Annotated in this window: 45 protein-coding genes and 1 pseudogene (1 of these 46 cut by a window edge); 17 read left to right on the forward strand and 29 right to left on the reverse strand. The window is 64.7% G+C overall.

What is annotated here, in order from left to right; genetic code table 11:
- Together shc and AC0L3C_RS27550 are read left to right on the forward strand one after the other, a co-directional pair.
- A protein-coding gene (shc, locus tag AC0L3C_RS27545) for a squalene--hopene cyclase (RefSeq protein WP_473409499.1) crosses the window boundary here: on the forward strand, positions 1-548 show its 3' portion. 1420 nt of this gene lie to the left of the window's left edge; 548 of the gene's 1968 nt are visible here — the last part of the coding sequence; the start codon falls outside the window, past its left edge; it ends in the stop codon at positions 546-548.
- Positions 545-1294 (forward strand): phosphorylase, encoded by a 750-nt coding sequence (locus AC0L3C_RS27550; protein ID WP_473264023.1) that lies wholly within the window; start codon positions 545-547, stop codon positions 1292-1294. The genes shc and AC0L3C_RS27550 overlap by 4 nt, the downstream gene beginning before the upstream one ends.
- A 169-nt stretch (positions 1295-1463) precedes the next feature.
- On the opposite strand, the gene hpnH is transcribed toward AC0L3C_RS27550, so the two are convergent.
- On the reverse strand, positions 1464-2624 hold the full coding sequence (hpnH, locus tag AC0L3C_RS27555) for an adenosyl-hopene transferase HpnH (RefSeq protein WP_007593619.1): 1161 nt from the start codon (positions 2622-2624) through the stop codon (positions 1464-1466).
- 36 nt (positions 2625-2660) lie between these two features.
- A complete protein-coding gene (gene ispH, locus AC0L3C_RS27560) occupies positions 2661-3587 on the reverse strand; it encodes a 4-hydroxy-3-methylbut-2-enyl diphosphate reductase (protein WP_473409500.1) in 927 nt (308 codons plus the stop codon).
- Between the two features lie 461 nt (positions 3588-4048).
- Here ispH and hpnN point away from each other — a divergent pair, with 461 nt between their 5' ends.
- Entirely contained in the window at positions 4049-6637 is a 2589-nt protein-coding gene (gene hpnN, locus AC0L3C_RS27565; protein WP_473409501.1) for a hopanoid transporter HpnN, read from the forward strand.
- On the opposite strand, the gene AC0L3C_RS27570 is transcribed toward hpnN, so the two are convergent.
- Complete coding sequence (locus tag AC0L3C_RS27570) at positions 6605-7237, reverse strand: DUF2147 domain-containing protein (protein ID WP_473277690.1); 633 nt, start codon at positions 7235-7237, stop codon at positions 6605-6607. The two genes, hpnN and AC0L3C_RS27570, sit on opposite strands and share 33 nt — an antisense overlap.
- A 141-nt stretch (positions 7238-7378) precedes the next feature.
- On the opposite strand from AC0L3C_RS27570, the gene hpnO reads away from it, so the two are divergent.
- Positions 7379-8770 carry an aminobacteriohopanetriol synthase HpnO gene (gene hpnO / locus AC0L3C_RS27575; RefSeq protein ID WP_473409502.1) on the forward strand — a complete coding sequence of 464 codons (1392 nt, stop codon included), beginning with the start codon at positions 7379-7381 and terminating at the stop codon, positions 8768-8770.
- Positions 8771-8779: 9 nt separating this feature from the next.
- Here the strand turns inward: hpnO and AC0L3C_RS27580 are convergent, their stop codons facing one another.
- The 7 genes from AC0L3C_RS27580 to AC0L3C_RS27610 all read right to left on the reverse strand — a co-directional run bounded on the left by AC0L3C_RS27580 (position 8780) and on the right by AC0L3C_RS27610 (position 14022).
- Positions 8780-9085, reverse strand: a complete 306-nt coding sequence (locus AC0L3C_RS27580) for a HigA family addiction module antitoxin (RefSeq protein WP_473263065.1) — start codon at positions 9083-9085, stop codon at positions 8780-8782.
- 11 nt (positions 9086-9096) lie between these two features.
- Positions 9097-9378: a type II toxin-antitoxin system RelE/ParE family toxin gene (locus AC0L3C_RS27585; RefSeq protein ID WP_473277691.1), complete on the reverse strand. Its 282-nt coding sequence runs from the start codon at positions 9376-9378 to the stop codon at positions 9097-9099.
- 58 nt (positions 9379-9436) lie between these two features.
- A complete protein-coding gene (locus tag AC0L3C_RS27590; protein WP_473277692.1) occupies positions 9437-10210 on the reverse strand; it encodes an anti-sigma factor family protein in 774 nt (257 codons plus the stop codon).
- A complete protein-coding gene (locus AC0L3C_RS27595) occupies positions 10207-10755 on the reverse strand; it encodes a sigma-70 family RNA polymerase sigma factor (RefSeq protein ID WP_473277693.1) in 549 nt (182 codons plus the stop codon). Before AC0L3C_RS27595 ends, AC0L3C_RS27590 begins: the two co-directional genes overlap by 4 nt.
- Positions 10756-10912: 157 nt before the next feature.
- Positions 10913-11248 carry a cupredoxin domain-containing protein gene (locus AC0L3C_RS27600; RefSeq protein ID WP_473263070.1) on the reverse strand — a complete coding sequence of 112 codons (336 nt, stop codon included), beginning with the start codon at positions 11246-11248 and terminating at the stop codon, positions 10913-10915.
- A 23-nt stretch (positions 11249-11271) separates the two neighbouring features.
- Entirely contained in the window at positions 11272-12216 is a 945-nt protein-coding gene (locus AC0L3C_RS27605; protein ID WP_473263071.1) for a metallophosphoesterase family protein, read from the reverse strand.
- A 186-nt stretch (positions 12217-12402) separates the two neighbouring features.
- Positions 12403-14022 carry a GMC family oxidoreductase gene (locus tag AC0L3C_RS27610; RefSeq protein ID WP_473263072.1) on the reverse strand — a complete coding sequence of 540 codons (1620 nt, stop codon included), beginning with the start codon at positions 14020-14022 and terminating at the stop codon, positions 12403-12405.
- A 200-nt stretch (positions 14023-14222) separates the two neighbouring features.
- Here AC0L3C_RS27610 and AC0L3C_RS27615 point away from each other — a divergent pair, with 200 nt between their 5' ends.
- Positions 14223-15395, forward strand: a complete 1173-nt coding sequence (locus tag AC0L3C_RS27615) for a M20 aminoacylase family protein (RefSeq protein ID WP_473263073.1) — start codon at positions 14223-14225, stop codon at positions 15393-15395.
- 12 nt (positions 15396-15407) lie between these two features.
- Here the strand turns inward: AC0L3C_RS27615 and AC0L3C_RS27620 are convergent, their stop codons facing one another.
- The 4 genes from AC0L3C_RS27620 to AC0L3C_RS27635 form a co-directional block, all read right to left on the reverse strand.
- Positions 15408-17921 carry a hypothetical protein gene (locus AC0L3C_RS27620; RefSeq protein WP_473409503.1) on the reverse strand — a complete coding sequence of 838 codons (2514 nt, stop codon included), beginning with the start codon at positions 17919-17921 and terminating at the stop codon, positions 15408-15410.
- A 238-nt stretch (positions 17922-18159) separates the two neighbouring features.
- Positions 18160-19788 (reverse strand): inorganic phosphate transporter, encoded by a 1629-nt coding sequence (locus AC0L3C_RS27625; protein ID WP_473277698.1) that lies wholly within the window; start codon positions 19786-19788, stop codon positions 18160-18162.
- 98 nt (positions 19789-19886) lie between these two features.
- A complete protein-coding gene (locus tag AC0L3C_RS27630) occupies positions 19887-21332 on the reverse strand; it encodes a UdgX family uracil-DNA binding protein (protein WP_473263076.1) in 1446 nt (481 codons plus the stop codon).
- Positions 21332-22567: a putative DNA modification/repair radical SAM protein gene (locus tag AC0L3C_RS27635; protein ID WP_473277699.1), complete on the reverse strand. Its 1236-nt coding sequence runs from the start codon at positions 22565-22567 to the stop codon at positions 21332-21334. Before AC0L3C_RS27635 ends, AC0L3C_RS27630 begins: the two co-directional genes overlap by 1 nt.
- Positions 22568-22729: 162 nt before the next feature.
- On the opposite strand from AC0L3C_RS27635, the gene AC0L3C_RS27640 reads away from it, so the two are divergent.
- The 3 genes from AC0L3C_RS27640 to AC0L3C_RS27650 are packed head-to-tail and all read left to right on the forward strand — an operon-like array spanning position 22730 to position 28372.
- Positions 22730-23518 (forward strand): ImuA family protein, encoded by a 789-nt coding sequence (locus AC0L3C_RS27640; protein WP_473409504.1) that lies wholly within the window; start codon positions 22730-22732, stop codon positions 23516-23518.
- A complete protein-coding gene (locus AC0L3C_RS27645) occupies positions 23415-25007 on the forward strand; it encodes a Y-family DNA polymerase (protein ID WP_473277701.1) in 1593 nt (530 codons plus the stop codon). The genes AC0L3C_RS27640 and AC0L3C_RS27645 overlap by 104 nt, the downstream gene beginning before the upstream one ends.
- Complete coding sequence (locus AC0L3C_RS27650) at positions 25004-28372, forward strand: error-prone DNA polymerase (RefSeq protein ID WP_473409505.1); 3369 nt, start codon at positions 25004-25006, stop codon at positions 28370-28372. The genes AC0L3C_RS27645 and AC0L3C_RS27650 overlap by 4 nt, the downstream gene beginning before the upstream one ends.
- Before the next feature lie 181 nt (positions 28373-28553).
- On the opposite strand, the gene AC0L3C_RS27655 is transcribed toward AC0L3C_RS27650, so the two are convergent.
- Entirely contained in the window at positions 28554-29324 is a 771-nt protein-coding gene (locus AC0L3C_RS27655) for an SDR family NAD(P)-dependent oxidoreductase (protein WP_007593601.1), read from the reverse strand.
- Between the two features lie 228 nt (positions 29325-29552).
- Positions 29553-29840 carry a hypothetical protein gene (locus AC0L3C_RS27660; RefSeq protein ID WP_247349873.1) on the reverse strand — a complete coding sequence of 96 codons (288 nt, stop codon included), beginning with the start codon at positions 29838-29840 and terminating at the stop codon, positions 29553-29555.
- A 54-nt stretch (positions 29841-29894) separates the two neighbouring features.
- On the opposite strand from AC0L3C_RS27660, the gene AC0L3C_RS27665 reads away from it, so the two are divergent.
- The 3 genes from AC0L3C_RS27665 (at position 29895) to AC0L3C_RS27675 (ending at position 35850) form a co-directional block, all read left to right on the forward strand.
- Positions 29895-31307 carry a CoA transferase gene (locus AC0L3C_RS27665; RefSeq protein ID WP_473263082.1) on the forward strand — a complete coding sequence of 471 codons (1413 nt, stop codon included), beginning with the start codon at positions 29895-29897 and terminating at the stop codon, positions 31305-31307.
- Positions 31308-31452: 145 nt separating this feature from the next.
- Positions 31453-32697: an efflux RND transporter periplasmic adaptor subunit gene (locus AC0L3C_RS27670; RefSeq protein ID WP_473263083.1), complete on the forward strand. Its 1245-nt coding sequence runs from the start codon at positions 31453-31455 to the stop codon at positions 32695-32697.
- 36 nt (positions 32698-32733) lie between these two features.
- Entirely contained in the window at positions 32734-35850 is a 3117-nt protein-coding gene (locus AC0L3C_RS27675) for an efflux RND transporter permease subunit (RefSeq protein WP_473263084.1), read from the forward strand.
- Positions 35851-35852: 2 nt separating this feature from the next.
- Here AC0L3C_RS27675 and AC0L3C_RS27680 read toward each other — a convergent pair whose 3' ends face one another.
- The 5 genes from AC0L3C_RS27680 to AC0L3C_RS27700 all read right to left on the reverse strand — a co-directional run bounded on the left by AC0L3C_RS27680 (position 35853) and on the right by AC0L3C_RS27700 (position 40674).
- Entirely contained in the window at positions 35853-36815 is a 963-nt protein-coding gene (locus AC0L3C_RS27680; RefSeq protein WP_473409506.1) for an amidohydrolase family protein, read from the reverse strand.
- Between the two features lie 51 nt (positions 36816-36866).
- Positions 36867-37424 (reverse strand): P-loop NTPase family protein, encoded by a 558-nt coding sequence (locus AC0L3C_RS27685; protein ID WP_473263086.1) that lies wholly within the window; start codon positions 37422-37424, stop codon positions 36867-36869.
- A 24-nt stretch (positions 37425-37448) separates the two neighbouring features.
- Complete coding sequence (locus AC0L3C_RS27690; protein ID WP_473409507.1) at positions 37449-38879, reverse strand: TolC family outer membrane protein; 1431 nt, start codon at positions 38877-38879, stop codon at positions 37449-37451.
- A 187-nt stretch (positions 38880-39066) separates the two neighbouring features.
- Positions 39067-39846 (reverse strand): enoyl-CoA hydratase, encoded by a 780-nt coding sequence (locus AC0L3C_RS27695; RefSeq protein ID WP_027516881.1) that lies wholly within the window; start codon positions 39844-39846, stop codon positions 39067-39069.
- A gap of 162 nt (positions 39847-40008) precedes the next feature.
- Positions 40009-40674, reverse strand: a complete 666-nt coding sequence (locus AC0L3C_RS27700; protein WP_473263090.1) for a hypothetical protein — start codon at positions 40672-40674, stop codon at positions 40009-40011.
- 288 nt (positions 40675-40962) lie between these two features.
- Between AC0L3C_RS27700 and AC0L3C_RS27705 the strand changes: the two genes are divergently transcribed.
- Positions 40963-41508 (forward strand): sigma-70 family RNA polymerase sigma factor, encoded by a 546-nt coding sequence (locus AC0L3C_RS27705; RefSeq protein WP_473263092.1) that lies wholly within the window; start codon positions 40963-40965, stop codon positions 41506-41508.
- A gap of 2 nt (positions 41509-41510) precedes the next feature.
- Positions 41511-42149: an NrsF family protein gene (locus AC0L3C_RS27710; RefSeq protein WP_473409508.1), complete on the forward strand. Its 639-nt coding sequence runs from the start codon at positions 41511-41513 to the stop codon at positions 42147-42149.
- A gap of 10 nt (positions 42150-42159) precedes the next feature.
- On the opposite strand, the gene AC0L3C_RS27715 is transcribed toward AC0L3C_RS27710, so the two are convergent.
- Together AC0L3C_RS27715 and AC0L3C_RS27720 are read right to left on the reverse strand one after the other, a co-directional pair.
- Positions 42160-43263, reverse strand: a complete 1104-nt coding sequence (locus tag AC0L3C_RS27715; RefSeq protein ID WP_473409509.1) for a DUF2336 domain-containing protein — start codon at positions 43261-43263, stop codon at positions 42160-42162.
- 63 nt (positions 43264-43326) lie between these two features.
- Positions 43327-44484: a GGDEF domain-containing protein gene (locus AC0L3C_RS27720; protein WP_473409510.1), complete on the reverse strand. Its 1158-nt coding sequence runs from the start codon at positions 44482-44484 to the stop codon at positions 43327-43329.
- A 434-nt stretch (positions 44485-44918) separates the two neighbouring features.
- Here AC0L3C_RS27720 and AC0L3C_RS27725 point away from each other — a divergent pair, with 434 nt between their 5' ends.
- The 4 genes from AC0L3C_RS27725 to AC0L3C_RS27740 all read left to right on the forward strand — a co-directional run bounded on the left by AC0L3C_RS27725 (position 44919) and on the right by AC0L3C_RS27740 (position 49040).
- Positions 44919-45488, forward strand: a complete 570-nt coding sequence (locus tag AC0L3C_RS27725; RefSeq protein ID WP_007593582.1) for a sigma-70 family RNA polymerase sigma factor — start codon at positions 44919-44921, stop codon at positions 45486-45488.
- Positions 45485-46180: a hypothetical protein gene (locus AC0L3C_RS27730; protein WP_007593580.1), complete on the forward strand. Its 696-nt coding sequence runs from the start codon at positions 45485-45487 to the stop codon at positions 46178-46180. Before AC0L3C_RS27725 ends, AC0L3C_RS27730 begins: the two co-directional genes overlap by 4 nt.
- Positions 46181-46195: 15 nt before the next feature.
- On the forward strand, positions 46196-47902 hold the full coding sequence (locus tag AC0L3C_RS27735; protein WP_473409511.1) for a S8 family serine peptidase: 1707 nt from the start codon (positions 46196-46198) through the stop codon (positions 47900-47902).
- Between the two features lie 505 nt (positions 47903-48407).
- Complete coding sequence (locus tag AC0L3C_RS27740; protein ID WP_473263231.1) at positions 48408-49040, forward strand: TIGR03809 family protein; 633 nt, start codon at positions 48408-48410, stop codon at positions 49038-49040.
- A gap of 124 nt (positions 49041-49164) precedes the next feature.
- Here the strand turns inward: AC0L3C_RS27740 and AC0L3C_RS27745 are convergent.
- The 6 genes and pseudogenes from AC0L3C_RS27745 to AC0L3C_RS27770 all read right to left on the reverse strand — a co-directional run bounded on the left by AC0L3C_RS27745 (position 49165) and on the right by AC0L3C_RS27770 (position 54869).
- Positions 49165-49472 (reverse strand): annotated as a pseudogene (locus tag AC0L3C_RS27745) (GIY-YIG nuclease family protein).
- A gap of 217 nt (positions 49473-49689) precedes the next feature.
- Positions 49690-51060: a TIGR03808 family TAT-translocated repetitive protein gene (locus AC0L3C_RS27750; protein ID WP_473409513.1), complete on the reverse strand. Its 1371-nt coding sequence runs from the start codon at positions 51058-51060 to the stop codon at positions 49690-49692.
- A 104-nt stretch (positions 51061-51164) separates the two neighbouring features.
- Positions 51165-51818 (reverse strand): pyroglutamyl-peptidase I, encoded by a 654-nt coding sequence (locus tag AC0L3C_RS27755; RefSeq protein ID WP_473277716.1) that lies wholly within the window; start codon positions 51816-51818, stop codon positions 51165-51167.
- The gene (gene meaB, locus AC0L3C_RS27760; RefSeq protein WP_473409514.1) at positions 51815-52804 is read right to left on the reverse strand and encodes a methylmalonyl Co-A mutase-associated GTPase MeaB; all 990 of its coding nucleotides are present in this window, start codon (positions 52802-52804) and stop codon (positions 51815-51817) included. The genes AC0L3C_RS27755 and meaB overlap by 4 nt, the downstream gene beginning before the upstream one ends.
- Positions 52805-52855: 51 nt before the next feature.
- Positions 52856-54370, reverse strand: coding sequence for a tripartite tricarboxylate transporter permease (locus tag AC0L3C_RS27765; protein WP_027569048.1), 1515 nt, complete (start codon positions 54368-54370; stop codon positions 52856-52858).
- 4 nt (positions 54371-54374) lie between these two features.
- On the reverse strand, positions 54375-54869 hold the full coding sequence (locus AC0L3C_RS27770) for a tripartite tricarboxylate transporter TctB family protein (RefSeq protein WP_473263102.1): 495 nt from the start codon (positions 54867-54869) through the stop codon (positions 54375-54377).
- Positions 54870-55038 lie beyond the last annotated feature (169 nt).

Genomic DNA, 55038 nt, shown 5'->3' on the forward strand with positions numbered 1-55038 from the left:
GCGAGACCGCGACGACCAGCAAGCATGTCGCCGATGGCGTCGCCTACCTGCGGAAGAGCCAGCACCCGGAAGGGTCCTGGTATGGCCGCTGGGGCATGAACTTCATCTATGGAACCTGGTCGGTGCTGTGCGCCCTCAACATGGCCGGCATCCGCCATGACGACCCCATGATCCGGAAAGCCGCCGGCTGGCTGGCCTCGATCCAGAACAAGGACGGCGGCTGGGGCGAGGATGCCGTCAGCTACCGGCTGGACTATCGGGGCTGGGAGGCTGCTCCCTCGACCGCCTCGCAAACGGCATGGGCCTTGCTTGCCCTGATGGCGGCAGGCGAGGTTGATCACCCGGCCGTCGCCCGCGGGGTGGAGTACCTGATTGCAACACAGAACGAAAAAGGACTGTGGGACGAACAGCGGTACACCGCCACAGGCTTTCCCCGTGTATTCTATCTACGGTACCATGGTTACCCGAAGTTCTTCCCGCTGTGGGCGTTGGCGCGGTATCGGAACTTGCGGAACACCAACAGCAGGGTGGTAGGGGTCGGAATGTGACTTTGGGGACGGGGGACTATCTTACCGCGGGTCAAACCGTTGATCCGAGGCCGATATTGATCGTGACTGGACTGGTTCAGGAGGCCCGCATCGCGGCGGGGCCGGGCATGGCGGTCATTTGCTCGTCGAGCAGCCCGACCCAGTTGCGGGCGCTGCTGACTGTGCTGGATCCCGAGACGATTCGCGGTGTGATCTCGTTCGGCGTGGCCGGCGGGCTGGACCCGACGCTGCGCTCCGGTGACGTCGTGCTCGCGACCGAGGTGCTCGCGGGCGATACCCGCTGGGCCGCTGGCCTCTCGCTCGGAGATGATCTCATCGACCGCCTGACGTCGGGGCGCCGCCGCGTGGTGCGCGGCAGCCTCGCCGGTGCCGAGGAAGTGGTCACCGGGCGCTCCTGCAAGGCGGCGCTGCATTCGGAGACCGGAGCTGCCGCCGTCGACATGGAAAGCCACATCGCGGCCGCCTATGCCGCCGAGGCCGGCTTGCCGTTCGCCGCGGTCCGCGTCATCAGCGATCCCGCCCATCGCGCGCTGCCGGCACTCGCCCGCGCCGCCATCAAGCCGAACGGCCAGATCGACGTGCTGGCCGTGCTGCGCGGCATCGCGCGCAATCCGACCGCGCTGCATGGACTGGTCTCGACCGGCCTCGACTTCAACCGCGCGCTACGCAGCCTGCGCGGCTGCCGGGATTATTTGATTGGCACCGAGCTCGTGGAGAGCGAAGCGCTGGTCTCCGAGGCGGCCTGAGCGGTTTCTGCGATCACTGATAACAAAAGGCCCGGTCGCGATTGGCGATCGGGCCTTTTCTATTTCGGGGTGCGTAGCTCGGATGGAGCGGAGCGCATCTGGGGGCTTGCAACGGGAGGAACCGTCCCGGATTTCGCTTGCGCTCCATCCGGGCTACAGGGCATCGCGATTAGGCGGCGGTCGAAGCCTTCCGTGCGGCCTTCTCCTGCGCGGCGGCGGCCTCGTCCTTGCGGATCTCCGACAGGCGCTTCTGCACTTCCGCCGAGAAGATGTACTGCGCCGGACGCTGCTTGCTCATGTCGATCTCCGGCGCCATCGGACCCGTGGTCCTGATGCCGCGCAGCGACACCCACATCGCCTTCAGCGGGTTGTTGATGGCTGCGGTCGCCGCCGTCGGCTCGTAGCCGCAATGGGCCATGCAGTCGGCGCACTTCTCGTACTTGCCGGTGCCGTAGGTCTCCCAGTCGGTGGTGTCCATCAGCTCCTTGAAGGTCTTGGCGTAGCCTTCACCGAGCAGATAGCAGGGCTTCTGCCAGCCGAAGATGTTGCGCGCGGGCATGCCCCAGGGCGTGCATTCGTATTCCTGGTTGCCGGCGAGGAAGTCGAGGAACAGGCCGGAATGCATGAAATTCCACTTCTTGCCCTTGCCCATCGCAAAGACGTCGCGGAACAGCTTCTTGGTCTTGGTGCGGTTGAGGAAGTGCTCCTGGTCGGGCGCGCGCTCATAGGCGTAGCCCGGCGACATCGAGACGCCGACGCCGAGCTCGACGGTAAGGTCCAAGAACTTCGCGATCTCCTCGGCCGGATGGCCGTCGAAGATGGTGGCGTTGACGTTGACGGTGAAGCCGCGGGCCTTGGCCGCCTTGATCGCGGAGACGGCGCGGTCGAACACGCCCTTCTGCGACACTGCCTTGTCGTGATGCTCCTTCAGGCCATCGAGATGCACGGAGAAGAACAGATAGGGCGAGGGCTCGAACAGATCGAGCTTCTTCTCGAGCAACAACGCGTTGGTGCAGAGCGAGACGAACTTCTTGCGCGCCACGAGGCCGCGCACGATCTCGCCGATCTCCTTGTGGATCAGCGGCTCGCCGCCGGGAATGGCGACCATCGGCGCGCCGCACTCGTCGGCCGCGTCCCAGCACTCCTGTGCGGTCATGCGGCGGTTGAGGATCGCATCCGGATAATCGATCTTGCCGCAGCCGACGCAGGCGAGGTTGCAGCGGAACAGCGGCTCCAGCATCAGCACGAGCGGATAGCGCTTGCGGCCAAGCAGCTTCTGCTTGATCAAATAGCCGCCGATACGCATTTCCTTGAAGAAGGGGATAGCCATTACAAGTTTCTTTCTGGGCTTGAAATTCGGGTGGGGTCAGCTCGCAGCCAGTTGGGCCGGAAGCCGGAATTCGATGTTTTCCTCGCGGCCGGGGAGCACCGAGACCTTGACCGGTCCGATCCGCCGCATTGCTTCGATCACGTCATCCACGAGTACCTCGGGCGCCGAAGCGCCAGCCGTCACACCGACGGTTCTGGCATCTTTCAACCACTGGGGATTGAGCGCTCTGCCGTCGGCGATCAGATAACTCGCGACACCGGCCTCAGTGCCGATTTCGCGGAGCCGGTTCGAATTCGAGCTATTGGCAGCGCCCACCACCAAGATCACGTCGACCAGCTTGCTCAAGTCCCTTACCGCAGATTGGCGGTTCTGTGTCGCATAGCAGATATCCCGGATATCCGGGCCTTGAATATCTGTAAAGCGGGCCTGCAGGGCCGAAATGATGTCCTTGGTGTCATCCACCGACAGGGTGGTCTGGGTGATATAGGCCACTGGCGTATCCGCCGGCAGCTCAAGGACCTTAACTTCTTCAACGCTTTGGACCAGCAATACGGGGGCGGGAACCTGGCCCATGGTACCCTCGACCTCGGGGTGGCCGGCATGGCCGATCAGGATCAGGGTGCGGCCTCTGGCGATGTAGCGCTTCCCCTGATTGTGAACTTTCGTGACCAGGGGGCAGGTGGCATTGAGCACCGGAAGGTCGCGCGCGGCCGCTTCCTCCTCGACGCTGCGGGCGACGCCATGAGCGCTAAAGACCGTCACAGCCTTCGGCGGCACCTCCGACAGTTCCTCGACGAAGATCGCGCCCTTGTTTTTCAGGCTCTCGACGACGTACTTGTTGTGCACGATCTCATGGCGCACGTAGACGGGCGGGCCGTACTTCTCCAGCGCCCGTTCCACGATCTCGATCGCACGCACCACCCCCGCGCAAAAGCCGCGCGGTTGCGCCAGATAAACTTCCATTGGACGTCCATCACGCAAGTTGCACCAATCCGCTCTCAAGTTCAGGGGACACCCCGATACGAACCAATGAGTTGCAATATCCGCACCACGGCTTCGCGCACGCGGTAGCTGCCCACCGCTGTCGGGGCCCCGGTGCATGGAGGCGCAGTACTTTGTGTCAAAAAATCGGCAGCAAGGAAAGGTAGAATGAACTTTGGTTCCCCACTGGATCACTTTTGCGGTATTATAGTAGAGGGTGATTGGTCAGGAAAACGGTGGCATCGATGTTTGCCCCTTCGTCACTTTCCCGCCTCAACTCCCCGGCTATACCGACCGTCCCGCATGATTTTGCCATGGTCTTCCGCCGTTTACCTCGAACCTTCTGACGGCGATAACCACTCAAAACAGCAATAGGTTTCGGCTGGGAACTCCGTTACATAGCGGGCGTTTCCGGCAAGCTGTTAACCGCAGAAAGAAAAGTAGTGCTGCAAAGCGTCGTCGTTGCCATCGTCAGGGCCTGCACCCGGTTTGCCTCCCTCGTCGTCGTTCTCGGGCTCCTGCTGGCGGTGGGGGCGGGCTATTACACGTCCCAGCATTTCGCCATCAACACCGATATCAATTCGCTGATTGCCCAAAATCTGGACTGGCGCCAACGCGACCAGCAGTTCGATCGCGCCTTCGACCGCGATGCGACGATTACGGCGGTGGTCGAAGCCAAGACGCCGGAGATGGCGACCGCGGCGTCGGACGCACTCTATGCCAAGCTGAAGGACAACAAGACCGAGTTCCAGTCGATGCAGCAGCTCGGCACCGGCGAGTTCTTCGAGAAGAATGGCCTGTTGTTCCTGCCGACCGAGGAAGTCGCCAAGGTCACCAGCCAGTTCGAATCCGCCGCGCCCCTCATCGAGATCATGGCAGGCGATCCCTCGATCCGAGGCCTCACCGGCGCGCTCGAGACCGGACTTGCCGGCGTCAAGCGCGGGCAGGTCAAGCTCGACAACACCGAGCGGCCCTTCAACCAGATCGCGCAAACGGTCGAGACCGTGCTCAACAAGGGCAACGCGACCTTCTCCTGGCGCGAGCTCGTCAGTGACGAGCCGCTGACGGATTCGGACAAGCGCGCCTTCATCGAATTCAAGCCGATCCTCGACTACAACGCGCTCGAGCCCGGCAAGGGGGCAACCGACGCGATCCGCAAGGCCGCAGCCGATCTGGATTTTGCCACCAAATATCAGGCGCGGGTCCGGCTGACCGGACCGGTCCCGATCGCCAATGAGGAATATGCAACCGTCCAGGAAGGCGCTGTCGTCAACGGCATCGGGACGGTGCTCGTCGTGCTGCTCATCCTGTGGCTGGCGCTGCATTCGGCGAAGATCATCTTCGCGGTGTTCGTCAATCTCTTCGTGGGTCTTGCGCTGACAACCGCCGCCGGCCTGATGATGGTGGGCTCGCTCAATTTGTTGTCGATCGCGTTCGCCGTGCTGTTCGTCGGCCTCGGCGTCGATTTCGGCATTCAGTACAGCGTCCGCTATCGCTCCGAGCGCTACAAGCACAACGATCTCTCGGGTGCGCTGATCCTGGCCGCCAAGCGCTCGGCAATTCCGTTGTCGCTGGCGGCAATGGCGACCGCAGCCGGCTTCCTCTGCTTCATCCCCACCGACTACAAGGGGATCGCCGAACTCGGCCAGATCGCCGGAGTCGGCATGCTGGTCGCGTTCGTCACCAGCATCACGGTGCTGCCGGCGATGCTGAAGCTGTTGAACCCGCCCGGTGAGAAGGAGCCGGTCGGCTATGCCTTCCTGGCGCCGCTCGATCACTTCCTGGAGAAGCACCGCGTGCTCGTCGTCGGCGGCACGATGTTTCTGGCGGTCGCCGGGCTGCCGCTGCTCTATTTCATGAAGTTCGACTTCAACCCGATGAACCTGCGCAACCCGAAGGCGGAGTCGATCGCGACCTTCCTCGATTTGCGCAAGGATCCCAACACCGGCGCCAATGCCATCAACGTGATGACCACGTCGGAAGAGCAGGCGAAGCAGGTGGAGGCGAAGCTGGAGAAGGTGCCGGAGGTGCTGCGCGTGATGTCGCTCAACAGCTTCGTTCCCGAAGACCAGCCGCCGAAGCTGAAGCTGATCGCGCAGGGCGCCAAGGTGCTGAATCCCGCGCTCAATCCCGACCAGATCGACGCCGCGCCATCGGACAAGGAAAACGTCGATGCGCTGAAATCCTCGGTCGACAATCTGCGCCGGACCGCAGGCGATGCGAAGGGCCCGGGTGCGGTCGCCTCGCGTCGGCTCGCGGACGCGCTGGAAAAGCTCGCCAATGGCGATGAAGCCACGCGGAACAAGGCGCAGGACGTGTTCATCGCGCCGATGAAGATCGTGTTCGACCAGCTCCGGAACGCGATGCAGGCCGAGCCGGTCACGCTGAAGTCATTGCCGGCAGATCTCGTCAGCGCCTGGAAGAGCAAGGACGGCATCATCCGGGTCGAGGCGTTGCCGAAGGGCGATCCCAACGATAACGACACGCTGCGCAAATTTGCGGCGGCGGTGCTCGTTGCCGAGCCGACCGCGATCGGCGGTCCGGTCTCGATCCTGAAATCCGGCGACACCGTGGTTAAGGCGTTCATCCATGCGGGAATCTACGCGCTGCTGGTGATCGGCCTGCTGCTGTGGATCACGCTGCGCCGGTTCGTCGACGTGCTGATGACGCTGGTGCCGCTGCTGGTGGCCGGCGCGGTGACGCTCGAGATCTGCGTGCTGATCGGCTTGCCGCTCAACTTCGCCAATATCGTCGCGTTCCCGCTGCTGCTCGGCGTCGGCGTGGCCTTCAAGATCTACTATGTCGTGGCCTGGCGCTCGGGCAGGACAAACCTGCTCCAGACCAGCCTGACGCGCGCGATCTTTTTCAGCGCGCTGACAACGGCGACCGCGTTCGGCAGCCTTTGGCTGTCGAGCCATCCCGGCACGTCCAGCATGGGCAAGCTGCTCGCGCTGTCGCTGGTGACGACGCTCGCCGCCGTGCTGCTGTTTCAGCCTGCCCTAATGGGCAAACCCCGCAATCTCAGGGAGTAGGCAGATGTCCCCGACCTGGTCGGCGGCGCTCTTCTGACCGGGTTTGGCAGTGCCGGCGGCCTTCGGGGCTGCGGGCGCAGGCTGCGCCGCTGTAGCGCCCGTCGTCGCCGGGGCTTTCGGCGCCGCGCCGGTGGACTTCGGCGCGCCCTTGGCCATCGCGTTGGCGGAGCTCAAGGGAATCGGGGGGCTGACCCGGGTCCAGGTCTCGCCACCGCACAGGAATCCCATCACGCAGCCCTTGATCTCGAGCTGGTCGGTGCCAACCGGCGTGATGGTCGCGCTGTAGAGCTGGCCGTCCTTGGCGTTGTAGACCTGACCTTCCCACTGATCGGCGCCGGGCTTCTTCTTCATGTCGATCAGGGTCGCCATGCCGAGCGTGGGCCGGGTCTTTTTCGACGCGTCCGGATTGTTCTCGTCGCGGCCGCCGGGCTGTTTTTCCCAGGAAACCGCACCCCACATGCTGCCATTGCATTGGGCGACACGAATGTTGGCGACGCCATCGGCAACCCGCCAGTCGCCGGTGGGATCGGCGGCGAGCGCGGGGGTCAGGCAGGTGTAACCGCCAGCCAGTATTAGTCCGGTGTAAAGGGCTAAACGCATGATAGTTCCTTGGCAGTGCAACATGGTCTAAAGCTCTGCTTGCGAAGATGGTCCGAAAAAGGGCAAAAGGCCGCACAGACCGTTTTCAGCGACGTTCCGTTTTCAGTTGACGAGACGGCCCTCAACCGAAGTATGTAGCGGATGCACAGCCCAAATCCAGACATGTCTCAGCTGTTCGCGGACCGCCAGGCCCAGCGCAGCGCCCTGCATAATCGGCATCTGAACGAGCAGTTCGTTCGGGTTCTGAAGACCATCGGCTACGATGTCGGCTTCCAGAAGGGGCAGGGACAGTACCTCTACGACCGCGACGGGGCGCGCTATCTCGACCTCTTGTCCGGTTTTGGCGTGTTTGCGATCGGGCGCAATCATCCGGTCATGCGCGAGGCGCTCAAGAGCGTGCTCGATGCCGACCTGCCCAACCTCGTCCAGTTTGACGTCTCGGTGCTTGCCGGCGTGCTTGCCGAGCGGCTTTTGAAGTACGTCCCCTATCTCGACAAGGCGTTCTTCGCCAATTCCGGCGCCGAATGCGTCGAAGCGGCGATCAAGTTCGCCCGCGGCGCCACCGGCCGTCCGGGGATCGTCTATTGTGCCCACGGCTATCACGGACTGACCTATGGCGCGCTGTCGCTGACCGGTGATTCGAACTTCCGCACCGGCTTCGAGCCGTTGCTGCCGGGCTGCACCTCGGTCCCGTTCAACGATCTCGCCGCGCTCGAAAAGGCGCTGGCCTCGCGCGAGGTGGCGGCCTTCGTCGTGGAGCCGATCCAAGGCAAGGGCGTCAACATGCCCAGCGACGAGTTCCTGCCGGGTGCAGCTGCGCTCTGCAAGAAATACGGCACGCTGTTCGTCGCCGACGAGATCCAGACCGGCATGGGCCGCACCGGCCGCTTCCTCGCGGTCGAGCACTGGAACGTCGAGCCCGACATGGTGCTGCTCTCGAAGTCGCTGTCCGGCGGCCATGTGCCGGTCGGCGCGGTGCTGACGCGCAAGAGCATCTTCGACAAGATCTTCAACCAGATGGACCGTGCGGTCGTGCACGGCTCGACTTTCTCCAAGAACGACCTGGCGATGGCCGCGGGCATCGCCACGCTCGACGTCATGGAGTCCGAGAAGCTGATCGAGTCCGCCGCCAAGCGCGGTGCCGAGCTGCGCCTCGCGCTCACGCGCATGGTGCCCGGCTACGAGCTGTTGAAGGAAGTCCGCGGCAAGGGCCTGATGATCGGCGTCGAGTTCGGCCCGCCGAAATCGCTGCGGCTGCGGGCGTCCTGGAACGTGCTGGAGGCAGCCAACAAGGGCCTGTTCTGCCAGCTCATCACCGTGCCGCTGTTCAAGGACCACAAGATCCTCACGCAAGTCGCCGGCCATGGCAGCCACACCATCAAGCTTCTGCCGCCGCTCACCATCACCGAGGAAGATTGCGGCTGGATCGAGCGCGCCTTCGACGACGTCATCGGCGGCAGCCACAAGGTCCCCGGCGCGATCTGGTCGCTCGGCAAGACGCTGGTGGACAACGCGGTGAGGCGGTCGGCGTAACCTGATCCCTCAGGCCGCCTTGGGCTTGTTTACAGTCTCGATGCGGTCGAGCGCCTTGCCGAGATCGCGTTTGGCAATCTGGATATCGTAATCGTTCTGGAGATTGAGCCATAGCTCGGCGGTCGTACCGAGGGCTTTGGCGAGTCGAAGTGCTGTGTCGGCGGTGACCCCAGTCTGCTCGCTCGCGATTCGCTCGATTCGCGTGCGGGGAAGGCCGCATGTCTTGGCGAGCGCGCCAGCCGACATGTCTAGCGGAACCAGAAATTCCTCCCGAAGAACCTCACCAGGATGCATGGGCTTTAATTTTTTGGCCATCCTCACGTCTCCTAGTGATAGTCCACAATCTCGACCTCGGCGGCGCCCTGCGCTGTCCAGACGAAGCACACTCGGAACTGATCGTTGATCCTGATCGAGTGCTGTCCCTTGCGATCGCCCGCGAGGGCCTCAAGACGGTTGCCGGGCGGCGCCCTTAAGTCGCTGAGTTCGCTGGCTGCGTGCAGATAGCGCAATTTCCGACGCGCAACCTTCACCAGATCAGCCGGAAAGCCTTTAGGGCTTTCGCTGTCAAAGACCGCCTCAGTCGTCTTATCCCTGAAGGTCTTGATCACTCAGGCAATGTATCACTATCTGATACACGGTTCAAGGTCCCGCGTATCAACGAGGCCGCTACCCCTCCACATTCGCCTTCATCGCCGCCTCGAACTTGTCGACGAACTCGGCGAGCTCGTCTGCGCCGAGATCGCTGACGGCCCAGAAGTTCAGGCCGCGCTCGCCCCAGCGGCGGCAGTTGAAGCCCTGCATGGTCTGGGTCTTCGGCGGCCGGTGTTCGGTGTTCGATGTCTGCGACACGAACAGATTGACCACGTGCTGCCGGCGCTTGTAGACGACCGCACCGATGGCACGGGCGTCGATATAATCGAGCCTGCCGCCGACCAGCGTAAAACCTTGTGCGGTGAGGTCGATGACGGGCGGGGCGACGTCGAGCTTGCCGTTGAACCACGGCTTCACCGTGTGCTGGTCGGTCGACACCACGTCGATGAGGTGGCCGGCCTGGAGCGAGCGCAGATGCGCGGAGACGACCTCCGACAGGATGCGCTGCTGGTCGTCCTGGCGCAGCACCAATGCGACAACGCCGGAGGCGGCGAGCGCGGAGACTGCCGAGCCCATCGCAAAGCCGCGCAGCACGGAGCGGCGGCTCGGCTGTTGACGCTGCGGCTGCGGCTGCGGCAGCGAAGCCTCGATACGCGCACGCAGGCTCGCCGGTGCGGTGTAGCGCAAGTCGGCGTCCGCGAGCACGCGCTGCATGTCGCGTTGGGCCGAAAGCTCCGCAGCGCAGGTCGGGCAGCTGGCGATATGAGTTTCGACCTCGCGCGCATGGCCGGCATCAAGCTCGTTGTCGAGCAGCGCGTGAAGCAGCATTCTTGCTTCGTCGCAGGTCATCTTGCTTGCTCCTCATCCGCCGTCCAGGCCGCGCGCAGCATGGCGCGGGCGCGGGCGAGGCGGGACATCACAGTGCCGACGGGGGCACCGACCGCCTCGGCGATTTCACGATAGGACAGGTTGTTGATCTCCCGCAGCACGAATGTTTCCTTGAACGGCTCGGCGAGCGCGTCGATCAGCTTGCGGATCGCGCCCGCATCGCGGTTGCGCAGCACCTCGGTTTCGGGGCTGGCCTCGGTCTCTTGCCAGACCGGCGTCTGCTCGGCAGCGCCGGGCGTATCGTCGATCGCGCTGTGCCTGTGGGCGCGCCGTGCATATTCGGCATTGCAGACGTTACGCAGGATCGCCAACAGCCAGGGCTTCATCGCCGGCCCGCGATAGCTGTCGAAATGCTTCAGCGCGCGCAGATAGCACTCCTGTACCGCGTCCTCGGCATCGGAGGCGTCACGCAACAGATAGCGCGCGAGCGTGTAGACGTCGTCGAGATGGGGCAGAGCCGCCTCGCGGAAGCGTTGCGCCTTCTGCAAATCGTCGTTGGCAGGCATCGCTCCTCGCTTTGCCTCTTGTTCTGCTCGTTGCTTCGTGTCGTCGCTGTTCGTCTCGTCCCTGTTCGTCTTGTCTCCGTGTGTGACCGAAGGCACATGAGCCCGGCCGGCGTGGGACCACCGGCCGGGCAAGACGTTGATGCCTTGGTTCGAGATGTTACTCAACCTTGATCATCCCCGTCATGTGCGGGTGCAGAGAACAAAAATATTTGTAGTCACCCGCATTGGTAAAGGTGAACGAGAACTTGTCGTCAGTGTCCAGGGTCTTGGACCTGAACTTGCCGGCCGACACCACGGTGTGGGGGATGTCGTCCCGGTTGGTCCAGGTCACGGTCGTCCCGACCTTGATCCTGAGCTCGGCCGGCTGGAAGACGAAATTGTCGATATGCACCTCCATGTCGTCGGCATGGGCGGTTGTGGCGGGTAGCAGCATGGCCGCGGCCAAAGCGAGACCGAAGGCGACACCGAGGTCGCGGCGATTGAATGTATTCATTGTCAGCTTCCGTTAGTCCTGCATCAACCCTGGAGCGGCGTGTCGATGATCGCGAGCCGCTGCTCGTTCTGCTTGAAGTTGATGCTAGCCACACCGAGCATAGCGCGGAGCTTTGCGTCCTCGACCTTCATCGGTCCGGGCGAGGGGGCAGCTCCCGGTGCCGGCTGCGGGAAGGCGGTCGAGCGCGCGGTATGGAAGGTGACGTTACCCTCGACCTTCTGCATCACCTGGTGGATGTGGCCGTTCAGCACGGTGACCGAGCCAAAGCCCTTCACCTGGTCCAGCGCGCGGGCGCCGTCCTCAGTGCCCCAGCCCCACTCGGGATAAACGGTCCAGAGCGGGATGTGGGCGAACAGCACGATCGGCGTCGATTTCGACTTGCCGCGCAGGTCGTCCTCGAGCCAGGCCAGCTGCTCGGCGCCGAGATTGCCGAGGCCTCCGGCCTTGAGGTCGACGACATTGACGAGGCCGATGAAGTGCACTCCGCCGGCGTCGAACGAATACCAGCCTGCGCCCTTGGTGCCGCGGCCGTAGCGCTCGCGATAGAACTTCACGTCCTCGTCGAGGAAGTCATGCTCGCCGGGCACGTAGTGCACGTCGAGCTTGCTCTGCGAGATGATGCGGTCGGCATTGTCGAACTCGGCGGCCTTGGACAGATGGGTGATGTCGCCAGTGTGGATCATGAACGACGGCTTGACCGGCATCGCGTTGATCTTGTTGACGGCTTCCTCCAGCGTGCCGAGCGCGTTGGGATTGGCCGGCTTGTCGAAGCCGACATGGCTGTCGCTGATCTGGAGGAAGGTCATTCCGGGCGCGACCGCGGTCGCAGCTTGCGCGGAATCGATGATGCCGAGCGAGCGCGGCACGCCACCCGTGATGGTCCAGAGCACCCCGGTGCCGGCCCAGGTCATGCATTCCAACACCTTGCGGCGGCTTAAGCCGTCCTCGCCGTGATCGTGTCCGCTCATCGCGCAGCTCCACTTCGCCCGGAATTGGGCTTCGGGGAGGTGATTGGGGGAGGAGGGGACTTATTCCCGGACGCGATGACGTTTTCGTGAGGTGGTTGGACGCGTAGCCCGTATGGAGCGTACCGGAATGCGGGCCAAATCGAGCGTCCTCTCCCGGATTCGCTACGCCCCATCGGGGCTACGCATTCACTTCGCATCCTCCAAAATCATCGTCGCGCCTTTCTCGGCGATCATCGCGGTGGGCGTGTTGGTGTTGCCCGACGTGATGGTCGGCATGATCGAGGCATCGACAATGCGAAGGCCGCCGAGACCGTAGAAGCGCAGGCGTTCGTCGACCACCGCCATGGGATCGCTCACCGCGCCCATCTTCGCGGTCCCGACGGGATGGAAGATGGTGGTGCCGATGTCGCCGGCAGCCTTGGCGAGTGAGGCATCGTCGTCGCCGACGGCGGGGCCGGGCAAATATTCGCTCGGGCGGTATTTTGCCAGCGCCTTCTGCTGCATCAGGCGGCGCGTGGTGCGGATGGCATCGGCGCCGACCTGGCGGTCGTCATCGGTTGAAAGGTAATTCGGCGCGATGATGGGCTTCTCGTCCGGCGTCGCCGAACGCAGACGTACGGTACCGCGCGAGGTCGGCTGGAGATTGCAGGCGCTCACCGTGATCGCGGGGAAGCGGTGCAGGGGATCGCCGAATTTGTCGAGCGACAGCGGCTGCACGTGGAACTGGATGTTAGCGCGCGCGCGGGTCGCATCGGAGCGGGTGAAGATGCCGAGCTGCGACGGCGCCATCGTCAGCGGCCCGCGGCGGCGGAAGGCGTAGTCGAGGCCCATCAGGCCGCGCCGAACCAGATTGTAGTAGGTCTCGTTCAGTGTGCGCACGCCCTCGACCTTGTAGATCGCGCGCTGCTGGAGATGATCCTGCAGATTGCGGCCGACCCCGGGCTTGTCCATCACGATGTCGATGCCGAGCGGTGACAGCCAGTCGGCGGGTCCGATGCCCGAGCGATGCAGCACCTGCACCGAGCCGATCGCGCCTGCCGAGAGGATCACCTCGCGCTTCGCGCGCGCCTCGATGATTTCGCCATTCTGGATGAAGCGCACACCGACGGCGCGGCCCTGCTCGATGATCAGGCGGTCGACCAGCACATGCTTTTCGAGCCGCAGGTTCGGGCGGTTCAGTACCGGCTTAAGGAAGCCGCGCGCCGACGACCAGCGCCGGCCGCGCTTCTGATTGACGTGGAAATAGCTGGTGCCTTCGTTGTCGCCGGTATTGAAATCCGGGATGCGCATGATGCCCATCTCCTCGGCTGCATCGCCCACGGCATCGAGGATGTCCCACGCCAGCCGCGGCGCCTCGATGCGCCAGCCGCCGCCGGCGCCATGATGCTCGCTCGCACCGAGGAAATGATCCTCGAGCCGTTTGAACAGCGGCAGCACGTCGTCATAACCCCAGCCGGTCATCCCGAGCTGGCGCCAGTGATCGTAATCGGCGGCCTGTCCACGCATCGAGATCATGGCGTTGATCGCCGAAGAGCCGCCGATCACCTTGCCACGGGGATAGGCGAGCGAACGGCCGTTCAGCCCGGGCTCGGCCTCGGTCCTGAACATCCAGTCCGAGCGCGGATTGCCGATGGCGAAGAGATAGCCGACGGGAATGTGGAACCAGATCCAGTTGTCGTCGCCGCCGGCTTCGAGGACGAGGACGCGATTGCTGGAATCGGCAGACAGCCGGTTGGCGAGGATGCAGCCCGCCGTGCCTGCCCCAACGACAATATAGTCAAACTCACCTTCGAGCCGCCTTGGCATTATGCTTCCATCCAACAGGAGTCATGGCCGGCTTGTCCCGGCCATCCACGCGCTTTCCGTTCTAATAGTCAGACGTGGATGGCCGGGACAAGCCCGGCCATGACGAGAGGACAGACCTACCCCAGACCCTCCGCCAGTTGGGTGGACTGGTGCTTGCATGGTAGACAGGCCTGCATTTTCAACAAAACTTGAGACCCTCCATGCCCATCGTGAACCGCGTCGCCGACCTTCAACCCGATATTCAGGCCTGGCGCCGGGACATCCACCAGCATCCGGAGTTGCTCTACGACGTCCACCGCACCGCAGCATTCGTCGCGGACCGCCTGCGCGAATTCGGCTGCGATGAGGTCGTGACGGGCATCGGCCAGACCGGCGTGGTCGGCGTGATCAAGGGCAGCAAGGCGGCCGGCGAGGGCCTGAAGACCATCGGCCTGCGCGCCGATATGGATGCGCTGCCGGTCGAGGAGCAGACCAACCTGCCGTACGCCTCGAAGATCCCGGGCAAGATGCACGCCTGCGGCCACGACGGCCACACCGCGATGCTGCTCGGTGCTGCGCGTTATCTCGCCGAGACCCGCAACTTTGCCGGCGATGCGGTGGTGATCTTCCAGCCCGCCGAGGAGGGCGGCGCAGGTGGAGCGGCCATGGTCAAGGATGGAATGATGGAGCGCTTCGGCATCGAGCAGGTCTATGGCATGCACAACGGTCCCGGCATCCCGGTCGGCTCGTTCGCGATCCGGCCGGGTCCAATCATGGCGGCGACCGACGAGGTCGATATCATGATCGAAGGCCTCGGCGGCCATGCCGCGCGGCCGCACAAATGCGTCGATTCCGTTCTGGTTGGCGCGCAGGTGATCACGGCGCTACAGTCCATCGTCGCGCGCAGCGTCGATCCGCTGGAATCGGCCGTGATCTCGATCTGCGAATTCCACGCGGGCAATGCCCGCAACGTGATTCCGCAAACGGCAACGCTGAGGGGCACCATCCGCACGCTGTCGCCGGAGGTGCGCAAGCTGGTCGAGAAGCGCGTGCACGAGGTCGTGGCGGGCGTGGCGCAGATCACCGGCGCCAAGATCGACCTGCGCTACCAGCGGAATTATCCCGTGGTGAACAACCACGCCGCGGAGACCGAGATCGCGCGTCGCATCGCCGGGCAGGTCGCGGGCGAGGCCAATGTGCTCGAGATGCCGCCGCTGATGGGCGGCGAGGATTTCGCCTATATGCTGGAAGCGCGTCCCGGCGCCTTCATCTTCTGCGGCAACGGCGACAGCGCCGGCCTGCATCACCCCGCCTACAATTTCGACGACGAGGCGATCGTTTACGGCACCTCGTACTGGGTCAAACTGGTGGAGGGCCAACTCGCGGCGTCGTAAGCGCGGGCGGTGTCAGTCTGGTCTTTTGATCGTCGTGGCGATCTTCTGCAACGCCTCGGCATTGGCTGATACGCCGTTGCGCGAACACGGTGCGTTCGGCTCAAAGCCGAGCGCGCCGTGAATGAATTTGCGGGCGGCCTCCGACAGCGCCCAATCCATCGGGGGCTCGAAGATACTGCCGTTGACCATGTCCTTGCAAAGCATGAGCGGCACGAACTCCGCGGTGACGTTCGGCGGCAGGGCCGGCGTGTTGACGAAGGCGTTCATGATGTGAACTTCGTGTCCGGCTCGGCTGGCGAACAGGCCGAGGAGTGGCGCGAGCGTTTCATTGAGCAGCATCGCGGTGTTGCCCTGCTCCTCCGGTGTTTCCTGCCTCGCCGTGGGCTCCGGCGCCGCTTTCGTGCCGCCGGTCGAAAGCGATTGCTGCGTCGGTTGCTCGCCCGGAGGACGGGATTGCTCTGTCGTTCCGTCGAAACCGACGAAGACGAAGATGAAGTGGAGGGGGTCGGCCCGCTCCGGTAATGCTGCGATCGCCTGCGCCAGTTCGCCGAGAGTTGCGACACCTGCCGCGTCGAAATAGCCGCCATCCAAGATGTGACCTTGCCGTTTTCCGTTCTTGGTCAGAGTGCCGGCCGGGCTGATCCACGGAAAGCGGGCCCCATTATGAATTGCGGTCGATATCGCAACGTCGCGCATTGCGATCTGGTGGAAGTCATCCGCGTCGATCGCTTTGCCGAGATTGACTGTGCTGGTGAGAATCCTCCGGCCGGTCTCTTCGCTCGCGCCGTTGACGATGAGAATCGGGCGCCAGGGCTGGCCCTTCTTGGGGGCGAGCGTCAGGAAGGGTTTTTGCAGCAGATATGCGCAGTTCGTTCCACCAGCCGGGCATGAGTCGTCCCAGGCTGCCTCCCAGGCTCGTTCCAGCGCCTCGGCGCGATCGGGCAGGAATGCGAAGGGAAGGAAACGCTGAAGCAGGTCGGGAAACAGCATGCCCGTCAGGCTCGGACTCAGCGCATCGTCGCCCGTGAACTGGGGCAGGCTCTTGGCGAGCTGCCGGGGCGGGACGGCGGGCTCGACATGAAGGAAGGCAGAGTAGCCGACCGCTCCGACGCTACCGCCCGAGACCGAGCTGATCGCGAACAGGCTCTGCGCGAGCTGGCCGTTGCTCGACTGATGCAGAGCGCCCAAGACCTCCCCGGTCCAGTCTCCGGCTCGTGATGCTCCGCCCTCGGACGCAACCAGCACCATCGGAAGTGCCCCGCCTTTCAGCGGATCCTTCTGTTGTTTCCGCCAGGTCGCATAGGCCTCCGCGAGCGTGAGCCGTTCGGCGACTCCGACCGGCTCAGGACCTCGTCCGAACGCGCGACGGCCGACGGCGTGATTGTCCATCCAGAGACTGAAAACGCCCGCCGCGACCAGCGTGGCCGCAACGACGGGCAGGCGAAGACCGCCTCCGGTCTGGATCGCGATGATGGTTGGCGGGATGATCAGCCCGATGCCGATGAAGACGACAGCAGGCGCACCGAAGGCATGGCCAAATGTCACCGGCGCTAAGGTCGCGAACGCCATCAGCGCGACCGCGAGCAGCAGACTTGTGCCGATCCACCAGGGCGCAAACCCAATCCGTCTTGAGCCCGGACGAAAGCGCCTGGTCAAATCTTCGCGCTTGATCAGAAAGGCAAGGAATCCCAGTGCCACAATTACCAGGACGATGGGCAGCCCGAAATTCCTTTGCGGAATGAGCGCAATCAGGACGAGAAGGAATGGAGCAACACCGAGTATGCGAGGTACCCATTCCAGCAGTCGTCTCGGCCGCCAGCTGGTTCGGTCGAGGCCGTAGTTGAAGTCGATCAAGAGCCGCGGCCAGAGCCAGGATTGAATTCCGAGGAACAACAGCCCGAGGACGAAAGCGACGAGCTGACGTTTCGGCGCCTCGAGCGAGTCGTCTCCGATGGCACGTACGAGGTCGATGCCCTGCGGCAGAAAGGCGAGAGCCAGCGAGGCACCTAGCACGAGGATCGCCAGGGTGCCGATGCCGCGGGTTTTCTCGAATGTCCGGCGGATCAGGAGCCAGCGTCCCGTAAGGCCCTGGTAGGTATCGGCGTCGTCCTCTGGAATGCCTGCCGCAATGCCGCCGCGAACGGCCGTCAGCTCGACGGAGCCGTGATTGTTGCCGTACTTGCTGAGCAGGTCGTTGGCATAGAAGGTCACCTGGCCGGAGTTTTCGAACCGGTGAGTGCAGCCCCGCCCGATTGCGAAACGTTCACTGGTGCCCGGGACCTCGCCGCACAGGCAGAACCAGTTCTGACCTGCAAAGCGCGGTTGAACCTGGAAAATATCGGCGAGGAAATTGCGATACCCATCGGGCCCGCACGATATAAACCAGTCCTTCCAGCGGCCGTGGGCACTGAAAGACCAGGTCTCTCCGGCCTTTACCTGCGGGCCTTCGTTCATCGTGCACTTCGAATTCACCTCGACAGGGCCGAAATGGTCCAACGCGCCATCGCATTTCGATGAGGTCGTCATGAAATGATCAGTCCCGCAAAAAAATCGATCCGGCAATCGGGGCGCGGGGACCTGACAAGGTCCGCCGGACCGTGGATCGGCGAGCATGTAATCATGCATTGAGACGAACCACAATCTGAAGATGTGGATGGCTTCCGGACAATCGACGGCAGGATGGTTTTGGGCGCGCGTCGGCAAAGCAAAAGGCCCGCTCTGCTCGGAGCGGGCCTCCTGGCTGTCAGCGGTGCCGGTCTTTGGCTCAGAAGATCCGCGAGAAGATCACGTACAGTGTGCCTGACAACAGGATGGCGACCGGCAAGGTCAGCACCCAGGCCATCACCATGTTCCTGATGGTGGCCACCTGGAGACCCGAACCGTTCGCGGCCATGGTGCCGGCGACGCCGGACGACAGCACGTGGGTGGTCGAGACCGGCAGGCCGAACACGTCGGCGGCGCCGATCGTGGCGGCGGCGACGAGCTCGGCGGAGGCACCCTGCGCGTAGGTGAGATGGGTCTTGCCGATCTTCTCGCCGACGGTCACGACGATGCGCTTCCAGCCGATCATGGTGCCGAGGCCGAGCGCGATGGCGACCGCGACCTTCACCCAGGTCGGGATGAACTTGGTCGCGCTGTCGAGCCCGCCCTTGTAGGCGTTCAAGGTCGCGACCTCGTCCTTGCTAAGGTCGTTTTCCTTGTCCTTCATCAGGAAGCGGATCGCTTCCGAAGTCAGGTACATGTCGTTGCGGGTATTGCCGACGACTTCCGCCGGCACCTTGTTCAGCGAACCGTATTTCGCGACCTGCTCGCCGACATCCTTCACCAGCACTGCCAGCGAAGGATAAGTGCCTTCGCTGATGTGATGCGAGGTGACGTACTGCGTCACCGCAGGACGGGGGTCGCCGATGATCGCATGGCCGGCGCCCTTGGCCGCAACCACCTTGGAGGCGGCTTCCGAGACCTTCGCGAACTGGGCGACCTGCGACTCCGGCAATGCGCGGTTGAGAGCATAGGCCGTGGGCACGGTGCCGATCAGGATCAGCATGATCAGGCCCATGCCCTTCTGGCCGTCGTTCGAGCCGTGGGCGAAGCTGACGCCGGTGCAGGTCAGGATCAGCAGGCCGCGAATCCAGATCGGCGGGGCTTTGTTGCCCTCAGGAGCGGCATAGAGCGCCGGGTTCTTGATCATCAGCTTGAGCAGCAGCAGCAGGCCGGCGGCGCAGACGAAGCCGACCAGCGGTGACAGCAGGAGCGCATAGCCGATCTCCGTGGCCTTGCCCCAGTCCACACCCGAGGTGCCGTCGCGGCCGCGCATCAGCGCGTTCGCGACGCCGACGCCGATGATCGAGCCGATCAGCGTATGCGAGGAGGAGGCCGGCAGGCCGAAATACCAGGTGCCGAGGTTCCAAAGGATCGCGGCGATCAGCAGCGCGAACACCATCGCGAAGCCGGCGCTGGAGCCGACTTGCAGGATCAGCTCGACCGGCAGCAGCGAGACGATGCCGAAGGCGACGGCGCCGGACGAGAGCAGCACGCCGAGGAAGTTGAAGAAGCCCGACCACATCACCGCGACTTCGGCCGGCAGCGAATGGGTGTAGATCACGGTCGCAACTGCGTTGGCGGTGTCGTGGAAGCCGTTGACGAATTCGAAGCCGAGCGCGATCAGGAGGGCAACGATAAGGAGGATATAGGGCAGGTAGCTCGTGACCCGCGTGCCGGTCGCATCGACATCCGAATAGATGCTGTAGGCCACATAGAGCAGGCCCGCGGCGAGGATGCCGAAGAACAGGATCAGTGTCAGCGGATTGAAGCCCTTGTCGAGATTTGGCCGCGAGGCCGGCTGGATCGGCGCGGGATCGGCTACCGCGCGGTCGAATGCAACATCGGTCATGTCTGGACGCCCCTTAACTTTCTGTAAGGGCTATTGTCCCCGATGGATTTGAAGGCTGGATGACAAGCAGCGGTGGAAACCCTTTTTCCCGCCGTTCTTTACGCGGCGCGCGCGGCTTTCTTCTGCAACCCGGCGACGATCTTCAAATCTTCGACAAAGCGCTGATATTCCAGCACCTTGGCTTCCGGATCGGGCAACCGCAGCAGATAGGACGGGTGCACCGTCACCAGCGCCTTGTGACCGTCGGGCAGGTCGATCAGCCGGCCGCGGTTCTTTCCGATCGGGGTGATCTTGCCGAATACGCTCTGCGCGGCGGTCGCGCCCATCGCGACGATGAGATCGGGTTGGATGACGGAGACTTCCCGCTCATACCACTGTCGGCAGGCCTTTATCTCCGGCGTGTTCGGCTTCTGATGCAGGCGGATTTTGCCGCGCGGCACGAATTTGAAGTGCTTCACCGCGTTGGTGACATAGACCTTCTTGCGATCGACGCCGGCCTCCTGCAGCGCCCGGTCGAGCATCTGGCCGGCCGGACCGACGAAGGGATGGCCGGCGAGGTCTTCCTTGTCGCCGGGCTGTTCGCCGACCAGCATGATATTGGCGGACCTCGGGCCCTCGCCGAACACGGTCTGGGTCGCGTCCTTGTAGAGATGGCAGGCGCGGCAATGGGCGGCCTCCTCGCGGAGCGCTTCGAGATCGTCGGGAGCAAGCTTGCGTTTCATCGGAGCCTCCGGCCGCTTTTGAGGCTTGTGTGGATCGGTTGCGGCATTGGCGATCATGGCGCCGGTCATGCGTTCGGCGTCCTCGATCAAGGGCTTAATGATCGAAGCCTCGGGCAGGTTCCTCCAATATTTCTTCGGCATCTCCGTTTGCATCGCCTTCACCTTCAGGCGGGCCGGATTGAAGATGCTGGCGTAGTAACGCCGCCAGGTTTCCTCCAGCCGGTCTTCGCTCGGCGCCTCGCTCTTGCTGACGCCTGATGTGAACGAGAGCGCGTGGCCATCCCAATGTGCGCACAAATCCGCCGTCAGGATCGACCAGGGCATGTCGGCAAAGCGCTTGGCGAAAAACGGCGCCGCGAGCTCGACGATATGATGCTCCGGCTCGAACCACGCGACGTAATGTGCTTCGCGTTCCCTGCCGATCTCGCGGAAGCGCACGAAGGCATGCATCTTGTGCTCGTCGCGGTAGACCGCCTTTGCCATGGCCGTGACTTGCGCGACATCGGCATCGGTCGCGACCTCGATGAGGTCGTGATTGCCCTTCAGCCGAAACAGCAGGCGATAGAGGATCGCGAAACGCTCGGGATCGCGATGCAGGATCGCGGCCTTGGCGAGCTCGACGAATTTTGCAGGCACGTTGAAGGTGCCGTCGCCAGCCGCCGGCGGCGGAGGAGACGGCGAGGGCGTCGCGAACAGCTCCGCTTCGCCGCCCTGCACGGCCCAGGTGACATCGGCCGGTTTCACCTGATGAAGCACGAGGCTACGCGCGGCTTTGCGCCAACCGTCGAAATCGGTTTCGTTCTCGAGGGTGATGTACTGCATCAGAAGCCAAATCCCAGTTGTGTTGCCTTCGGCTTGAATCGTTCGATCAGCCGTGCCTCGTCGAGGCGATGTGGCGCGGGCCGGTGATCGCTGAGGACGATGAACGGCAGCGCCTTGTTGCGGGGCACATGCAGCCGCGCGAGATCGGCGATGCGGATCGTGGTCGTGCGTCGCGTCGCGATGATGCGCTCGACCGCCTTGGTGCCGAAGCCCGGCACGCGCAACAATTCTTCGCGGCTGGCGCGGTTGACGTCGAGCGGGAAGCGGTCGCGGTGGCGCAGCGCCCAGGCGAGTTTTGGATCGATGTCGAGCGGCAGCATCGCGCTGTCGTCGACGATCTCGCCGACGTCGAAGCCGTAGAACCGCATCAGCCAATCGGCCTGATAGAGTCGGTGCTCGCGCAGCAAGGGCGGCGCGCGCAGAGGCAGCGCGCGGCTGGCATCGGGGATCGGACTGAACGCGGAATAATAGACGCGCCTCAGCCGATATGAACCGTAGAGATTGGCGCTGGTGTGGAGGATGGTGTGGTCGGAGGCCGCGTCGGCGCCGACGATCATCTGCGTGCTCTGGCCGGCCGGCGCGAAGCGCTGCGGCTTGGCTTTCGTCTTCGCGCTGCGGCTTTCCTCGGCCTCGTCCAGCTTCAGCCGCAGCCGGCCCATGGTGCGGCGGATCGCGCGCACGTCTTTCTCGGGCGCGAATTGCTGCAGGCTCGTCTCCTGTGGCATCTCGATGTTGATGGAGAGACGGTCGGCATATTTGCCGGCCTCGGAGATCAATGCATCGTCGGCCTCGGGGATAGTCTTGAGATGGATGTAGCCGCGGAAGTGATGCTCCTCGCGCAGTTTGCGCGCGACGCTCACCACCTGCTCCATGGTGTAGTCGGGGTTGCGGATGATGCCAGAGGAGAGAAACAGTCCCTCGATGTAATTGCGCCGGTAGAAGTCGAGCGTCAGCTTGACCACTTCGTCGATGGTGAAGCGGGCACGTCGCACGTTGGAGGAGGCGCGGTTGACGCAATAGAGGCAATCGTAATTGCAGGCGTTGGTCAGCAGCACTTTGAGCAGCGAGATGCAGCGGCCGTCCGGCGCGTAGGAATGGCAGATGCCCATGCCGGGCGCGGTCGAGCCCATGCCCTTGCCGTCGCTGGAATCCCGCCTCTCGGTGCCGCTGGAGGCGCAGGACGCGTCGTACTTGGCGGCGTCCGCCAGGATTTCCAGCTTGCGTTGCACGTCCATATCGGAATCCCTTTGATTCAGCTCATGAATCCCAAGGCCCGCCAATTCGATTGACTCCCGGGGTGTCGTTAGCTTTATATTAGAACATATCATGAACAAATGAGCTAGCCGCTGGTTCTCTTTTTGAGAGCCACCGGCAATCACCCTTGAGGAGCGGCGTATATGAGCGGCGCACGAACAAGCGCGCTTGCAGCCTTGCGCGGCCAGATCGAGCGCATCGAGACGGCGGAGGTCGTGCATCATCGCGACCGTGTCGCGCTCGGCCATAGCGAAGTCGACAGCGCGCTGAAGGGCGGGCTCGCACGCGCGGCAATCCACGAGGTATTTTGCGAAGGACGTCAGGGCGCGGCCGCGACCGGCTTTGTCACCGGACTTGCGGGGCGCATGACGGCACGCAAACCGCTGCTGTGGGTGCGGCAGGATTTTTCAGAAATTGAAACCGGTGCGCTGTCGATGAGCGGGCTCGCCGAGATCGGTCTCGATCCGCGCCGCATGGTGATGGTGCGCGCCGCCGACGTGGAGAGTGCGCTGCGGACGTCGGCCGATGCGCTCGCCTGCGATGCGCTGGGCGCCGTCGTGCTCGAGCTCTGGGGCGAGACCAGGCAGTTTGATCTTGTGGCGAGCCGCAAGCTGACGCTGGCTGTGCAGTCTTCTGGTGTCACCGGCTTGCTGCTGCGGATGGCCGCGCAACCTTTGCCCTCAACCGCCGAGACCAGATGGATGCTTCGCGCGGCGCATTCGTCGCCGGGCGCGATGTGGAGCGCTTGGGGGGCGCCGCGCTTCGATGCCGAGCTCCTGCGCAATCGTCATGGCCCGTGCGGCCGGTGGATCATGGAATGGAAATGTGATGAGTGCCAGTTCTCTGAATCGTCGGCGTATCCTCAGCCTGTGGCTGCCGCGCCTGCCCATCGATCGGATCCAGCGGTTCTTCGACGGCGTCGGGCTGGGTAGAACCAATGATCCGAGCATTGTCGTCATCAAGGACAGCAACGCGTTGGTGATCCATGCGCTGGACGAGGCCGCCGAGCGCCTCGGTCTGTATATCGGCCAACCCCTGGCCAATGCCCGGGCGATGTGTCCGGATCTAAAGGTGTTCGACGCCGATGCCGTGGCTGATGCGAAGACGATCGGCGACATCGCCGACTGGTGCGACCGCTTCACGCCGCTTGTAGCGCTCGATCCGCCGCACGGGTTGTTTCTCGACATCACCGGCTGCGCGCATCTGTTTGGCGGCGAGGCTGCGCTGTTGCAAACCCTTGTCCGTGCCCTCGATCGCCAGGGCTTTGCCGTCAGCGCGGCGATCGCCGGTACCTCGGTCTGCGCGCGCACGCTGACGCGGCAATCTTCAGGGACCATCGTTGCCGATGGCGGGGAGGCGGCGGCAATCAGCCGGTTTCCGGTGTCCGCGCTCGGCGCGGGCGAGACTATCAGCACCGGCCTGCGCCGCGCCGGCCTGAAAACCATCGGCGATGTCGCCTCGCGCATGCCGAGCGAAATCACGGCGCGGTTCGGTGCGCGGTTCTCCACGTTGCTCGCGCATGCGCTGGGGCAGGGCGATGCGCCGATCAATCCACGAAAGCCGCTGCCCGATTACATCGTGGAGAAACGCTTTGCCGAGCCGATCGCGACCGACACCATGATCGCGATGACGCTGTCGCGTCTCGCCGACACGTTGATCGCGTCGATGGAGAAGCAGGGCAAGGGCGCGCGACGGTTAGAGGCCACCTTCTTCCGCACCGACGGCGCGGTGCGCGCGATCATGGTCGAGACCGGGCGGCCGGTGACGCGGAGCGCGGTCATCGACCGGCTGTTCCGCGAGCGCCTCGATGCACTCGCCGATCCGCTCGATCCCGGCTTCGGCTTCGACATGGTACGGCTGTCGGCAAGCCGCACCGAGATCGTGGTGCAGGAGCAGCGCGATCTCGACGCCCATGTCCACGACAATGACGAGCTTGCCGCGCTGATCGACCGCATCGCCGCGCGCATCGGCGGAAAGCGCGTCGTCGTGCATCTGCCTGAGGATACCCATATCCCTGAGTGTGCGGTGCTGGCGGCGCCGGCACAACATCATCTCGCCGTGGCGATGCAGGCCGAATGGCCCGCGCGCACTGAAAGTGAGCCGCCGCTGCGTCCGTTGCGGCTGTTCGACAAGCCTGAGCCGATCAATGTGCCGTTCGCGACCGTGCCCGACGGCCCGCCGCATCAATTCACCTGGCGCCGCGCGCAGCATGCGGTGGTGCGGGTGGAAGGCCCCGAGCGCATCGCCATGGAATGGTGGCGGCAGGACGGCAAGCAACTGACGCGGGATTATTTCCGCATCGAGGATGCCGAAGGCCTGCGCTTCTGGATCTTTCGCGATGGTCTTTACGAGGGGGAGTGCTTCGACGGCGACGGCAAGCCCGTTCCTCCCGGTTGGTATGTGCACGGTCTCTTCGCATGACTACGCCAGCTTATGCCGAGATCGGCATCACTACGAATTTCTCCTTCCTGCGCGGCGGCTCGGATCCGCGCGACTATGTGCATCAGGCCAGCATCCTCGGCATTCCCGTGATCGGCATTGCCGATCACAACACGCTCGCCGGTGTGGTACGCGCCTACAAGGAGCTCGACAATGACAAGGTGCTGCACAAGCCGAAGCTTCTGATCGGCACCCGCATCGTCTTCATCGACGGCACGCCGGATATCCTGGTCTATCCGCGTGACCGCGCCGCCTATGGCCGGCTGTGCCAGCTTCTCACCCGGGGCAAGCGCGGCGACGACATCACGCGGATCGCGAAGGGCGAATGCCATCTCACCTTCGCCGATCTCCTTGCGTTTTCCGAAGGCCAGCTCCTGATCCTGACGCTGCCGCATCGCTTCGATACGGCGCAAGCGCAGGACACCCTCGCCAAGCTGAAGGCAAGTCGCGCCGAGGGCGTGTGGCTGGCGGCGAGCCTGGTCTATCGCGGTGACGACCGCCGCCGCCTCGCGCAGCTCGATGATCTCGCCTCAAAAGCAAAAGTGCCGCTGCTTGCGACCAACGAGGTGCTCTATCACCACCCCGCGCGCCGTCCCCTACAGGACGTGCTGACCTGCATCCGGGAAAAGACCACGATCGAGGCGGTCGGCCGGAAGCTGGAAGGCAATGCAGAACGGTTTCTGAAGGCGCCCAGGGAGATGGCGCGGCTGTTCCGCGATTTCCCTGAGGCTGCCGCGGAGACCATGCGTTTTGCGGACAAGATCACCTTCTCGCTCGACCAGCTCAAATACCAGTATCCGGATGAGCCGGTACCACGGGGCAAGACCGCGCAAGGGCATCTGGAGGATTTGACCTGGGCGGGTGTCGACAAATATTTTGGCGGCGAGATCGACGACAAGCTGCGCGCCACCCTGAAGAAAGAGCTCGCGCTGATTGCCGAACTGAAATACGCGCATTACTTCCTCACCGTGCACGACATCGTGCATTACGCGCGCAGCCAGAACATTTTATGCCAGGGGCGGGGATCGGCGGCGAATTCGGCGGTCTGTTACGTGCTCGGCATCACCTCGGTCGACCCGACCAAAGTCGATCTGCTGTTCGAGCGCTTCATCTCCAAGGAGCGGCTGGAGCCGCCCGACATCGACGTCGATTTCGAGCATTCGCGGCGCGAGGAGGTGATGCAATATGTCTATCGCCGTTACGGCCGCCATCGCGCCGCAATCATCGCCACCGTCATTCATTATCGCCCGCGCAGCGCCATCCGCGACGTCGGCAAGGCGCTGGGCCTGACCGAGGACGTCACCGCGGCACTCGCCGACACCGTCTGGGGAAGCTGGGGCAAGGGCCTCAACGACATGCAGGTCAGGCAGGCCGGCCTCGATCCGCAAAATTCCATGATCAACCTCGCGGTCGAGCTCGCGACCGAGCTGATCGAATTCCCGCGTCATCTGTCCCAGCATGTCGGCGGCTATGTGCTCACGCAAGACCGGCTCGACACCTATGTGCCGATCGGCAATGCCGCGATGGATGATCGCACCTTCATCGAATGGGACAAGGACGATGTCGACGCGCTCAGCATGATGAAGGTCGACGTGCTCGCGCTGGGCATGCTCACCTGCATCCGCAAGTGCTTTGATCTGATCGAGCAGCACAAGGGTGAACGCTGGATGCTGGCGAGCGTCCCGCAGGATGATTCCAAAGTCTACGACATGCTGTGCGACGGGGAGTCGCTCGGCGTGTTCCAGGTCGAGAGCCGCGCCCAGATGAACATGCTGCCGCGGCTGAAGCCACGGACCTTTTACGACCTCGTCATCGAAGTCGCGATCGTGCGGCCGGGACCGATCCAGGGCGACATGGTGCATCCGTATTTGCGGCGGCGGAACCGCCTGGAAAAGGTAAGCTATCCGTCGCCGTCACCGGAGCATGGCGACAAGGACGAGCTTTACAATGTGCTGCACAAAACGTTGGGCGTGCCGCTGTTCCAGGAGCAGGCGATGCGCATTGCGATCGAGGCGGCAAAATTCACCTCCGAGGAAGCCAACGGCCTGCGCCGCTCGATGGCGACCTTCCGCAATGTCGGCACCATCGGCCAATACGAGGAGAAGCTGATCGGCAACATGGTCGCGCGCGGCTACGATCCGAACTTCGCCAAAAGCTGCTTCGACCAGATCAAGGGCTTTGGCTCCTACGGTTTTCCGGAGAGCCATGCCGCAAGCTTCGCGCAGCTTGTCTACATTTCCTCATGGCTGAAGCATTATCACCCTGATGCATTCTGCTGCGGCCTCCTGAACTCGCAGCCGATGGGCTTCTACGCGCCGGCCCAGATCGTCGGTGATGCCCGCAAGAACGGCGTCGAGGTGCGCGAGATCGATGTGACCTACAGTTTTGCGCAGAGCACGCTGGAGCAGGGAAACGGCGGATATTGCGCGGTACGTCTCGGCTTCCGCCAGATCGAGGGTTTCCACTGGCTGGATGAGGATGAGGAAAGGCTCAAAAGAGGCGCGTCCCGGAATGACCATGTGGAGAGAGCGCCCGACTGGGCCGATCGCATCGTCGCCGCCCGCAACCGCCGGCCCTTCACCTCTCTGGAAGACTTCGCTCGCGACACCGGACTGCCCAAGCGCGCGCTGATCCTGCTCGCGGATGCCGACGCGTTCCGCTCGCTCGGGCTCGACCGCCGCGAGGCGCTGTGGCAGGTGCGGCGCCTGCCCGACGATGTGCCGCTGCCGCTGTTCGAGGTGGCCGCCGCGCGCGAGCAGCCGGACGAGCACGCCAGGCCGTTGCCGGTGATGCCGCGCGCCGAACAGGTGGTCGCGGACTACCAGACCGTTCGGTTATCGCTGAAGGGGCATCCGATGGAATTTTTGCGCGAGATGTTTACGCGCGAGCGCATCGTCGCCTGCGAGGACATCAATCATGAGAACGAGCGGCGCCGCGTCCGCTGTGCCGGCGTCGTGCTGGTACGGCAGCGGCCGGGCAGCGCCAGCGGCGTCGTGTTCATGACACTGGAGGACGAAACCGGCATCGCCAATGTCGTGGTGTGGCCGAAGATCATGGAGCAGTACCGGAAAGAAGTGATGGGCGCACGCCTCATCCTGGTCGAGGGCTACATCCAGAGCAGCCCAGAAAAGGTGACGCACCTCATTGCCCAGCGCATGATCGACCGCTCGCACGATCTGGTCGGCCTCGCCAACGACGCCCTCGGCCGCAAGCATCCGGTGCCGGCAGGCGCCGCCCCGATCGAGCCGCTCAATGACGATCCCCGCGCCCACCCGGATGCGCCCGCGCAAAAACTTCGCCATCCCCGCAACGTCCGCATCCTGCCGCCGTCGCGGGACTTCCATTGAGGGTGTGGGCCGCGCCGCTCTCGCACCGTCACCCTGAGGTGGCCGCTTCTTCAGCGGCCCTCGAAGGGCGACGGCCCGGCTGCCAGCTCGGCCATTCATCCTTCGAGGCTCTTCTTGCGATGCTTTGCATCGCAAGCTTCGCACCTCAGGATGACGGAAAGGCAGGGACGCGCATGCCCGCCTAGAAATTCACCCGGTTCGAGATCGCGCCGTCCACCACCAGATTCGAGCCCGTGGTGAACCCCGACACCGGGCTTGCCAGAAACACCGCTGCGCTCGCGATCTCCTGTGGCGTGGCCATGCGGCCGGTGGGGTTACGCTTCATCGCATCATTGTAGCGCTCGGGCATGTTCTGCTCGATCGTATTCCAGACGCCGCCCTTGAAATAGACCGTGCCGGGCGAGACCACGTTGACGCGAATCTTCTTCTTCGCGTACTGCCGCGCAAGCCCCTTGGCCATGTGGATCAACGCCGCCTTGATCGGGCCGTAGGAGCTCGCCGTGTCCGCTTGCGCCGCTGAGATCGAGGAGATGATGACGAAGGCGGCGTCGCCGCTGCTCGCACCGCTGGCCTCGAGGAACGGCCGCGCGGCGTCGAACGCGTGCACGGCGCCGAGCAGGTCGAGCCGAAAATTCTGTTCCCACGATGCGGCATCATGGCCCTGCGCCATGGCGCCCGCGTTGGAGAACAGCATGTCGATGCCGCCAAGCTCCTTTGCCGCGCTCTCGATCCAGGATTTCAGTGCCGCGCCGTCGGTGACATCGACGGGGCCGCCGGTCGCGCGGATCCCGCTGGCCTTCAACTCCGTAACGGTAGCGGCAACCTGATCGGCGTTGCGTGCACACACCGCGACATTGCTGCCTTCGCCGGCCAGCGTCGCCGCAATCGCCCGCCCGATGCCGCGCGTGCCGCCGAGCACGACAGCGTTCTTGCCTTTGAGACCGAGATCCATTGTTTGGTTTTCCTTTTTGTTGGTCGCCCGCTGTCGTCGCGAACAAAGCGCAGTGCCTCTCCAATGTCGTCCTGGCGAAAGCCAGGACCCATTACCACAAACCTCCGTTGCTGTGCGATGCTGTGGCCAAAGCGCATTTCAACAACAATCGACCGGGGCAATGGGTCCTGGCTTTCGCCAGGACGACGCCGAGCATGTGGTCGATCGCGCCGCTCACATCGACGGCCCTCACTCCGGTGCCGCGCCCACCGGCGGGCCGCCGGGCGGGCGGTGCAGGTACGTCAGTGAAACGTAGGCGCCGGCCCAGGAGCCGATCGCCGCGAAAGCCACATAGAAAGCATTCTCGGTGTAGCTGATCACCGCATAGGACGAGAGCATGTACCAGACCGCGCTCCAGTTCGCCGCGGGCACGCGCTTGCGCGCGATCACGGCCGAGGTGAACATGACGTAGACCGCGTCGGTGGCCGCCGTTGCAATGAACACGGCGCCTGCCGTGAGGGGGTCGATGGCGGCCATTGCATGTCCTCGTGTGCTAATGCGATGGTCGCAAACTAGAGGGAGAGAAGGGTCATGCAAAGCCCCGCCGAGATTCTCAGTGGTATCTGGACGTCCGCCGGCGGTGACGCCGCCGCGCTTGCGCGCGTGCGGCTGACGGGCGAGGAGCCGCAAATCCCGTCTTCGTTCCGCGTCGCAATTGCCGGCCAGACAACGATCGCCGCCGCCGGCCTTGCCGCCGCCGAAATCTGGAGATTGCACAGCGGCGAGGCGCAGGACGTTAGCGTCGACCTGCGCCATGCCGTCGCCGAATGCCGCTCCGAGCGCTACTTGCGCGTCGACGACAAGCCACCGCCGCCCGCCTGGGACGCCATCGCCGGCGTCTACAGAACCGGCGACAACCGCTTCGTCCGCTGCCACACCAATTTCCCGCATCATCGCGACGCCGTCTGCAAGGTGCTTGGCTGCGAGCCCGAGCGCGAGAAGGTGCAGGCCGCATTGATGCAATGGAAGGGCGAGGATTTCGAGACCGCGGCCTACGCCGCGGGCGGCGTCGTTGCGCTAATGCGGAGTTACGACGAATGGTCGGCGCTGCCGCAGGCCCGCGCGCTTGCCGAATTGCCGCTGGTCTCGATCGAGAAGATCGGCGAGGCCCCGCCGAAGCCATGGCCGCAACGACTGCCAAAAGGCGATCGCCCGCTCTCCGGCCTGCGCGTGCTCGATCTTTCGCGCGTCATCGCGGGCCCCGTCGCCGGCCGCACGCTCGCCGCGCACGGCGCGGATGTGCTGCTCGTGTCAGGCCCCGAACTGCCGGCCATTCCGTGGCTGACCATCGACACCGGCCGCGGCAAGCTCACCACCTTCATCGAGCTGAAGAGCGAGGCCGGACGTGCGCGGTTGCGCGAGCTCTTGAGAGACGCCGACATCTTCTCGCAAGGCTATCGCCCGCGCGCGCTTGCTGCTCTCGGCTTTACGCCGGAGGACGCGGCGACAATCAACCCCGGCATCGTCTACGTGACGCTGTCGGCCTATGGCCATGCCGGCCCCTGGGCGGAACGGCGCGGCTTCGATTCGCTCGTGCAGACCACGACCGGCTTCAACCATGCCGAGGGACAGGCTGCCGGCATTGATGGACCGAAAGAATTGCCGGCACAGATGCTCGACCACGCCACCGGCTATCTGATGGCGTTCGGCGCGATGATGGCCAAGGCCCGCCAGGCCCGCGAAGGCGGCAGCTGGCACGTGCGCGTGTCGCTGGCGCAGACCGGGCGCTGGCTGTGGAATCTCGGACGGCTCGAAAATGGCCTGAACACCCCGGATATTACGGGCGAGGCCGTACATGCTGCATTCATCGAGAGCATGCCATCTGGCTTCGGCACGTTGAAGGCGGTGCGCCATTCGGCACTGCTGTCGAAGACGCCGGCGCAATGGAGCCGTCCGGCGAAGCCGCTCGGCAGCCATCCGGCAGAGTGGCCGGTGACAAGCTGACGTGAAGCTGACGTGTCGCAAATTTTTAACGCAAACCGAAAGGCCGCCGGCGTTTTTTAGGTTGTTTGAAATCACAATTCGGCACTATTAGCGCGACCGATGAGGCGGGCATCCGCCGGTATCATCGCAGATATGACCGGGCCCCATGGTAGTTGAAAATACCAAGCGATTGCAGGTGCTTACAAAACAACGGATGATTACATCCGTAGTTTTACTAGCTCTTGCCGGTGCCGGGGCCTACGGCTTCCTCCATGCGGGAGCCAAGGAGAAGAGCCACTCCGAGATCTCCAGCCAGTCGCGCAGAAATGCGCAGAACTTCACGCCGACGCCGTCGGAATGGGCGACGCTAACGATCGAGCCGGTCAAGGCCAAGACCTTCCGCGCCGAGTATGTCACCGAGGGCAAGGTCGCAGTCGACGAGGACCGTTCGACGCCGGTGTTTTCGCCCTATGCGGGTCGGGTGACCAAGCTGCTCGCCAAGCCCGGCGAGGTGCTGAAGCAAGGTCAACCGCTGTTCACAATCGAGGCCGCCGACACCGTGCAGGCCCAGAACGATTTCATTGCGGCGATGAGCTCGCAGAACAAGGCGAAGTCGGCGATCGATCTTGCCGACATCCAGTTCAAGCGCGCCAAGGACCTCTATGAGGGTCATGCCATCCCACTGAAGGACTATCAGCAGGCGGAAGCGACCCAGGTTCAGGCGCAGAACGACATGCGCTCCTCGACCACGGCGCTGGAAGCCGCGCGCAACAAGCTGCGTATCCTCGGCTTCACCGACGAGACCATCAAGGCGTTCCAGGACAAGGGCGTCATCAATCCGGAAGTCACGATCTATTCGCCGATCGCGGGCACGGTCGTGCAGCGTAAGATCGGCCCCGGCCAGTACGTCAATTCGGGCGCCAGCGATCCGGTCTTCGTCGTCGGCGACCTCTCCACGGTCTGGCTCACCGCCTTCGTGCGCGAGAGCGATGCGGCTGCCGTGTGCATCGGGCAGGACATCAGCGTCAACGTGATGGCGCTGCCGGGCCGCCCCTTGACTGCCAAGGTCAACTACGTCGCCGCCGCGATCGATCCGAACACCCGCCGCTTGTTGGTCCGCGCCACCATCGACAACAAGGACGGTCTGCTCAAGCCGGAGATGTTCGCCAACGTCACGATCTATTCGTTCGGCGACCGCGCCGCGCCAGCGGTACCGAAGCAGGCCTTGATCTACGAAGCCGACAAGGTCCGCCTCTGGGTCGCACGCGAGGACAAGTCGGTCGAGCTGCGCGAGATCAAGATCGGTCTCATCAATGGCAATCTCGTCGAGGTCACCAGCAATCTGAAGCCCGGCGAGCAGGTTGTCACCAAAGGCAGCCTGTTCATCGACCGCGCGGCGTCCGGCAGCTGATCGACGGGCCGGGAAAAAGACAAGCTGAAGACCTGAATGGATCGCCTCGTCGCCCTTGCCGTCAACCGGCGCTTCCTGATGGTCGGGATGTTCGTCGCCGTGCTCATCGGCGGCCTGATCGCGTTCAACCAGCTCAACATCGAGGCTTATCCGGATCCGACCCCGCCGATGGTCGACATCGTGACGCAGAGTCCGGGCCTGTCGGCGGAGGAGATCGAGCGCTACATCACGATTCCGATCGAGACCCAGGTTGCGGGTCTGAAGAACGTGACGACCATTCGCACCATCTCGCTCTACGGTCTCTCCGACGTCAAACTGCAGTTCTCCTTCGCCTACACCTATGACGAGGCGTTGCAGCAGGTCTTGAACCGCCTGGCGCAGCTCGCGCCGCTGCCCGGCAACGTGCAGCCGCAGATCTCGCCGCTCAGCCCGATTGGCGAAATCTTTCGCTACCGTCTCGTCGGTCCGCCGAACTACAGCGTGCTCGACCTCAAGACCATCCAGGACTGGATCCTCCAGCGGCGCTTCCGTGCCGTGCCCGGCGTGATCGACGTCACCGGGTGGGGCGGCAAGAGCAAGACCTACGAGCTCCAGGTCGACTTCAACAAGCTGGTCGCCAACGGCCTGACGCTGCCGCAATTGCTCCAGGCGGTCGGCAATTCCAACGTCAATGTCGGCGGCAATACCGTCAATATCGGTCAGCAATCGGCCGTGGTGCGCGGCGTCGGCCTGATCCGCTCGATCGACGACCTCGCCAACACCATGGTCTCGCAGACCAACGGCAATCCGGTGCTGGTCAAGGACGTCGCCACCGTGACCGTGGGCCAGAAGCCCCGTCTCGGCATCGCCGGCCTCGACGAGGCCGACGACATCGTGCAAGGCATCGTCCTGATGCGCCGTGGCGAGCAGAGCTCGCCAACCATCAAGCGCGTCCACCAGCTCGTTCAAACCATCAACGAGTCCAGCATCCTGCCGCCCGGCGTGCGCATCGAGCGCATCTACGACCGCGGCGACCTGATCGAGCTCACCACCCATACCGTGCTGCACAACATGGTGGTCGGCATTCTCTTGATCGTGCTGCTGCAGTGGATCTTCCTCGGCGATCTCCGCAGTGCGCTGATCGTCGGCGCCACCATTCCGTTCGCGCTGTTCTTCGCGGTGATCATCCTGGTGCTGCGCGGGGAATCGGCGAACCTGCTGTCGGTCGGCGCGATCGATTTCGGCCTGATCGTCGATGCCACCGTGATCATGGTGGAGGCGATCTTCCGGCGCCTGACGCAGACGACGCCGATGTCGGAATCCGAGCAGATGTCGTCCGAGACGCTGTTCGGCATGAAAAGCCACGCTATCCTCAGCGCGGCGGCCGATGTCTCACGTTCGATTTTCTTCGCCGCGGCGATCATCATCGCGGCCTTCCTCCCTCTGTTCACGCTCTCCGGCGTCGAGGGCAACATCTTCGGGCCGATGGCGCGCACCTATGCCTACGCGCTGGCCGGCGGACTGCTTGCGACCTTCACCGTCACCCCGGCGCTGTCCGCGATCATCCTGCCGGCGCATGTCAGGGAGACCGAGACCAGGGTGATGCTGATCCTGCATCGGATCTACATGCCGGTACTGCATTGGGCGGTCGCCAACCGCGGCATCATGCTCGGTGGCGCGTTCGGCCTCGTGCTGATGACGGTTGCGCTCAGCCGGTTGCTTGGCCTCGAATTCCTGCCGAAGCTGGAGGAGGGCAATCTCTGGATCCGAGCCACGCTGCCGCCGACCATCTCGCTCCAGGAAGGCAACTCCTACGTCAACGAGATGCGCAAGGTGATCCGCGCGCGGCCTGAAGTGGAATCCGTGGTGTCGCAGCACGGCCGCCCTGATGACGGCACCGACGCCGCCGGCTTCTTCAACGCCGAGTTCTTCGCGCCGCTCAAGCCCGCGAGCCAATGGCCCGGCACCCGCGACAAGGAAGAGTTGACCGCGCAGCTGCTCAAGCAGCTCGACGATCGCTTCCCCGGCGTCGAGTTCAACTTCTCGCAATATCTCCAGGACAATGTGTCCGAAGCCGTCTCCGGCGTGAAGGGCGAGAATTCCATCAAGCTCTTCGGCAGCGATCTCCAGGCGCTGACCGACACCGCCAACAAGATCAAGTCGGTGCTGGCAACCGTGCAGGGCGTCACCGATCTTGCGGTGTTCACCTCACTCGGGCAGCCGACCATCCAGATCGACATCAACCGTGCCAAGGCCGCGCGCTATGGCCTTGCGCCGGGCGACATCAACGCCACCATCAAGGTCGCGATCGGCGGCGACACTGCCGGCGACATCTATGAGGCCGGAAGCGACCGCCACTTCCCGATCATCGTTCGTCTCGCGCCGGAATTCCGCAGGAGTGCCGAAGCGATCCAGAATTTGCGGATCGGCGCGCCCGGACCGAACGGCACCGTCACGCAGATACCCCTGAGCGAGGTCGCCACCATCAGCCTCGTCTCGGGAGCGGCCTACATTTATCGCGAGCAGCAGGAACGCTATCTGCCGATCAAATTCTCGGTGCGTGAACGCGACCTCGGCAGCGCGATCCGCGAGGCGCAGCAGAAGATCGCCGATCAGGTGCAGCTGCCGCCCGGCGCGCACATGGATTGGGTCGGCGAATTCGGCAATCTCCAGGACGCGATCCGGCGATTGTCGATCGTCGTGCCGATCTCGCTCGCGCTGATCGGCGTCCTGCTCTGGTTCAATTTCGGCTCGATGACCGACACGCTGCTCGCCATGAGCGTGATCCCGATGGCGATCTTCGGCGGCGTGCTCGGTCTCTTGATCACCGGCACCGCCTTCAGTGTCTCGGCGGCCATCGGCTTCATCGCGCTGTTCGGCATCGCCGTGATGGACGGCATCATCATCCTGTCGCAGTTCAACCAGCTCATCGAAGAGGGTATGGACCGCATGAGCGCGGTGATACGCACCGGCGAATTGCAGCTTCGGCCGGTGCTGATGACCTGCGTCGTCGCCGGCATCGGTCTGTTGCCGGCCGCGCTGTCGGAAGGCATCGGCTCGCAGGTGCAGAAGCCGCTCGCGGTGGTCGTGGTGACAGGCATGATGCTCGCCCCCATCGTGATCCTGGTGACGCTGCCGGTGCTGATCTCCTTCTTCTCCCGCCGCGCACGCTGACGTCAAAATCCGTAGAGTTGCGCCGGGTTGTCGACCAGGATCTTCTTGCGTACATCCGCATCCGGCGCCCACACCGGAAGCTGGTTGAGCAGGCGGCCGTCGTCGATCTGGTAAAGCGGTGCGATGTCGGTGGCTTTGCGTCCCTCGACACGGCTCGAATCCGGATGCGGCCAATCAGTCCCCCAGACGACGCGGTCCGCGTTCGCCGCGATCAGCGCGCGGGCATAGGGCACCATGTCCTGATAATCGGGCGCGAGCTTCGACGAGCGGTAAGCGCCGGAAATCTTGACATAGGCCTTGCCGGATTTCACCAGCGCGACCAGGTCGGCAAATCCCGGCTGCTCCAGCCCGAGCGAAGCCTCAAGGCCGCCGAAATGGTCGAATACAACAGGTACCGGCGCCGTCTCGACGAGGTCCTTGATCGCCGAGATCATGGGCAACGTGGTGTAGAGCTGCACGTGCCAGCCGCGCGCCTTCATGCGCTCGACTGCGGCGGTGAAGCGCGGCCGGCCGACATTGGGGTCGTTGACGCCGCCGGTCGCGAGATTGAGGCGGACACCGCGAAAGCCGTCTGCCTGCATCGTGTCAAGCTGGGCCTCGGTCGTTTTGTCGTCGATCACGGCCACCCCGCGCGCGGCCGCGCCACGCGCCTTCATGCCGAACAGCGTCGAGGAGTTGTCGGTGCCGTAGACACTCGGTGTCACGATCACAACGCGCTCGATATGCAGCGCCTTGTGCAACGCGGCCATTTCCTCCGGCGAAGCCGGCTCCGGCGTGTAGACGCGGCCCGCGAAGAACGGAAATTTTTCGACATCGCCATGGATGTGGGTGTGACAGTCGCAGGCATGGGCCGGGACGTCGAAATTGACTGGCGTCGCGGGCTGCGCGGCACGTGCGTGGGCTTTGTTCGACATGGCAACTCCGGCGGCAAGCGAGGCAAGCAGGACGCTGCGTCGGCTGAGCATGGTTTCTCTCCCCGTTTTGTTATTTGGCAGTGGCGTCGGGACAGTATCACATCAGCCCGGCAGCCGCTGCGCTTCGCTGCATAGCTGCTCGACGAGGTCCGCAAGCGGGCGTGAGCCGTCGACGCGCACGACCGGGCAGGGCAGCTTCGCGAGCCACGCCTCATCTTTTGCGAGACTGCGGCCCTCGCGATCGCCGGCTTCGTAGTGCGAGGCCCAATCGACGAACGACTCCGCCTCCTCATGACGCCAGCCGCCCTGTGCGACGGCATCCGCTCCGAAATGCGTAGCCTCGCGGCCACGCAGGCGCTGCAAGCGAAGCTCGCGCGGCGTCGTCACAAAGACGACGAGATCGAAGAATGGGACGAGCTCGTCGCCCCAACCGGTGACCGTCCCGCTCAGCACCCAATCGAGCCGCGGCAAAAACATCTCGCGCATCAGGCGCAGACGCTCGGCGGCGGGGCGCGTGGTCTGGTAGGGCGGCGCCGTCGGCAGCCAGAAATAATCATCGCTGTCGTGATGCGGCAGCGCTAGCAGGCTCGCGAGCGCGCGGCCGATCGTCGTCACGCCGGAGCCGGAAGCTCCCATCAGATGGATGCGGCGGCTTTTCATCGGCACCGAGCCAGACGATTGAAACTACTGCCCGGACGGCGTGCGCAGGCCGTGCCAGGCGTCGCGGACCTGATGGTAGTGCACCTCGGGCAGATAGTCCGGCGTGTTCAGGCTCAAGGTCTTGACGTCGAGATGGCCGACGGCGCTGAGCAGGGTGTAGGAGGCGATCACGCGGTCGCGATTGGCGCCGATCAGGCGGGCCTTGCCCTGGATCAGATCGGCCTGCGAGTTCAGCACGTCCACCGTCGTGCGCTGTCCGCCGGCGGCCTCGCGCTGCACGCCCTGGAGCGCGACGGTCGCCGCTTTTACTTCGGATTCCGAGGCCGAGACCGCGATCTTGGCGCCTTCATTGGCAACCCAGGCGCTGACCGCCGCCGTGCGCGCCTGGTTGCGCACCTGGTCGAGCACGAGCCGGCTCTGCGCCGTGATTTCCTTGGCCTGCCGGGTCTGTGCGGCGGCCTGGCCGCCGTCGTAGATCGGCACGGTGACATTGGCGACGATCGAGGCCTGGTCTTCGGCGAAGGTGCCGAGCGTCGGGTCGTTGTTGCGGCTCTTGCTGGCGCTGCCCTGGACGCTGGCGCTCGGCAGCAGCGCGCCTTCGGCGACGCGGATGTTGGTGGAGGCGACGTCGACGTCGAAGCCTGCCGCCATCACCGCCGGGTGCTGACGGATCGCCATCGTCAGCGCGTCTTCGCGGCTCTTCGGCAGATAGCGGTCGACGACGTCGGCAGCGCGAAGCTGCGACGGCGCATTGCCGATCACCTGCGCGTAGATTGCCTGGCTGACCGCCAGCGCGACTTCGGCGGCATTGAGATCGGAAAGCCCGCGGTTGAGCCGCGCCTCGGCCTGGGCGCTGTCGGTCGGCGTGACGTCGCCGGCGTTGAGGCGCCGCTGGGTGACGGAAAGCGTTTCGCGCAGGAAGGCGACGTTGGAGCGTTGCGCCTCGACCAGCGACTGGTTGGCGAGCACGTTGGTGTAGGCGGTGACCCCGTCGAGCAGCACGCCCTGGCCGACATTACGCAGCGCCTCGCGGCCCGACTGCACCTGGAGTTCGGCGGCGCGCACGTTGTTGGCGGTGCGGAAGCCGTTGAACAGGGTCTGCGTCACGGTGACGCCGATGATCCACGGCTTCAGATTGGCGGTCTGGATGGTGTTGTCGGGCAGCAGGTTGCGCACCGATTGCAGCCCGGCGCTGAGGCTTGCGACGATCTGTGGCCGGTAGCCGGAGAGTGCCTGCGGCACGTTCTCGTCGGTGGCGCGTTGCCGCGCGCGCTCGGCATTGAGCTGCGGATTGGTCTGGTAGGCCTTGGCGAGCGCCTCCGGCAGCGCTTCCGACCATGCGGCGGAGGGCAGGGCGCAACAGAGCGCCAGCGTGGTCCATGTCGCGAGCACAGGAGCCACGCCCGATCGATGCCGCGCCATCACGCGACCAGCTCTGGCGGCACGCCCAATCATGTAATCCCGCAAATCCCGGCTGTCCGCCCCCGCCGACGGCGGCTCTCTTAGCTGTTTAACCAGCCGAGGTCCCGCAGGCAAACTGCCGCGGGGGAAACCCCCATGTATTCCGTGCTTGTTGCAGGTTCGTCACAGGGATTCTGCGGGAAAGCGGCAGAGCCTTACACCAGCCTGACCGCGGGCCTCCTTACCGGTTCTTGTTCACCGGCTTCCGCTTCTCGATGAACGCCGCCATGCCCTCGGAGCGGTCCTCCAGCGCGAAGGTCGAGTGGAACAGGTTGCGCTCGACGCTCATGCCCTCGGCGAGCGTGGTCTCAAAGGCGCGGTTGACCGCTTCCTTGGCCATCGCGACCGCGGGCCGCGACATCGCGGCGATCTTCTCGGCCGCGGCCATCACCTCTTCCATCAGCTTGTCGGCCGGCACGATGCGGCTGACGAGGCCGCTGCGCTCGGCTTCGGCTGCATCCATCATGCGGCCGGTGAGGCAAAGGTCCATCGCCTTGGACTTGCCGATCGCACGGGTCAGGCGCTGGGTGCCGCCGATGCCGGGGATGGTGCCGAGCGTGATTTCGGGTTGACCAAATTTGGCGGTGTCGGCCGCGATGATGAAGTCGCACATCATCGCGAGCTCGCAGCCGCCGCCGAGCGCGTAACCCGCGACTGCGGCGATCGTCGGCTTGCGGCAGCGTGCAACCCGATCGCCGCCGATCGCGGCAAAATCCTCCGAGAACATGTCGATGAAGCCTTTCGGCTGCATCTCCTTGATGTCGGCACCGGCGGCAAATGCCTTCTCGCTGCCGGTCACGACGATGCAGCCGATGGCGTCATCGGCTTCGAGATCGTCGACGGCCGCGGCGATCTCGCGGAAGACGCCGAAGGAGAGTGCGTTGAGCAGCTTCGGCCGGTTCAGCTTGATGATGCCGACCGCGCCTTTGCTTTCGACGATGATGTGTTCGAACGTGCTCATGCTCCACCCACGCTTTTGGTTGAGCGGGCAATGTGCCCGCTGGCGCGGCGGGCTTCAAGAGGTGCCAAAGCCACCGGAGCAAGGACGGCCGGAACACGCGGCGAGATGCGCGTTCCGGACGAGGTCCCGCGGACCGGAGATCAGGCCAAAATCACCCCAAAGTCACGCCATGAACATGCGCGCGGCGGAGGCCAGCGTCAGCAGCGTGCCGACGCCGATGAAGATTTTTCCGATCAGGGAGCTCTGGTCCCAGGCCGAACTCTGCTGGCTGCTTGCCATCACCGGCGCCGGCCGCGGCTGCGCATCGGTTGCGGCAATCACCGCCTTCTGCGCCGGCGCGTTCTCTTGTTGCAAGGCGCGGTCGATGTCGTTGAGCTGATCGGGTGCGACGACCTGGCTCTCGGGGTTCGGAGCGGCGGTATTATCGGCCGCGGCCTGGACGTTGTCGTTGGCGCGGCCCGTCATTGCGGAGGCGGCAGCCGCGGTCGGCGTATCGGCGGCGGCGAGTTGCGCATTGGCGTTGGCGACTTCCGGCGGCATCTGGCTCGAGGCCGGCGCGTCACGCTTGTCGGCCTTCGTCTCATCGGCCGTTGCCGCGGCCTCCTTTTTGTCGGCCTTGTCGTCGGATTTCTGTGCCGTCTTGGTGCTGTCGCGGTGGCGCGACGTGTGATGCCGCTGCTTGGTCGGCTTGACCGTGTCGGCCTGTTTGCTGGCGCTGTCCGACTTGCTGCTAGCGGCTGAACTCGGCGCCGCCTGCGCAACGCCCCCGAACAGCACGAAAAGCCCGGCCAGGAGAATCAGGGCCGCGCGCCCGCTGGCTTTCATCATGTTGACATCTCCCCAAGTCCGCCCGTCCCGGACCGAACAGAGACCCCGGCGCGTGACGACAGCGGGGCAGAAAGTGGGAATCTTCGGGCCACACCGGGCAAAAGCGCGGCAATCCGTTGCCGTCCCGGCCGGCCGCGGGTGCGTACGGGACCGATCGGTGTTATGAGCCGTCGCAGATCCTGACGGCCGCATCGGTCGCGTGGCCAAGCAAGATCACGAATTCGTGATCTTGCTGATGCCGGCGTAACAAACTGAAAGAGCGGCCGAATTGCATGGTGAGGGGCGCGCGTGCGCGGACGTGAGGACGAGTGGACCGGCCTGATGCGGTCGGCCATGGCAGGCGATGACGCGGCGTATCATCGCCTGCTGAAGGCGGTCACGCCTGTGCTGCGCGCTGCCGCGAGGCGTGGCTTGGCCCGGGCCGGGCAGCCTCCCGACCAGGCTGAGGATATCGTGCAGGAGATTCTGTTGGCGGTGCATCTGAAGCGGCACACTTGGGACAGCGAAGCCCCCTTCGCCCCCTGGCTGTTTGCGATCGGCCGCAACAAGCTGATCGACATGCTGCGGCGACGGGGCAGGCGGATCTTCGTCAATATCGACGATTTCGCCGAGACCTTGCCGGGCGAGGCGCCGCAGGAGACGGTCTCGGCCGGCGAAGTCGCCAGCCAGCTCAATGCGCTGCCGCAGCGCCAGCGCGACGTGTTGCAGTCGATCGCGGTCGACAGCACCTCGATCAAGGACACAGCGGTGAAATATTCGATGAGCGAGGGCGCAGTACGGGTCGCGCTGCATCGCGGACTTGCGGCACTGACTGCCAAACTGCGGGACCACTAGTCATGGATACCGATCAACTCATTCGCTCGCTCGCGGCCGACAACGCCCATCGTGCACCGCGCGTCGGCGCGGTGCTGACAATGGCGCTGCTGGTCGCCGCGCCTCTGTCGATCCTGATCTTCGCCACCTTCCTCGGTGTGCGTCACGACGTGATGAGCGCGATGCGCAACCCATTCTTCGACATGAAGTTCGCGGTCACGCTGTCGCTCGCGATCCCGGCGATCATCGTCAGCCTGCATCTGTCGCGGCCCGAAGCCCTGATGCGCGGCTGGGGCTGGCTGCTGCTGCTGCCGGTCGGGCTGCTCGCGGTGGCGATCGGCAGCGAGGCGATGATGGCGCCGGCCATGCCGATGACGATGCGATTGATGGGCAAGAATTCCAGGGTGTGCCTGTTCGCAATCCCTGCGATGTCGCTGCCGCTGCTTGCCGGGGCCCTGTTCGGCCTGCGCCACGGCGCGCCGTCGCACCCCGCGCTCGCCGGTGCGCTCGCCGGCCTGGTGTCAGCCGGGCTCGCCGCGACGCTGTATGCCTCGCACTGCACCGACGACTCGCCGCTGTTCGTCGCGACCTGGTACACGCTCGCCACCGCGTTGGTGACGGCAATTGGCGCGCTGGTGGGCGCGAGGGTCTTACGCTACTAGCTCGCCGGCTTCACGTCGCCGGCGTCGCGCCCTGCTGCATGCGATGGAAGCGCAGCACCTGCTGCGCCGTCGAGCTGCGCAGCGCCTCGTAAGCGTCGCGCAGCGTCAGCATGTCGGTTTGCGAGCCGCCTGAGAGCTTCTCGCGCAGGGCGATGATGGCGCGGACGCTCGACCATTGCATGGCCGCGACCTTGGCGAGGATCATCACGCCCTCGATCCGGCTTTCGATCATCATGGTCTCGGCGGTCTCGACTGCGACGCCCGCAAGCGCCGCGAGCCCTGCATTGGTTTCGTCGAACTTGCCCTGCTCTGCGAAAGTGGCGACCTGGAGCTCGGTGAGGCGGCCGTCCTCGTGCAGCGACTTCACCAGCGCCCGCGCCATCTCGGTCTGCCGGGTCATGGTGGCGGCGCGGATCCGCTGAGCCGCTTCCTGGACCACGCTGGACACGTCGTCTGCGAGCTCCGGATGCGCGGCCTCCAGCTTCCTGCGCACGGTCAGGGAGGCCTTCGCGACCAGCTTCAAATAATGATGGCGGGGCAGGTCGGGCCGCAGGCCGATGCAGCTGGCGAGGTCGTCGTCACGTTCGGCGCGGGTCACGAGCTCGGCGAGAGTTCCCTCCGACAGTTGCGCGCCCGGATTGCTGACGGTCGATTGCACCACGCCCTCGTCGCCGCGGGTCACCAGCACGTCGCTCAGCGCTTCCGACAGCACCCGCCGCAGCGAGATCGCCTTGAGATGGGCCTGGCCCCTGGTACGCGCGATCTCGATCAGCGTCGCCTCGTCCAACCGTTCGGATTTCGACAGCACCGGGCCGGAAACCTCGATCACCTCGTCGAGCGCGAGCGTGCGGATGATCTTCGGCGGCGCAACCGCGATCGGTGCGAGGCGGGCGGCGAGCAGCACCCTGGCGGACGTCTCGATCTGCTCGATCAGGCATTGGAACACGTCGTCGAACACACGAACGTGGTCGTCGGAATAGTCCAAGGCGTTGCCCACGAAGAGATCGGTGACGCGGCGCAGCGTCTCGACCCGGTGCGCAACGGTGCCGTGCGAGAGCGCGGTTTGCAATTCCTCGAGCAGACTCTCGGATGATTTTGCGGATTTGGATCTCATTGCCCTGTCCTGGAGCGTTCGGCCCGGCAGCGGCTTCTGTCGCGCCGGGAGAAAATGGATTGGTCAGCTCGTTGCAATGCGGTTGCGCCCTTGTGCCTTGGCGGAATAGAGCGCGCTGTCGGCGCGCACGAGAAACGTGTCGGCAGTATCGTTGTCGCGCAGCGTCACGACGCCCGCGGAAATGGTCACGCGCATGCCCGGGGAGAATGCGCCCCAGTCCAGGTCGGCGACGATGCCGCGCAGCCGATCGAGCATGCGCGACGCCGCCTCGCGGTCGGTTCCCGGCAGCAGTAGCAAGAATTCCTCGCCGCCGTAGCGGCCGAAGCAGTCGGCCGGGCGGATATTGGCGAAAATGGTGATCGCGAAGGTGCGCAGCACCTCGTCGCCGACGGGATGGCCGTGGGCGTCGTTGATGCGCTTGAACCAGTCGAGGTCGATCAGTGCGATCGCGCAAGGCTTCGACGTGTGCCGCGATTTTTCGATCTCGGCATCGAGAAGCCGCATGATGCAGCCGCGGTTGTAGGAGCCGGTGAGCTCGTCGAGCTCAGCCAACTCCTCGATGCGCTGATAGGCGGCCTTCAGCTCGATGCTGCGCCGGTACAGGATCTTGCGCAGCGTGGCGCCGAACAGGCCGAGGAAGGCGCACTGTCCGATCACCAGCACGAAGCACAGCATCGAGGCGGCCCGTTGCAGCTGGGTCGTCACCGGCAGTCCGATTGGCAAGTCCGAGGCGAGGAAGACCAAGGCGAGCCCGCACGTGGCGAGACCCCAGGTGAGCATCGCCTGACTAGAGGTCATACGAAGCGTGCCGAAGGCGAAGATCAGAAACAGCACGGCAATGAACGCGACTCCGACTGTCGGCACCGCGAGCAGGAACAGCAGCTGCAGCGTCATATGCGCCGAGATCTGAAAGACGGTGAGGTAATGATCCTCGAACCGGTCGGCGAAGCCCGCTTCCGACAGCACGGTGAAGGTCCCGATGATCAGAAGGCCGCTGAGCCAGAACAGTGACGGAACGCCCATGGAGATCACGCCGTCAAAGGCGTAGAGCAGCAGGACGGAGGCGCCGAGCGAATAGCTCGCCACCTGGCCGACATACATCTGGCGCCGCTGCCGGATCCGGCGCGCGAGGACTTCGGGTGCCGCTGCCTCGGTCGTCAGGGCGAGATCCGCGGCCTCAGCGGCATTCCTCTCGGGAAGGGACGTCGCAGCCGTGCTCATGGTCCCGCCAATGGTGGATGTCAGTCCAAAAATCTACGTCGCAAGCCTTTAGGTTTGGTATCCTTCGAAACCGAATCCACGCTGTACAGCGCGGCAGCGCGGGACGTCGACCGCTCCAGGAATTTGCCGGCGATTAGGCATCGTGTGCGAGGCGGTCGAGCCAAAGCGGGGCTTCGGAAGACATATGTCGTGCTAGGCTGCTAAGGTTCCATGCAGGTCGGGCCGTCTACGCTGGGATGGCATTGCTCAGGAAAGTACTTCATTACTATGTTACCGTTCGTGAGCGAGGCGCCCAGCCGCGGGTGGCAAAAGGAAATTTCGCGTATGTGGGGTAGATCACACAGCCTCCCGTATGACTGCGGTAGGTTCAACAATTTTACCCCTCCCGTCGAACCGTCTGCCGCATCGACCCGACCAACCTTGCGAGACGGCCTTTGAGCGTGACACAAGCGGCTTCGGACGAGATCCTGATCGCCAGGATCGCTCAAGGCGACCGGCTCGCCATGCAGGTGCTGTACGGGCGGCACCATGTCAGGGTGTATCGGTTCGGCCTCCGGCTCGTGCGGGACGAGCAGGCGGCGGAAGACCTCATCAGCGAGGTATTTCTCGACGTCTGGCGTCAAGCCGGCAAATTCGAGGGCCGATCCGCCGTTTCCACCTGGCTGCTGGCCATTACCCGATTCAAGGCCCTGTCTGCGCTTCGGCGCAGGAAGGATTTTGAGTTGGACGACGACGCCGCGAACGCGATCGAGGATACGTCCGACAATCCGGAAACGGCGGTGCAGAAGAAGGATACCAGTGAAGCGTTGCGGGAGTGCCTGACGGGCCTCTCGCCGGACCATCGGGAGATCGTCGATCTCGTCTACTACCACGAGAAGTCCGTGGAAGAGGTGGCCGAAATCGTTGGCATCCCGGAGAACACTGTGAAGACGCGCTTGTTCTATGCGCGCAAGAAATTGGCCGAACTGCTGAAGGCAGCCGGCATTGAGCGAGGCTGGCCATGATGGCTTTGAGCAAGAAAATGCTGGAGCAAGAGCCCGGTGAAATTGAACTGCTGCTGCCGTGGCACGCCGCCGGCACGTTGAACCCGCGCGATGCGCGCCGCGTCGACGAGGCGCTGGCGCGCGATCCCGAGCTCGCGAAGCAATACGCCGCGATCCGCGGCGAGTATGAAGAGACCATCCATCTGAACGAGAGTCTGGGTGCTCCGTCGGCGCGCGCGATGCAGAAGCTGTTCGCCGCGATCGACGCCGAGCCGGCGCGGGCGGCCGGTTCGCTGCCGCTGTCGGCGCGCATCGCGACCTTCTTTGCGAGCCTGTCGCCGCGCACGCTGGCCTGGTCGGCGAGCCTTGGCGCCATGGCCCTCGTGCTGCAAGCCGGAATCATCGGCGCCGTGTTGACGAAGACCCAGACTGCGACCTTCCAGACTGCTTCGCTCTCGACTAGCGCTCCGCTCACACGCGACCTCGGCACGACCGTCCCGCCAGCGCGCGCGCTGGTGCGCTTCACGCCCGAGGCGCGCGTCGCCGACATCACCGCATTGCTCGACGGCTACCAGGCTTCGATCATCGGTGATGCCAAGGGCGGCATGTTCCGCCTCCAGTTCGACAAGGCGATGAGCCAGGACGAACTCGCCTCGCTGCTCGGCAAGATGCAGCGCGAGAAGTTCGTCAACCTCGCCGTCGCGGCGCCGTAAGGCGCTTCCAAGCTGATGACGCGCAAGTCCGAAAGTGGAGTAAGAGCCGGGGTCTGCGCTTCGTCGGTCGCAGCCGCGCTTTTGCTCGCCGCCTGTCTGGGCGTCGAGGTTGCGCAGGCGCAGGCGATCATGCGCACGCCGACGATCAGCGTCCCCTCCCGAATGCCGACCATTTCTCCCGGCATCGCCGCACGCGTCAGTCCGGGTGTTGCCGCCAGAGCGGTGGTCGTCGGCCGCGGCCCCGGCCCGGTCGTGACGACGAGGATTTCGGCGCGGATGGGGCCGACGCCGGTGCTGCCTTACGCGCGCTACTCCCCGAACCTCTATCCCGCCTGTACCGCGCCCGATCGCGACGCCGGCGGTGAATGCCTGGCGCAGCAGAACGCAGGCGGCGATGGCTCGGGCAAATCGGGCAAGAAGACCGCCGGAAAGGGGCGCGGCAACAACACGCCCGTCGCCGCGGATTTGCGCACCTTCACCGACGAATTCGTCGCCGAGATCGATGGTGGGCTGTCGTCGACCCAGGCCGACGAGCTTGCGCGCCGCCATGGCCTGACCCGCGTGTCCTCCGAGAATTTTCCGCTGATCGGGGCAACGTTCGGACTGTTCCGCATCACCGACGGCCGGCCCTCCGCGACGGTGCGGCGCGAATTCGCGGCCGACGGCAGCGTGCGCTCGGTCCAGCCGAACTTCCGCTACCTGCTGCAGGACCAGAAATCGTCGGTGCCGACCGAGGGAGATCCCGCGCAATATGCGCTGGCCAAACTCCGCCTGCCACAGGCACATACGCTGGCGCATGGCGCCAATGTGACGGTCGCCGTCATCGACTCCGGCATCGACGTCCGACATCCCGAACTTGCCAATTCCATTGCCGACAATTTCGATGCGCTCGGCAGCGCCGAAGGCCCGCACATTCATGGCACCGGCATTGCCGGCGCCATCGTGGCGCATGCCAAGCTGATGGGCAGCGCCCCCGAGGCGCGCATCATCGCCATCCGCGCCTTCGGCGGCACCACCGGCGGGGCCGAGAGCTCGTCCTACATCATCCTACGCTCGCTGAACTATGCCGCCGAGCACGGCGCGCAGATCGTCAACATGAGCTTTGCCGGTCCCAAAGACGCGGTGATCGAGCGGGCCATCGCGGCGACCGCCGCGCGTGGCCTGGTGCTGGTCGCAGCCGCCGGCAATGCCGGAGCGAAATCGCCGCCGCTCTATCCGGCCGCCAATCCCAACGTGATTGCGGTCAGCGCGACCGACCAGCAGGACAGGCTATTCACCGCCTCCAATCGTGGCAACTACATCGCGGTCGCGGCCCCCGGCGTCGATATCTTCCTGCCGGCGCCTGACGGCAAATACCAGATGACGTCGGGCACCTCGTTCTCGGCCGCCTATGTCTCCGGCGTCGCGGCGCTGCTGCTCGAGCGCAACTACGCCTTGAAGCCGGAAGCGCTGCGCACGACGCTGGCGAAGACGGCGCGCGACCTCGGTTCACCCGGGCGAGATGATCTGTTCGGCGATGGCGAGGCCGACGCGTTTGCCGCGGTCATGGCCGTTCCCGCCGCCGGCGCGACGCCAGTCGCGGCCGCGTCCGGTACAACAAAACGTGAAGATATCGAGAAGCGTCGCGACGAGCCCGGCATCCGCGCATTAGAGCAACCCTCGTTGTCGAGCACCGAGGATAAAGCCACGGTTTCTCAAGCGGATAGGCCGGCGACGCGATAGCGGCTGCGACAATTTTGCGCGCGGCGCGAAGGTCGAAAAATCAAACGCTGCATTGAACGTTCGACCCGCTGCCACGACCAAATTATGTGGGAGCGGTTATCCCTCCCCATAAGTCATATCAGGCGCGAGCGCCCATCCACCCCAAGCGCCCATATGGCTCGACCCGTCCGGTTGTCCCCCCGGACGGGTCTTTTCTTTTTGGACGTGCCATTCCTAGAAGCCCTGCGCGAGATCAGCTCCCGGTCGAGAGATCGTGGCTCGCTCATCACCGCTCTGCCGCACGTCGCAAGCGCGCTATGCTTGTGCGAAGCTTGACTCCGAAACCGCTTGAATCTCCGCACGACTACGGAGTTTGGCGACGAAAACCTCGTCGTTGCTGGACAAGTCAAAACTTTTCCACAAAATATTCACGTCGCGTCTAAATTGATTCGTGTGCGTTGCGTCGCGTCCGTATTTTCTCCTGACGGGCTGATTTATGACACATCGCCAAGAGGCTATTCGCGACGTGGCTATTGGCCGCGACATTGCGGCACGCTGGTGCGCTCTCGCGGAGCAGCGGCTGGTGCATCTCTCCGAGATGTTCGAGACCGGGCGCTGGCGCCGCTATCATTCCGAGATCGCATTTCTCGAAAACATCCAGGAAGCGAAGCTCGCCGTCCAGACCTGGCGCGCGCTTGCCACCGGCGCCGATGTCGCTACGGCGGCCGCGAGCGTGTCGCCCGCATTCGGCTGGTCGCCGGCGACGATGCCCCGCATGTTTCCGCGCGAGCAGCAGGCGCAGACCGTGCAGCCGAAGGCCGTGCACATCGCCCCGGAGACCGCCGTGCCGGTCAGGCTCGATTCCAAGCCGGGCGTTCTCGCCGAAATCTCCGAAGCCTCGACCGCGCCGGTCGCTGCGCCTGCCCCGATCGCACCGCTCAACGTGCCGGCTGCCATGGCGCCGCCCACCGCGCCCGTCACGATGACGGGGCCCAAGGTGCCGGCCGCGCCCAAGGCGCTGGCGGCGATGGCGGCGCTTCTGCCGCAGTTCTCTCCGCCGGCAGCCGAAATTGTCGCAGCCCCCGAGCGCCTGGTTGAGTTCACCTTCAACCTCGACGGCCTCGAAGCGAAGTACCCGCTGCTGCGGAACGCGTTCTAAAGGAATGCTTGAGACGGACGCAGCGCCCTCCAACCCGTCATCCTGAGCTGCGAGGTAAGCGGCGCAATGCGCCGATTGGCGAGCCTCGAAGGATGAGCGGCCCGTGTGCCAGCCCCACCGCGGCTTATTTCTTCGACCGGGGCTCTCCCGCGCGGCGCCGTGCAAGCTGACTCACCGAATCCCAATCCGACTTGATGAGCGCTTCCTTCTTGGCGCGGCTCCATCCCTTGAGTTGCCGCTCGGCGGAATGCCGTCAGTCATCCGATCAAAAGACTCGGACCACACCAGGACGACGGGGCGCCTCGAGTAGGTGTACCCCTGATAGGCGCCGGCATTGTGCCCGTCGACACGCCTCGACACGTCGTCGCCGGTGGCGCTTCCGATGTAGAAAGAACCATCAGCCCAACGCAACATGTAGACGTAGATGCCCACAACATCATCCTTCGAGGCTCCCCGCGCGGCGCTTCGCACCGCACGGCTCACACCTCAGGAATGACGGCACCGTGTTTGTTGTCAACATTGCATCAAACAACTTTTGAGTGTTGATTTCGATGCGAACCCAGCGCCCCGTTTGAGGCGCGAAGCCTGGGACGCAACGCGTCCCGGGGAGAGCCTCGAAGGATGCACGGCCCGTCCGCCGATAGCGCGCTTACCGCCGCACCGCATTCCCGCCGACGACCAATTGCGCGAACCGCTGCGCGCCGTCCACCGACAGGTCGGAGGTCACGGCGCGCGCGTGATCGAGCCCGACCACGGCGCCGCGCGGGGTTTCCGAGATCATGTTGTTGTTGACGAGCGCGGTGCCGGCGCCGGGCACGACGGACACGCCGACGCCGGCCAGTGCCTTGCGGATCACGTTGCCCGTGATGGCGACGTCGCGGAGATATTTGCCCCAGCCGGCGACGATGCCGTAGGACGGCGCGTTCTCGATCACGTTGCCCGTGACCGATGAATCCGCCTCGATGTAGATGCCGATGCCGGCATCGTCATCCGGCGCGGTGCCGATCGGCCGCTTCGGGATCAGATTGCGGATGATGTTGCCCTGGACCACGGCGATGCGGCCGCCTTCGTTGAAATTGCAGACGGAGACGCCGACGGCGGCGCCGTCCACAATGTTATTGGCAATCACCGCGGCCTCGAACGCGAACTCCGAATACAGCGCGACCTCGCGCACGTCGCTGACGCTGTTGCCGGTGATGTGGATGTTCGAGGCCGAGTTGCCGCGCACGGCAGAGTAATCGCAGTTCTTGATGCGATTGCCGCGCACGATGACGTTGCCGGCGCGGAACGCGTTGATCGCGTTGCCGTACTGGCCGGAGCCGCCGGGGCCGGCCTTGATGTCCTCGATGCGGTTATCAGTGACCAGCGTGCCGTCATCGCCGGTGGCGGTGCGCAGGATCTCGATGCCGTTGTCATTGGTGCCGGTGATGGTGTTGCGGGAGACGCTGAGACCCCTGGCGTCGAACGACACCACTGCCGTCACCGCGATGTTGGTAAAGATGTTGCCCGAGATGTCGCCGGAGACCTGCTCGAGCCAGATGCCGCTGCCGCCGGACCTCGTGATCGCGCAATCGGTGATGCGGACGTCGCGCCCGCCCAGCACGTGGATCAGCCCGCGTCGTGCTGGCAGCGGAATGCCGCTGCCGTCGAAGGTGATGCCGGAAAGGCCGATTGCATCGGAGCCGTCGCTCTGGATCGCCGACGCCCCGCCGGTGAAGACGAATTCTGTCGCGCCGCGCACGCCGATCAGTTGCGCGCCATTCGGCAAGCGTAGCAGTCCCGTACGGTAGATGCCGGGTGGCAGCGCCAGCGGCATCTGCGCGCGCGCGGCCTCGTCGATCGCACGCTGGAGTGCACGGGTCTGATCCTCGCTGCTGCCGGGTCGCACGCCATATTGCGTGGCGTCGCGGCCGAGCAGCGACGTCAGCGGCGCTGCACGCGCGGCGTCGGCTGGGATCGCGAGCGCGCCGGCGATGCCTGCGGTCGATGCTCCGATGAGATGGCGGCGATTGAGGTCCATGGATGCGTCCTCCGGCGGACGCGGGGGTCCGCAGCGGTTAGGTAGCGCAGAAATGGGCAGGGGCGGCCGGGGCCGTGAGGATTGTTCGCGGTAGGGTTAAATGTTTACGCAGTCGTGTTTCGAGCTTTCCGTGCCAACTGTACCATCTCCATCAGCATCGCTTCCCCGGCGTCCACCAGTTCCTCGAGCGTGATCCGCGGCGCGCCCTTGCGGCGCACGGCGCCACTGCGCGCGAGCAGGGGAATATGGATGAACGCCGCAAGCTGCGGCCCGCCGGCCCTGACGTTTTCGATCGCGCGCCAGCTCAGGTAATTGCAGAGATAGGCGCCGGCGTCGCGCGAGGGGCGCGCGTCGATGCCGGTGAGGCGGGCAGCGCGCAGCAGCCTTGCGGTGTGCGGGCCGAAAATCATCGCGTCCGCATCGCCGGCGATGCCGCGCTTGCTCGAGCGGGTGTTGGCGGCATCGGGCCACAGCATGGTGACGGCGTTGCGCGCGCGGCTCTCGATGCGCAGATAGGGCGTGCGTGCGGCGAGGCCGAACATCAGCAGCGCATCGGGCTTCTCTCTCGCAAGCACCTCCGGCAATTGCCGGTCGACCGCGGCATAGGTGACCGGGAAGATGTGGCTGGAGATTGCGGCATCGTCGAGTGCGGGACGGCGCAATTGCGCCAGCCGAGCGACCAGTGGCTGGGTCGGATTGTAGGGCGCGCCGGGAAACGGGCCGAAGCCGGTGAGCAAAATGCGGAGCTTGTCGCTCATTGCAGCAACTCCAGGATCTTTTCGGCGGCGAGCGCCGGTGTGAGATGGCCGTCGGCCACCTCAGTCTCGATCTTCCGGACCTTGGTCCGCACCGACGCCTCGCTGCGCAACCGCGCCAGCATGCGTTGCTCCAGCATCGACCACATCCATTTCACCTGCTGCTCGCGCCGCCGTGCGGCGAAGTCGCCGGATGCATTCATCGCCTTGCGGTGATCGAGGACCTTCTGCCAGATCTTCGCGATGCCGTCGCCGGTCAGCGCCGAATAGGTCTCGACCGGCGGATGCCAGTGCTCGGAGCGTGGCGTCAGGATATGCAGCGCGCCGCGATAGTCGGCGGCGGTGATGTTGGCGCGCTTGAGATTGTCGCCGTCGGCCTTGTTGATCGCGATCATGTCGGCGACCTCGACCAGGCCCTTCTTGATGCCCTGCAATTCGTCGCCGCCGCCCGGCAGCATCAGGGCCAGGAAGAAATCGGTCATATCGCAGACCGCGGTTTCGGACTGGCCGATGCCGACGGTCTCGACCAGCACGACGTCGAAGCCGGCGGCTTCGCAGAGCAGCATCGCCTCGCGTGTCTTGGCCGCGACGCCGCCGAGCGTGCCCGAGGACGGCGAGGGGCGGATGAAGGCGTCGTCGGAGGCCGAGAGCCGGGCCATCCGCGTCTTGTCGCCGAGGATCGAACCGCCGCTACGCGCCGAGGACGGATCGACCGCGAGCACCGCGACCTTGTGGCCTTGCTCGATGAGATGGGTGCCGAGCGTGTCGATGGTGGTGGATTTGCCGACGCCGGGCGAGCCGGTGATGCCGACGCGGACCGCTCTGCCGGTGTCAGGCAAGAGCGTCTGCACCAGCTCGCGCGCCAGCGCCTGATGGTCGCTGCGCCGGCTCTCGACCAGCGTGATGGCCCGCGCCAGCGCCGCGCGGCTGCCGGCGCGAAGGTCATGGGCGAGGGATTTGATGTCCAGTGAAGGCTTTTTCTCAACCATGCCCTGCTTTACAACGCCCGCGCGGGGCAGGCGAGGGCCGCCCGCTCGATATCATCGGGATGTCGCCGCCACCCCCGTCCGCACCGGCTTCACCTTCCGCCATGCCCAGACCATCACCGGCCACAGCAGCGCCCCGATCGCCATGGCGGCGAGGATCGCGGCCACGGGGCGCTCGAAAAACGGCAAAATGCTGCCGTCCGACTTGATCAGCGAGGTCACAAACGCCTGCTCGACCATGGTACCCATGACGATGCCGAGCACCATCGCGGCGACGGGATAGCCGTTCGCCTCCATGACATAGCCGATCACGCCGAAGGCGGCGACGGTGACGACGCCGAACATGTTGTTGCCGATCGCGAAGGAGCCGACCGCGCAGCACAGCATGATGATCGGCATGATGGCGGAGCGCGGTGCCAGCAGGATGTAGGCGGCAACCCGGATCATGGCGATACCGAGCGGGATCATCAAAATGTTCGCGATGATGAACATCAGATAGATCGCGTACATGCTCGACGCCTTCTCGGTGAACAGCGTCGGCCCGGGGTTGAGCCCCTTCATGTAGAGCACGCCGATCGCGATCGCGGCGATGGTGTCGCCGGGGATGCCGAACAACAATGATGGCACCCAGCCCGAGGCGATGCTGGCATTGTTGCTGGCGCCGGCCTCGACCAGGCCCTCGACATGGCCGGTGCCGAACTTTTCCGGTTCCTTGGAGAAGCGCTTTGACATCGCGTAGGACACCCAGGCGGCCATGTCGGCGCCGGCGCCGGGCAGCACGCCGATGATGATGCCGACGATGTTTCCGCGCGTCATCTGCCAATGGTATTTCTTGGTCAGCTTCCACTGGCCGGCCATGATGCTTCCGAATTTGCGCCGCGGCAGCGGCGGCGGCTCGGGCGTCAGCATCGCGCGCATCACCTGGGCCACCGCGAACACGCCGACCAGCGCGGGGATGGGCTCGATGCCGCCGAACAGATCGGTGAGGCCGAAGGTGAAGCGCGGCACGCCGCCGGGATTTTCGATGCCGACGCAGGAGACCAGCAGGCCGAGGAACATGCCGGCGATCGCCTTCACAGGCGAGGAGCGCGCCACCAGCGTCGCACACATCAGCCCGAGCAGCGCCAGCCAGAAATACTCGAAGGTCGAGAACGACAGCGCGATCTCGGCCAGCGGCGGCGCCAGGATCATCAGCGACAGCACGCCGGCGATGCCGCCGACGGCCGAGAACCACACGCCTGCCCCGAGCGCCAGCTCGGCCTGTCCCTTGCGGGTCATGGCGTAGGCCTCGTCGGCATAGGCGGCGGAGGCGGGCGTTCCCGGGATGCGCAGCAGCGCACCGGGAATGTCGCCGGAGAAGATCGCCATCGAGGACGCCGCCACGATGGTCGCAATCGCCGCAATCGGCGAGAGGTAGAAGGTGACGGGGACGAGCAGGGCGGTTGCCATCGTCGCCGACAGGCCCGGCAGCGAGCCGATCACGAGCCCGTACACGGAGGCTGCGAACATCGCGATGATGACCTCCCAGGTGGAGATCAGAGCGAACGCTTCAATCAGGGTTTTCAGCATGGGATCACCAGGGCGTCGGCAACAGGCCGGCGGGCAGCGGCACGCGCAGCAGCTTGCCGAAGATCAGGTGGATGGCGAACGGCGCCAGCGCGGCGAGCGGCAGCGCCAGCTTCCACTTCGCCCCCAACGCTGTCGAGGTGACGTAGACCATGATCGCCGCGGTGATGATGAAGCCGAGCCGATCGGCCGCCACCACGTAGAACAGCAGCAGCGCCGGGGGCAGCAGTGCGCGCAGGCTGTAGAATCTTCCCTGCGGCGGCGGGGCAGTCGCTGCCTGGCCATCCTCGAGCGGGATCAGTTCCTCCGCCTCCTCGAAGGTGTGGCCGATCCCGAACACGATCGCGAGCCCGCACAGCGCAAGCCCAATGCCGATCACGAGCGGAAATACGTTGGGGCCGACCGGCTGCCCCGGCACCGGCGGCAGCAGCCAGCCGCCATAGGCGGCTGCTGTGCCGAGCACGACGAGAAACGATCCCGTGACTGAGTCGGGAAGGCGCATGGGAGAATCCTATGAGAGGTGTTCTCCCTCTCCCCGCGCGCGGGGAGAGGGTCGGGGTGCGGGGGGCGCGCCGCGGGGGGGGTGTAAGGTGGATTGGCGGCGAGGGCCCCGCCCCCCGCAGGCGCGCGGGGCCCGGGGGACGCCCCGGCCCCCGCCGCCGGGGGGCGGG

Source organism: Bradyrhizobium sp. WSM4872, assembly GCF_055811715.1.

Coding starts and splice junctions, on each gene's coding strand:
- hpnH (WP_007593619.1), bottom strand. CDS start 2,624: ATGGCTATCCCCTTCTTCAAGGAAATGCGTATCGGCGGCTATTTGATC.
- AC0L3C_RS27730 (WP_007593580.1), top strand. CDS start 45,485: ATGATGGCTTTGAGCAAGAAAATGCTGGAGCAAGAGCCCGGTGAAATT.
- meaB (WP_473409514.1), bottom strand. CDS start 52,804: ATGGTTGAGAAAAAGCCTTCACTGGACATCAAATCCCTCGCCCATGAC.
- AC0L3C_RS27580 (WP_473263065.1), bottom strand. CDS start 9,085: ATGGCCAAAAAATTAAAGCCCATGCATCCTGGTGAGGTTCTTCGGGAG.
- AC0L3C_RS27620 (WP_473409503.1), bottom strand. CDS start 17,921: ATGACGACCTCATCGAAATGCGATGGCGCGTTGGACCATTTCGGCCCT.
- AC0L3C_RS27590 (WP_473277692.1), bottom strand. CDS start 10,210: ATGACCTGCGACGAAGCAAGAATGCTGCTTCACGCGCTGCTCGACAAC.
- AC0L3C_RS27770 (WP_473263102.1), bottom strand. CDS start 54,869: ATGCGCCTTCCCGACTCAGTCACGGGATCGTTTCTCGTCGTGCTCGGC.
- AC0L3C_RS27750 (WP_473409513.1), bottom strand. CDS start 51,060: ATGGACCTCAATCGCCGCCATCTCATCGGAGCATCGACCGCAGGCATC.
- AC0L3C_RS27715 (WP_473409509.1), bottom strand. CDS start 43,263: ATGAGATCCAAATCCGCAAAATCATCCGAGAGTCTGCTCGAGGAATTG.
- AC0L3C_RS27675 (WP_473263084.1), top strand. CDS start 32,734: ATGGATCGCCTCGTCGCCCTTGCCGTCAACCGGCGCTTCCTGATGGTC.
- AC0L3C_RS27710 (WP_473409508.1), top strand. CDS start 41,511: ATGGATACCGATCAACTCATTCGCTCGCTCGCGGCCGACAACGCCCAT.
- AC0L3C_RS27755 (WP_473277716.1), bottom strand. CDS start 51,818: ATGAGCGACAAGCTCCGCATTTTGCTCACCGGCTTCGGCCCGTTTCCC.
- AC0L3C_RS27625 (WP_473277698.1), bottom strand. CDS start 19,788: ATGACCGATGTTGCATTCGACCGCGCGGTAGCCGATCCCGCGCCGATC.
- AC0L3C_RS27595 (WP_473277693.1), bottom strand. CDS start 10,755: ATGCCTGCCAACGACGATTTGCAGAAGGCGCAACGCTTCCGCGAGGCG.
- AC0L3C_RS27605 (WP_473263071.1), bottom strand. CDS start 12,216: ATGAGCGGACACGATCACGGCGAGGACGGCTTAAGCCGCCGCAAGGTG.
- AC0L3C_RS27570 (WP_473277690.1), bottom strand. CDS start 7,237: ATGCGTTTAGCCCTTTACACCGGACTAATACTGGCTGGCGGTTACACC.
- AC0L3C_RS27695 (WP_027516881.1), bottom strand. CDS start 39,846: ATGAGCACGTTCGAACACATCATCGTCGAAAGCAAAGGCGCGGTCGGC.
- AC0L3C_RS27615 (WP_473263073.1), top strand. CDS start 14,223: ATGCCCATCGTGAACCGCGTCGCCGACCTTCAACCCGATATTCAGGCC.
- AC0L3C_RS27670 (WP_473263083.1), top strand. CDS start 31,453: ATGGTAGTTGAAAATACCAAGCGATTGCAGGTGCTTACAAAACAACGG.
- AC0L3C_RS27685 (WP_473263086.1), bottom strand. CDS start 37,424: ATGAAAAGCCGCCGCATCCATCTGATGGGAGCTTCCGGCTCCGGCGTG.
- ispH (WP_473409500.1), bottom strand. CDS start 3,587: ATGGAAGTTTATCTGGCGCAACCGCGCGGCTTTTGCGCGGGGGTGGTG.
- AC0L3C_RS27635 (WP_473277699.1), bottom strand. CDS start 22,567: ATGGACGTGCAACGCAAGCTGGAAATCCTGGCGGACGCCGCCAAGTAC.
- AC0L3C_RS27600 (WP_473263070.1), bottom strand. CDS start 11,248: ATGAATACATTCAATCGCCGCGACCTCGGTGTCGCCTTCGGTCTCGCT.
- hpnO (WP_473409502.1), top strand. CDS start 7,379: ATGCACAGCCCAAATCCAGACATGTCTCAGCTGTTCGCGGACCGCCAG.
- AC0L3C_RS27640 (WP_473409504.1), top strand. CDS start 22,730: ATGAGCGGCGCACGAACAAGCGCGCTTGCAGCCTTGCGCGGCCAGATC.
- AC0L3C_RS27655 (WP_007593601.1), bottom strand. CDS start 29,324: ATGGATCTCGGTCTCAAAGGCAAGAACGCTGTCGTGCTCGGCGGCACG.
- AC0L3C_RS27650 (WP_473409505.1), top strand. CDS start 25,004: ATGACTACGCCAGCTTATGCCGAGATCGGCATCACTACGAATTTCTCC.
- AC0L3C_RS27765 (WP_027569048.1), bottom strand. CDS start 54,370: ATGCTGAAAACCCTGATTGAAGCGTTCGCTCTGATCTCCACCTGGGAG.
- AC0L3C_RS27690 (WP_473409507.1), bottom strand. CDS start 38,879: ATGATTGGGCGTGCCGCCAGAGCTGGTCGCGTGATGGCGCGGCATCGA.
- AC0L3C_RS27630 (WP_473263076.1), bottom strand. CDS start 21,332: ATGCAGTACATCACCCTCGAGAACGAAACCGATTTCGACGGTTGGCGC.
- AC0L3C_RS27735 (WP_473409511.1), top strand. CDS start 46,196: ATGACGCGCAAGTCCGAAAGTGGAGTAAGAGCCGGGGTCTGCGCTTCG.
- AC0L3C_RS27660 (WP_247349873.1), bottom strand. CDS start 29,840: ATGGCCGCCATCGACCCCCTCACGGCAGGCGCCGTGTTCATTGCAACG.
- AC0L3C_RS27645 (WP_473277701.1), top strand. CDS start 23,415: ATGAGTGCCAGTTCTCTGAATCGTCGGCGTATCCTCAGCCTGTGGCTG.
- AC0L3C_RS27720 (WP_473409510.1), bottom strand. CDS start 44,484: ATGAGCACGGCTGCGACGTCCCTTCCCGAGAGGAATGCCGCTGAGGCC.
- AC0L3C_RS27700 (WP_473263090.1), bottom strand. CDS start 40,674: ATGATGAAAGCCAGCGGGCGCGCGGCCCTGATTCTCCTGGCCGGGCTT.
- AC0L3C_RS27610 (WP_473263072.1), bottom strand. CDS start 14,022: ATGCCAAGGCGGCTCGAAGGTGAGTTTGACTATATTGTCGTTGGGGCA.
- AC0L3C_RS27680 (WP_473409506.1), bottom strand. CDS start 36,815: ATGCTCAGCCGACGCAGCGTCCTGCTTGCCTCGCTTGCCGCCGGAGTT.
- AC0L3C_RS27665 (WP_473263082.1), top strand. CDS start 29,895: ATGCAAAGCCCCGCCGAGATTCTCAGTGGTATCTGGACGTCCGCCGGC.